Source organism: Methanosarcina sp. KYL-1 (assembly GCF_024372725.1).
GTDB lineage: Archaea > Halobacteriota > Methanosarcinia > Methanosarcinales > Methanosarcinaceae > Methanosarcina.
Genome location: NZ_VOUA01000005.1, coordinates 1 through 57,671, shown reverse-complemented (window position 1 = coordinate 57,671; position 57,671 = coordinate 1). Strand labels below are relative to the sequence as shown.

Annotated in this window: 48 protein-coding genes, 1 tRNA gene and 2 pseudogenes (1 of these 51 running past the window's edge); 22 read left to right on the top strand and 29 right to left on the bottom strand. The window is 45.6% G+C overall.

Features of this window, described 5'->3' with window-relative positions; genetic code table 11:
• Together FTO70_RS05950 and FTO70_RS05945 are read left to right on the top strand one after the other, a co-directional pair.
• Window positions 1-935 carry the 3' portion of an FprA family A-type flavoprotein gene (locus FTO70_RS05950; protein ID WP_255334822.1) on the top strand. It extends 268 nt beyond the left edge of the window, so the window shows 935 of its 1,203 coding nt (coding positions 269-1,203); its start codon lies beyond the left edge, outside the window; the stop codon is at window positions 933-935.
• 363 nt (window positions 936-1,298) lie between these two features.
• Complete coding sequence (locus tag FTO70_RS05945) at window positions 1,299-1,442, top strand: hypothetical protein (RefSeq protein ID WP_255334821.1); 144 nt, start codon at window positions 1,299-1,301, stop codon at window positions 1,440-1,442.
• A gap of 143 nt (window positions 1,443-1,585) precedes the next feature.
• Here FTO70_RS05945 and budA read toward each other — a convergent pair whose 3' ends face one another.
• The 8 genes from budA to FTO70_RS05905 form a co-directional block, all read right to left on the bottom strand.
• Complete coding sequence (gene budA / locus FTO70_RS05940; RefSeq protein ID WP_255334819.1) at window positions 1,586-2,344, bottom strand: acetolactate decarboxylase; 759 nt, start codon at window positions 2,342-2,344, stop codon at window positions 1,586-1,588.
• 456 nt (window positions 2,345-2,800) lie between these two features.
• Window positions 2,801-3,802: an isocitrate/isopropylmalate dehydrogenase family protein gene (locus FTO70_RS05935; protein ID WP_255334818.1), complete on the bottom strand. Its 1,002-nt coding sequence runs from the start codon at window positions 3,800-3,802 to the stop codon at window positions 2,801-2,803.
• Window positions 3,803-3,953: 151 nt separating this feature from the next.
• Entirely contained in the window at window positions 3,954-4,514 is a 561-nt protein-coding gene (locus tag FTO70_RS05930; protein WP_255334817.1) for a manganese efflux pump MntP family protein, read from the bottom strand.
• A gap of 177 nt (window positions 4,515-4,691) precedes the next feature.
• Window positions 4,692-5,561 carry a hypothetical protein gene (locus FTO70_RS05925; protein ID WP_255334816.1) on the bottom strand — a complete coding sequence of 290 codons (870 nt, stop codon included), beginning with the start codon at window positions 5,559-5,561 and terminating at the stop codon, window positions 4,692-4,694.
• A 51-nt stretch (window positions 5,562-5,612) separates the two neighbouring features.
• Window positions 5,613-6,119, bottom strand: a complete 507-nt coding sequence (gene hacB / locus FTO70_RS05920; protein ID WP_255334814.1) for a homoaconitase small subunit — start codon at window positions 6,117-6,119, stop codon at window positions 5,613-5,615.
• Window positions 6,120-6,310: 191 nt separating this feature from the next.
• Window positions 6,311-8,794 carry an oligosaccharyl transferase, archaeosortase A system-associated gene (locus tag FTO70_RS05915; RefSeq protein WP_255334812.1) on the bottom strand — a complete coding sequence of 828 codons (2,484 nt, stop codon included), beginning with the start codon at window positions 8,792-8,794 and terminating at the stop codon, window positions 6,311-6,313.
• A 410-nt stretch (window positions 8,795-9,204) separates the two neighbouring features.
• Entirely contained in the window at window positions 9,205-11,718 is a 2,514-nt protein-coding gene (locus tag FTO70_RS05910; RefSeq protein ID WP_255334810.1) for an oligosaccharyl transferase, archaeosortase A system-associated, read from the bottom strand.
• A 296-nt stretch (window positions 11,719-12,014) separates the two neighbouring features.
• Window positions 12,015-13,028, bottom strand: coding sequence for a glycosyltransferase (locus tag FTO70_RS05905; RefSeq protein ID WP_255334809.1), 1,014 nt, complete (start codon window positions 13,026-13,028; stop codon window positions 12,015-12,017).
• Between the two features lie 295 nt (window positions 13,029-13,323).
• Here FTO70_RS05905 and FTO70_RS05900 point away from each other — a divergent pair, with 295 nt between their 5' ends.
• From FTO70_RS05900 to FTO70_RS05890, 3 genes are all read left to right on the top strand, one after another.
• Window positions 13,324-14,454 carry a glycosyltransferase family 4 protein gene (locus FTO70_RS05900; RefSeq protein WP_255334808.1) on the top strand — a complete coding sequence of 377 codons (1,131 nt, stop codon included), beginning with the start codon at window positions 13,324-13,326 and terminating at the stop codon, window positions 14,452-14,454.
• A 70-nt stretch (window positions 14,455-14,524) separates the two neighbouring features.
• Entirely contained in the window at window positions 14,525-15,640 is a 1,116-nt protein-coding gene (locus FTO70_RS05895; protein WP_255334807.1) for a glycosyltransferase family 4 protein, read from the top strand.
• A complete protein-coding gene (locus tag FTO70_RS05890; RefSeq protein ID WP_255334806.1) occupies window positions 15,627-17,027 on the top strand; it encodes a phenylacetate--CoA ligase family protein in 1,401 nt (466 codons plus the stop codon). The genes FTO70_RS05895 and FTO70_RS05890 overlap by 14 nt, the downstream gene beginning before the upstream one ends.
• A gap of 22 nt (window positions 17,028-17,049) precedes the next feature.
• On the opposite strand, the pseudogene FTO70_RS05885 reads toward FTO70_RS05890, so the two are convergent.
• A pseudogene (locus FTO70_RS05885) lies at window positions 17,050-17,880 on the bottom strand (IS66 family transposase); the annotation flags it as partial.
• Between the two features lie 608 nt (window positions 17,881-18,488).
• On the opposite strand from FTO70_RS05885, the gene ltrA reads away from it, so the two are divergent.
• From ltrA to FTO70_RS05865, 4 genes and pseudogenes are all read left to right on the top strand, one after another.
• Window positions 18,489-19,988: a group II intron reverse transcriptase/maturase gene (gene ltrA, locus FTO70_RS05880; RefSeq protein ID WP_255334804.1), complete on the top strand. Its 1,500-nt coding sequence runs from the start codon at window positions 18,489-18,491 to the stop codon at window positions 19,986-19,988.
• Between the two features lie 94 nt (window positions 19,989-20,082).
• A pseudogene (locus FTO70_RS05875) lies at window positions 20,083-20,295 on the top strand (transposase); the annotation flags it as partial.
• Between the two features lie 192 nt (window positions 20,296-20,487).
• Window positions 20,488-21,936 (top strand): lipopolysaccharide biosynthesis protein, encoded by a 1,449-nt coding sequence (locus FTO70_RS05870; RefSeq protein ID WP_255334803.1) that lies wholly within the window; start codon window positions 20,488-20,490, stop codon window positions 21,934-21,936.
• Window positions 21,933-23,114 carry a CapA family protein gene (locus FTO70_RS05865; RefSeq protein ID WP_255334802.1) on the top strand — a complete coding sequence of 394 codons (1,182 nt, stop codon included), beginning with the start codon at window positions 21,933-21,935 and terminating at the stop codon, window positions 23,112-23,114. The genes FTO70_RS05870 and FTO70_RS05865 overlap by 4 nt, the downstream gene beginning before the upstream one ends.
• 445 nt (window positions 23,115-23,559) lie before the next feature.
• Here FTO70_RS05865 and FTO70_RS05860 read toward each other — a convergent pair whose 3' ends face one another.
• The 7 genes from FTO70_RS05860 to FTO70_RS05830 form a co-directional block, all read right to left on the bottom strand.
• Window positions 23,560-24,987, bottom strand: coding sequence for a nucleotide sugar dehydrogenase (locus FTO70_RS05860; protein ID WP_255334904.1), 1,428 nt, complete (start codon window positions 24,985-24,987; stop codon window positions 23,560-23,562).
• A 141-nt stretch (window positions 24,988-25,128) separates the two neighbouring features.
• On the bottom strand, window positions 25,129-26,067 hold the full coding sequence (locus tag FTO70_RS05855) for a UDP-N-acetylglucosamine 3-dehydrogenase (protein ID WP_255334800.1): 939 nt from the start codon (window positions 26,065-26,067) through the stop codon (window positions 25,129-25,131).
• 200 nt (window positions 26,068-26,267) lie between these two features.
• A complete protein-coding gene (locus tag FTO70_RS05850; protein WP_255334799.1) occupies window positions 26,268-27,350 on the bottom strand; it encodes a DegT/DnrJ/EryC1/StrS aminotransferase family protein in 1,083 nt (360 codons plus the stop codon).
• A 60-nt stretch (window positions 27,351-27,410) separates the two neighbouring features.
• On the bottom strand, window positions 27,411-28,787 hold the full coding sequence (locus FTO70_RS05845) for a mannose-1-phosphate guanylyltransferase/mannose-6-phosphate isomerase (RefSeq protein WP_255334798.1): 1,377 nt from the start codon (window positions 28,785-28,787) through the stop codon (window positions 27,411-27,413).
• A gap of 304 nt (window positions 28,788-29,091) precedes the next feature.
• Entirely contained in the window at window positions 29,092-30,156 is a 1,065-nt protein-coding gene (locus FTO70_RS05840; RefSeq protein ID WP_255334797.1) for a NosD domain-containing protein, read from the bottom strand.
• Between the two features lie 316 nt (window positions 30,157-30,472).
• Window positions 30,473-31,222, bottom strand: a complete 750-nt coding sequence (locus FTO70_RS05835; protein WP_255334795.1) for an arsenite methyltransferase — start codon at window positions 31,220-31,222, stop codon at window positions 30,473-30,475.
• Window positions 31,223-31,239: 17 nt separating this feature from the next.
• Window positions 31,240-31,641 (bottom strand): helix-turn-helix transcriptional regulator, encoded by a 402-nt coding sequence (locus tag FTO70_RS05830; RefSeq protein ID WP_255334794.1) that lies wholly within the window; start codon window positions 31,639-31,641, stop codon window positions 31,240-31,242.
• A gap of 14 nt (window positions 31,642-31,655) precedes the next feature.
• Between FTO70_RS05830 and FTO70_RS05825 the strand changes: the two genes are divergently transcribed.
• Complete coding sequence (locus FTO70_RS05825) at window positions 31,656-31,799, top strand: hypothetical protein (protein ID WP_255334793.1); 144 nt, start codon at window positions 31,656-31,658, stop codon at window positions 31,797-31,799.
• 121 nt (window positions 31,800-31,920) lie between these two features.
• On the opposite strand, the gene FTO70_RS05820 is transcribed toward FTO70_RS05825, so the two are convergent.
• Complete coding sequence (locus FTO70_RS05820; protein ID WP_255334792.1) at window positions 31,921-32,049, bottom strand: hypothetical protein; 129 nt, start codon at window positions 32,047-32,049, stop codon at window positions 31,921-31,923.
• 85 nt (window positions 32,050-32,134) lie between these two features.
• Window positions 32,135-32,275 carry a hypothetical protein gene (locus tag FTO70_RS05815; protein ID WP_255334790.1) on the bottom strand — a complete coding sequence of 47 codons (141 nt, stop codon included), beginning with the start codon at window positions 32,273-32,275 and terminating at the stop codon, window positions 32,135-32,137.
• Between the two features lie 593 nt (window positions 32,276-32,868).
• On the opposite strand from FTO70_RS05815, the gene FTO70_RS05810 reads away from it, so the two are divergent.
• Complete coding sequence (locus FTO70_RS05810) at window positions 32,869-33,714, top strand: sulfide/dihydroorotate dehydrogenase-like FAD/NAD-binding protein (RefSeq protein WP_255334788.1); 846 nt, start codon at window positions 32,869-32,871, stop codon at window positions 33,712-33,714.
• A gap of 16 nt (window positions 33,715-33,730) precedes the next feature.
• The gene (gltA, locus tag FTO70_RS05805; protein ID WP_255334787.1) at window positions 33,731-35,140 is read left to right on the top strand and encodes an NADPH-dependent glutamate synthase; all 1,410 of its coding nucleotides are present in this window, start codon (window positions 33,731-33,733) and stop codon (window positions 35,138-35,140) included.
• Between the two features lie 209 nt (window positions 35,141-35,349).
• On the opposite strand, the gene FTO70_RS05800 is transcribed toward gltA, so the two are convergent.
• The 8 genes from FTO70_RS05800 to FTO70_RS05765 all read right to left on the bottom strand — a co-directional run bounded on the left by FTO70_RS05800 (window position 35,350) and on the right by FTO70_RS05765 (window position 43,672).
• Entirely contained in the window at window positions 35,350-35,520 is a 171-nt protein-coding gene (locus FTO70_RS05800; protein WP_255334785.1) for a hypothetical protein, read from the bottom strand.
• 135 nt (window positions 35,521-35,655) lie between these two features.
• Window positions 35,656-35,727 (bottom strand) — tRNA-Arg (locus FTO70_RS05795).
• A 214-nt stretch (window positions 35,728-35,941) separates the two neighbouring features.
• Window positions 35,942-36,484 (bottom strand): nitroreductase family protein, encoded by a 543-nt coding sequence (locus FTO70_RS05790; protein WP_255334784.1) that lies wholly within the window; start codon window positions 36,482-36,484, stop codon window positions 35,942-35,944.
• A 232-nt stretch (window positions 36,485-36,716) separates the two neighbouring features.
• Window positions 36,717-37,724, bottom strand: a complete 1,008-nt coding sequence (gene ilvC, locus FTO70_RS05785) for a ketol-acid reductoisomerase (RefSeq protein ID WP_255334783.1) — start codon at window positions 37,722-37,724, stop codon at window positions 36,717-36,719.
• Between the two features lie 410 nt (window positions 37,725-38,134).
• Window positions 38,135-38,620 carry an acetolactate synthase small subunit gene (gene ilvN / locus FTO70_RS05780; RefSeq protein ID WP_255334782.1) on the bottom strand — a complete coding sequence of 162 codons (486 nt, stop codon included), beginning with the start codon at window positions 38,618-38,620 and terminating at the stop codon, window positions 38,135-38,137.
• Window positions 38,621-38,622: 2 nt separating this feature from the next.
• The gene (locus tag FTO70_RS05775; RefSeq protein WP_255334781.1) at window positions 38,623-40,311 is read right to left on the bottom strand and encodes an acetolactate synthase large subunit; all 1,689 of its coding nucleotides are present in this window, start codon (window positions 40,309-40,311) and stop codon (window positions 38,623-38,625) included.
• Window positions 40,312-40,645: 334 nt separating this feature from the next.
• Window positions 40,646-42,133: a (R)-citramalate synthase gene (locus FTO70_RS05770; RefSeq protein WP_255334903.1), complete on the bottom strand. Its 1,488-nt coding sequence runs from the start codon at window positions 42,131-42,133 to the stop codon at window positions 40,646-40,648.
• A 465-nt stretch (window positions 42,134-42,598) separates the two neighbouring features.
• Entirely contained in the window at window positions 42,599-43,672 is a 1,074-nt protein-coding gene (locus tag FTO70_RS05765) for a M42 family metallopeptidase (RefSeq protein ID WP_255334779.1), read from the bottom strand.
• A gap of 464 nt (window positions 43,673-44,136) precedes the next feature.
• On the opposite strand from FTO70_RS05765, the gene FTO70_RS05760 reads away from it, so the two are divergent.
• From FTO70_RS05760 to FTO70_RS05735, 6 genes are all read left to right on the top strand, one after another.
• Window positions 44,137-44,490 (top strand): prefoldin subunit beta, encoded by a 354-nt coding sequence (locus FTO70_RS05760; protein WP_255334778.1) that lies wholly within the window; start codon window positions 44,137-44,139, stop codon window positions 44,488-44,490.
• A gap of 133 nt (window positions 44,491-44,623) precedes the next feature.
• Window positions 44,624-45,637: a bifunctional oligoribonuclease/PAP phosphatase NrnA gene (locus FTO70_RS05755; protein WP_255334777.1), complete on the top strand. Its 1,014-nt coding sequence runs from the start codon at window positions 44,624-44,626 to the stop codon at window positions 45,635-45,637.
• Window positions 45,638-46,142: 505 nt separating this feature from the next.
• Window positions 46,143-47,447, top strand: coding sequence for a phenylacetate--CoA ligase family protein (locus FTO70_RS05750; RefSeq protein WP_255334776.1), 1,305 nt, complete (start codon window positions 46,143-46,145; stop codon window positions 47,445-47,447).
• A gap of 501 nt (window positions 47,448-47,948) precedes the next feature.
• The gene (locus FTO70_RS05745) at window positions 47,949-48,386 is read left to right on the top strand and encodes an ACT domain-containing protein (protein WP_255334775.1); all 438 of its coding nucleotides are present in this window, start codon (window positions 47,949-47,951) and stop codon (window positions 48,384-48,386) included.
• 414 nt (window positions 48,387-48,800) lie between these two features.
• Window positions 48,801-49,175 carry a DUF2103 domain-containing protein gene (locus FTO70_RS05740; protein WP_255334774.1) on the top strand — a complete coding sequence of 125 codons (375 nt, stop codon included), beginning with the start codon at window positions 48,801-48,803 and terminating at the stop codon, window positions 49,173-49,175.
• 23 nt (window positions 49,176-49,198) lie between these two features.
• Window positions 49,199-50,176 (top strand): methanogenesis marker 12 protein, encoded by a 978-nt coding sequence (locus tag FTO70_RS05735; RefSeq protein WP_255334773.1) that lies wholly within the window; start codon window positions 49,199-49,201, stop codon window positions 50,174-50,176.
• A 15-nt stretch (window positions 50,177-50,191) separates the two neighbouring features.
• Here FTO70_RS05735 and FTO70_RS05730 read toward each other — a convergent pair whose 3' ends face one another.
• The 3 genes from FTO70_RS05730 to FTO70_RS05720 form a co-directional block, all read right to left on the bottom strand.
• A complete protein-coding gene (locus FTO70_RS05730; protein ID WP_255334772.1) occupies window positions 50,192-50,788 on the bottom strand; it encodes a TIGR00288 family NYN domain-containing protein in 597 nt (198 codons plus the stop codon).
• A gap of 460 nt (window positions 50,789-51,248) precedes the next feature.
• On the bottom strand, window positions 51,249-51,674 hold the full coding sequence (locus tag FTO70_RS05725; RefSeq protein WP_255334771.1) for a hypothetical protein: 426 nt from the start codon (window positions 51,672-51,674) through the stop codon (window positions 51,249-51,251).
• On the bottom strand, window positions 51,671-52,333 hold the full coding sequence (locus tag FTO70_RS05720) for a rhomboid family intramembrane serine protease (protein WP_255334769.1): 663 nt from the start codon (window positions 52,331-52,333) through the stop codon (window positions 51,671-51,673). Before FTO70_RS05720 ends, FTO70_RS05725 begins: the two co-directional genes overlap by 4 nt.
• 923 nt (window positions 52,334-53,256) lie before the next feature.
• On the opposite strand from FTO70_RS05720, the gene FTO70_RS05715 reads away from it, so the two are divergent.
• From FTO70_RS05715 to cdhC, 4 genes are all read left to right on the top strand, one after another.
• A complete protein-coding gene (locus FTO70_RS05715; RefSeq protein WP_255334768.1) occupies window positions 53,257-53,403 on the top strand; it encodes a hypothetical protein in 147 nt (48 codons plus the stop codon).
• 584 nt (window positions 53,404-53,987) lie between these two features.
• Entirely contained in the window at window positions 53,988-56,402 is a 2,415-nt protein-coding gene (gene cdhA / locus FTO70_RS05710) for a CO dehydrogenase/acetyl-CoA synthase complex subunit alpha (RefSeq protein WP_255334767.1), read from the top strand.
• Between the two features lie 2 nt (window positions 56,403-56,404).
• Window positions 56,405-56,917, top strand: coding sequence for a CO dehydrogenase/acetyl-CoA synthase complex subunit epsilon (cdhB, locus tag FTO70_RS05705; protein ID WP_255334766.1), 513 nt, complete (start codon window positions 56,405-56,407; stop codon window positions 56,915-56,917).
• 24 nt (window positions 56,918-56,941) lie between these two features.
• Window positions 56,942-57,671 (top strand): CO dehydrogenase/CO-methylating acetyl-CoA synthase complex subunit beta (cdhC, locus tag FTO70_RS05700; RefSeq protein WP_255334765.1); only part of this gene is annotated, 730 nt, incomplete at its 3' end.

Sequence of the window (57,671 nt, the reverse complement as noted above, 5' to 3'; positions counted from 1 at the left end):
CCGGCGCCCTGGTCGAACTGAAGAAACTGACAAAAGCAAAAGTCCTTATCACAAGAAGGGGCAGGGACATCCTGGACGGTTACTTCAAGGCTTCCTGCAGCTCCTGGGACTTCGAGATTGTCCGGACCGGCGACCGGTTGAGCCTGGGAGGCAAAAACCTCCTGTTCCTGGAAGCGACCATGCTCCACTGGCCTGACAGCATGGAGACTTTCCTCCAGGAAGACGGGATCCTCTTCTCAAATGACGCCTTCGGGCAGCACGCAGCCACCTCAAAGAGGTACGACTTCGAAGTAGGAGATATGATCCCCGATGCCGCCGAGTACTATGCAAACATCCTCATGCCCTTTGGGACTCCTCTCCTCCGCTACCTTGGAAAACTGGAAGAATTCGGAATAAAGCCGGTTCAGATAGCCCCCTCCCACGGAGTGATCTGGAAGCAGGACCTTGAAAAAATCCTCAAGGCTTATACTGCCTGGGCAAACGGGGAGGTAAAAGAAAAGGTACTCGTAATCTACGACACCATGTGGGGAAGCACCGAAATCATGGCCCGGGAAATCACAGAAGCCGTCAGGCAGGCAGGAGTGGAGGTAAAGCTCCTTCACCTAAGGAAAAACCCCAGGAACCTGATCATGAAAGAGATGCTGGACACCTCTGCCTTTGCCGTAGGGTCCCCTACCCTTAACAACGGGATCTTTCCCACCGTCGGGGATTTCCTGGTCTACCTGAAAGGCCTCCGCCCCCAGAAGAAGAAAGCTGCAGCCTTCGGCTCCTACGGTTGGGGAGGAGGAGCCGTAAAAACCATTGAGCAGGAACTGAAAAATTCAGGGGTGGACGTGCTTGAGCCCGGCTTACAGGTCCGGTACAGGCCTGAAGAAAAAGAACTGGAGAAATGCAGGGAACTCGGAAGACAACTTGCAGAAATTGCAAAAAAGTAACCCTCGCGGGCAAAAACCCGTAGCCACAGGCCTTCAAAAATTTTCCATATTTTTCCCTGAAAAACAGCCTTTTTGCCTGGTATTCAGCTCATTTTTTGCAGGTATATAGGTCATTTTTTGCAGGTATTTAAGATAATTTGTTGAAGATATAGAGATAATATGTTGAAGATATTAAGATAATTTTTGGAATGTATTGAGATAATTTGAAAATCTCGAAAAAGGGTTCAAGATTGGATTTTCAGTATCAATAGCCTCACAGATTAAAAGGCCAATTTTTTGAAAATCCGGATCCAGAATACTTTCACCTAGCTTGGCGGACCTTAATAAATATTGAAGTAGTCCTTTGACATAGAGGTGAAAATAATGGAAGAGTTTTTCAAAGGATTGGTCGAACGCGCTCAGTACTATGAACAGTTTGAAAGCTTCAGAAACGCAAACTTCTCCCGACAGTTAAGGGAAATGCCAGCAATGGACCTGAAAATGAAAGTTCCGGTATTTAATCTTTAAAGGGGAAGGAAGAAAAAAAATATAGAAGAAGATAGTTAAGGGCGGAGGAAAAAGAGAAGAGAAAAAAGAAAGAAAAAAAGAGAAGAGAAAAAGAAAGAAAGGACAGATTAAAAATTAAAAAATTTTAATTTTACAGATAAAACTCACTTTTCAACCGTTTCCACTTCAGCCTGGAGATCCTGCCCCAGTTCCACTTCATAAAAGTCTCCGCTTTTAGGAAGCTCCATGAAGAAGGCGCGGGTGATGTCGACAGCAGCATCCCCTTCCTCAAGTTCGAAGTCCAGGACATGCCCTCCTGCACCCCTGTCCGTGGTAATGAAGTGAAGATGGTACCCGGGCACGTTGACACCTTTAACGTATTCCGGGGTCCTGAACCCCACCAGCGTGCCGCTCACATTTTCAAATTCAAAGACTGCCTGAGTGGAGACTGCATCCACAAGCCTTGGATACGGTTTTTCCTGCCTCGGTACACTCCGCGCTTTCAGATAAGAGAAGTTCCCGTCCACGCGGACTGCGTAGAAGAGATTTTCGGAGGGGAGGTTTGAGTCCAGATACTCTTCAAATTCCGTGAGGTTCACGGGCTCACCAAGCCGGAAGTTTTCGTCTGCTTCAAAGCTGGTCACTGTAGCAAAGGGAGTGGTCATTTCCCCGGATACCGGATAGGCAATTCCATCGGTTTTTATCTGGTAATAATCCCCGTCAAGAGCCAGCATCTCCCCTTCAAGCCCGTCAAAAGTCCCTATCCCGAAGTCCCCATGGGTTTCGAGCTCTTCAAAGGAGACAACCCCGTCATAGACGCTCTGGAGCAGGGCATCAAGGGTGGAGACCTGGTAGAGGACATCGTTTCCGGCCTCGACAGTTTCTACGGCGGGAGGTGCATCCCCGTAAGTATCTTCAGGCAAACTTTCACCATTTCCAGTACAACCGGAAACACAAATAGCTGAAAAAAGTGCTAAAATAATGAACAAACAGTATTTTTTCATTAACATTCCTCATAATAACTTTTTGTTGGAGAATATTTTAGAGAATTCATGTATTAAATAGAATTACTGATGACAAATATTTGACAACTATAATATAAGGACTGATACAAATATTTATTAAATAGAAAGTAGAAAATTTATATGGGTATTCAAGTAGGATTATTCAAGGGGGGATAAATCCATGAATGAGTTTTTTGAAGAGCTTGTCAAAAGAGCCTGCTATTATGAACAATTTGAATTTTTCAGAAAGGGAAGAGAGGTTCAAAGGGTAGAAACGACAGCAGAATATTGATTAAAAGAAAAAAAGAAAGGTTAAATGAGAGAACTTTGAGGGAAAGAAAACATGCCTTCCCTCAAATCACTTTTTTAAAGGGATTACGTTTTCAATGCATTTTTCACATACTCTGCAACCGCGTGCCCGACTTCTGCCGTGCTGACAGTGCCGCCAAGGTCCGGAGTGATGAGTTTATTTTCAAGCACATGGCTGATGGCTCCGTCAATAAGGGATGCCTCTTTCACCTTGCCCATCCATTCCAGTAGCATCTTTACGCAGAGGATCGCCGCAAGCGGGTTTGAGATGCCTTTTCCGGCAATGTCCGGGGCGCTCCCGTGCACGGGTTCGAAGAAGGCGTAATTTTCCCCGATGTTGGCGCTAGGGACCAGCCCGAGGCTTCCGACCAGAGCCGCACACATGTCGCTTAAAATGTCCCCAAAAAGGTTTGTGGTGACCACAACATCGTATCTTTCGGGGTGCATCATGAGGCTGTATGCCATGGAATCCACAAGCATGTCGCTGTATTCCACGCCGTGGGCGCTTGCAACCTGACGGCAGACATCAAGGAAGAGCTTGTCGGATTTAAGGACGTTGGACTTGTGGACTATGGTAAGTTTGTTCTTTCTCTGCTTTGCAAGTTTACAGGCGTATTCTGCAATCCTTTCGGAGCCTTTCCGGGTGACGACCCTCTTAGTCCAGGAAAGGTCCTGCCCTATCTCCTCGATTCCTGAATAAAGCCCTTCCGTGTTCTCCCTGACGATCACAAAATCAAAATCGTTTCTGCCGGTCACACCCATTATGCCGGGGAGGGGTTTTACGGGCCTGACATTGGCATAGAGGTCCAGCTCCTTTCTTATGGTCAGGAGCACACTTTTGTAATTTGGGTCCGGCACTGTCGTGATTGCACCGAACAGGACCGCATCGCAGCCTTTTATAGTTTCTATGTCCTCATCCGACATCGCAGTCCCGGTCCTCTCCCACCTTGCATAGCCCAGTTCCAGGGGCACCTTCTCAAACTCAAGCCCGAAAACGTCCAGGACTTCCACGGCTGCAGGAACCACTTCCCTGCCGATCCCGTCACCTTCGATTACCGCCAGTTTCATGGTAATGCATCTCTGGCTTGGGGTATATGAATCTGACGTGGATTTTTCAGGTTCTGAAGGGGACTTCCCGGACCCCATGATAGAGATTTCAGATCAGGAAGTAAATTACTTAGGACCTGATAAAAAATTGTTATACCTTGAGGAAAAATTTTCAGATCCAGAGCAGGTGTTCGGCAAGGATTTTCGCACCAAGCCCTATCAGAATGACCCCTCCGAGGATTTCAACTTCATGCTCAAAGAAATGGCCTATCCTGTAGCCCAGGATCGCCCCACAGAAGGACATGAAAAAGGTCACGCAGCCTATGATAATTACCGGCTCGAGGATAGGCGTGTCCAGGAAGGCAAAGCTGATTCCCACGGCCAGGGCGTCTATGCTTGTTGCAACCGCAAGCAAAAAGAGCATGGAATAATTGAGGGAACTTACTTTTCCGTCATCGCCCCCGTAAAGGGCTTCGTAAATCATTTTGCCGCCGATAAAAGCAAGGAGCCCGAAAGCGAGCCAGGGAGCGTAGTCCGAAACAAAGCCGCTTACGGCGCTTCCCCCTAACCAGCCGAGCACCGGCATAAAGGCCTGGAAACCTCCAAAGAAAACCGCCAGTTTCAGGGCATCATTTAGCCGAAAAGGCCTTATCGTGGTTCCGCTTGACATGGACACCGCAAAGGCATCCATTGCAAGCCCGAAGGCCAAAAGGAAATTGGTTAGAAAAGACATTTATTACTCCATTTTCGTTTTAATGCAGAATTTTAATGCAGAATTTTAATGCAGAATTTTCCGGGATAATGGATTTCGTAACACATAAAGGTTGCTGCAATAGACTTAATAGTCATTGGAATGACCTGAAGGTTTTCACATACACTTTTGAAGCCCTTCAGTCCCCTTAGGGCCAGATTAAGGCTCTTTGAGCCTTTTCTCCTTCAGCCCATTTACAAGTTTCCGGACTGCCTCCGAAACCTGGTATTCCGAAGCGCCCCAGTGCACGACGGCCCCTTCAAAGCCGTTAATGCTGACAAGCCCCGACTTTTCCGACCTGCAGCAGCGGGTGATAAATGGCTTTGTGGGTACGACTATTTCGGACTTGAAAGGGCAGATATTCACAAATGAGTAAGCAAGCTCCGGAAAGCGCAGCTCAAAAAGGGTCTTTGAGATCTCACACCCCACAAGCAGGTGCCCGTTTTCAGTGAGCACGTCCGAGTCCAGGCATTTGCCCGCAAGCCCCGATGCACTGCAGGGAAAAACCGTATTTTCGCCTTCAAACTGCCTCAGGTCGATTGTGTTTTCCGTGAAACGGACCTGAAGGTCCCCGAAAATCCCGCTCGCTTCAAGCCTCCGCACAACCTGGGAAAGCCAGGAAGGGGTTGGAGGGGCAACATCAAGGATCTCAAGCTCAAGGACAGCTGAGGTGTCGGGATCATGGACGATAGTTACGTGCCTGTCTACACCGGTAAAAATGACGGTATTTACCTTTCCGGTACAGAGCTTTGCAGCGGTCTCGATAAGGAGGGTGCGGTCTTTTATGTTCAGTTCCTTATCGTATTTGACCACCTCTTCCCCGGAAGCAATCAGCTCGAGGGATTCAACCTTTCGGAGCAGCCCATCCCCGCTTTTCCTCACGTGATACACGGAATACTCGGGGATACCTTTATCGGGGTTCTCCTTTTCAACTATCAGGTATTCGGTCAGGAAATAAATGGGCTCTTCCGCACCCCCGGGGAGGGCTTTTGATACACCCACATGCTTGTACTCGTCAGGAAAGATCATAGGGATCGCTTCAAAATCTGGTCCTTAAACACGTTTAACGGAGATTTAACTTCAGTTTTCCGTTTTCATTTCCTGGCCCTGGACCTTCTTCCTGTGAGCTACGAGACCGCCGTTGGTCAGCATCTCAAGCAGGAAATCCGGAAGTTTATTTCCTTTGAACGTGCCTTTGCCAGGAACGATAACCTCTCCCTTGAGGAGGTCCACTTCGATTTCATCCCCTGCCTGGCACTCGACATCGGCTTCCATAAGAGGCAGCCCTACATTGATAGCATTCCTGAAAAAGATCCTTGCAAAAGACTTCGCAACAACGCAGGCAACTCCTGCATGTTTCAGTGCAAGGGGCGCTTGCTCCCTTGAAGAGCCGCAACCGAAATTGTTTCCTGCAACTATTATGTCTCCCTTTTGCACGTTACCGGCAAATTCAGGGTCAATGCCCTCCATGGCATGGGCTGCAAAGACCTGCATGTCCTTGGTCCTCAGGTATTTTCCGGGGATGATTACATCAGTATCGATATCGTCTCCGAAAATCCAGACTCTACCTTTGATAGGGGTTTCCATCACACTTCACCTGTGAAGTAGGTTTTTTTAATGGTATATGTAGGTAGCGGAGAAAGGAGCCTAGCTGAAATCCAGGAGGAAAGTGTCGGGAAAAGCAACAGGTAAAGTCCAGAGAATACTGTCCAAAAAAGCAAGGAAAGAAGAAGTACACATAAATGTACATAAAATAATTAACGTTAAAAAATCTGCATTCAAATTATGATTTCTTCCCCTTTCAAAACGGTTTCTTCACTTACCCTTACTTCTTTTGTTGTGTTTCCATATCTCAGCGTATAAGGACCGGTCGGTGCCGTATCGAACTGGGTTTCGTCGGGGATAGGGCCCTCGGTCGAATAGGGCACGGTGAATTCATAATTCCCTGAGGCGTCGGCGATTGTTGACTGGGAATACTCAAAAGTCCGCCCCTGGTTTGTCAGAATAGGCGTGTTTATTGTGACTTTTTCATTAGGGGAAGCGGTTCCCGTTATCTTTGCACCTTTCACGTATTCAAAGATTTTTACGTAACCGGTCTCTACTACCGGGATCTTGCCTCCATGCACAACGTTATAGATTTGCTTGAACGCTTCTTCATCTAGAGCGGCTCCCGGGGATTCATGGACCATCCTATATTTTTTCAGCCCGCTTCCGTCCATGATATGTAATCTTGACTCCATGGAGTTGTAGTAGCGCATGGAAGGCACGTACTGATAACCGTTTCCTATCCAGACCTGCTGCCAGTACCCTTCAGTATCCAGAGTCCAGGCTGCCATTGACCCGAAGATCTCCGTGGCCATTCTCCCGTTGGAGATTACATAGCGAGCTCCTGCCTCTCCAGGATCGGGGTGAACAGCTTCCAGGACTGCTGTTGCCTCTTCTTCGGACTGGGCAGTGAAGAAAGTGGACGCCCCTGGTTGATTATCTTCATCAATGCTATTTCTGCGGCCGCCGATTCCTTGCTGGAAGGGATTTGCGTTAGGAATTCTCCGACCTATCACCTCGATCCAGTGCCCATAGTCCCACCAGGACATGACGCCGTATGCCGTGTCTGGATAAGGGTAAAGTTCCCCGTCGACAGGTGCCTCGTAATTTTCATAAAAGTCGAGACCGGGATCAGGAGTGTTATAGCGCATCCAGAGCAGGGACTCTATCCACGGGCCTCCGGGCCCTCCGGTTCCCTGCGTGTATTGCATGGCAATACCGTAGCTAGGGTACACAAGGGCCAGTATGATGATCAATAAGACCGGAATAGAAAGGATCTGTTTTGTGTTGATTTTTTCCCGGATAAAATCCTGAACCTCTCCCGTGCTTTTTACTTTTGCCCTGAAATCGATCCCAAGAGCTTTAAAACCTGCCCGGTCCGCAAGCATCATCCCGAAATATGCCGAGAGAATAGATACGTTCACCGAGTAATAATAGGCAAAACGGTTCTGCTGGAGCATGGCCCAAAAAATCATCAGAGTCCAGATAAGCAGGAAATTCTTTTCCTGACAGTTCTTTTTGAAAGCTTCATAAACCAGGAAAGCCAGAGCCAGGAATGCAACGTATCCTTCGTATGCAAAATAATCATAAAGTGTATATCCCCTCCCAAAGAATGGAGCTGCTTCGGCAATTGTAAGGGCTCCTCCTGTACGCATGAAGTAACTGAAAACGCCCATTATAAGGCTGTATCCGGATGCTGAGAGCAGCTTTGCAAGGCAGATCACCCCCCCAAATAGTATAAGGAGGGAGATAGGATAGTAGTATTTAGGAAATTTCTTCTTATTCGTGTAATATGAGATCCCGCTAAGGACGGGAAAAGCAAAAATTCCTGCAAGTAACCCTTTTACATACATTCCTTTTGTACCCCCGAGGTAGGGAGTGGTCATTACTACCAGAAATGCAATTGCAAAGATTATCGTGCCGGATATTGCAAGGTATTCTGTTGATTCCTCTTTCAGGTGGTCAAGGACATGCTGGACTGTGAGGTATACTCCAAGAATAAACGCAAAAAAAAGCGCACCTTTCCAGGCAAGGGCATAGGCCCCAAGAGAAATTCCCGTGAGCAAAAGGTAGGGAAGAACCGGTTTTAAAACCTTAAAATCCTTATTTTTTATAATTTCAAATGAAGTTCCGGAACTTCCCGCCTTTTTCAGAGCCAGCACAAAAAACATTGCAGTAACCGTACTGAGAAGGGTTTCGGCAATGTGGTGGTCGTTGAACCCGATCACTGCCCTTGAAAAGAACTGCCCGGGCTGGACTGCAAGGATGATTACAGCCAGCAGTCCGATGCGCCGGTCGTCAAATGTCCATTTCGCGACAAAGTATGTGGGAACTAACACAAGGGCTCCTAGAAAGGACGGCCAGTAAGCACATACTTTATAGATAAGTTCCTGGCCCGGGTTGCCTGCTCCAAGCACCCATATGACTGCTGCGAGGAACATATCGTACAGGGGGGCAAAGACCTGATCGCTTCCGTACGGATAATGAGTATATGCATCAAACCAGAGCATGTGGGGGAAGTTATGCAGGATCGATTCTACATTTCTTAGATGGTACCAGGGATCATTTCCCCCAAACCTTACAAAGCCGTTTGAAAGGAAAACCCCGGCTTTGGGAAGGGTCCGCATGTAGAAAGCTACAAGAAAGGAAATAAGGACCCCTGTAAAGTAAGGAAGACTTCCGAGGAGATGGATTGGGTCCTTGCTCTCTTCACTCATGAGATTCACTCCTTGAGTTCAATCACCTAATTGAGAGTTTTTTGGGAATCGTTTAACATGTTCCCCAGGTTTTCGTCAGCTTTGGGCAATATAAGAAAAAAAATTGCAAACAGTATAGAAAATAAAGTTAACTTGCATATACATTACTATCTGATATAATACTTACTAAAATTTATTTGCAAACCTTTCCCCGTATACTTGACCCTGTAAACTCAGCTGTTCAATCATACAGTTGAGAATAAGAGATGTCAGAAAAAAATTAAAGCGCACAATGTTTTGTTAAATATTCATACAAACTTGTGAAAGATTTTGGATTGCCCACATTAATGAAAAAACCAGGAGAGAACAGAAAAACGTGGAAAATAGAAAAAAGAGACAGAAAAGAAAATTAAACGCACGAGAAGGTGCGTTTAAACTTTAATCTCTTCCCCGTTCAACACTGCTTCTTCACTGACCCTTACTTCTTTTGTTGTGCTCCCGTAACTGACAAGATAGGGCTTGATGGGAGCCGTATCAAATTGTGTCTCCCCGGAAATCGGGCCTTCGGTTGAGTAAGGCACTGTGAACTCGTACCCGCCTTCAGCATCTGCAGTTGTGGACTGGGAGTATTCAAAGCCCCTGCCCTGAGCTGTCATAATGCTTGTGTTTATAGTGACCTTCTCATTCGGGGAAGCAGTTCCTGTTATTTTTGCACCTTTCACGTATTCGAAGATCTTTACATAACCGGTATCCACCTCATCAAGTTTGCCTCTGGGGTCATCAGCAGCAACTTGAGTGAGATAGAAATAATTGAACACCTGCTTGTACCCTACTTCGGCCGTCTGGCCTGGCCAGGTCTCATGGACCATGCGATAATGCTCAAGCCCTGTTCCGTCAAAGAGGTGGAGCCTCGCTTCCATGGAATCGTAGTAGCGCATTGCCGGCAGGGCCTGGTACCCGTTTCCTGTATAGGTCGATTCGTAGTATCGGTCGGTATCCAGAGTCCAGGCTGCCATTGCGTAGAACTTGCCTGTGGCCATCTCCACATCGGATACGATGTAGCGGGCTGCAGCTTTATCGGGGTCAGGATGGATGGCTTCCAGGACTGCTGTTGCCTCTTCTTCGGACTGGGCTGTGAAGAAAGTGGAAGCTCCGGGCTTGTTCTCTTCTTCAAGGCTATTCCGGCGACCGCCGATTCCCTGCTGGAAGGGATTTGCATTCGGAATTCTCCTGCCGATTACTTCTATCCAGTGCCCATAGTCCCACCAGGACATGACGCCGTAAGCTGTATCTGGGTAAGGGTAGAGTTCTCCGTCTGCGGGAATTTCATAGTTTTCATAGTAATCAAACCCAGGGTCAGGAGTATTCGAGCGCATCCAGAGAGTAGCCTCAATCCAGGGTCCGTTGGGTCCGCCTGTCCCCTGGGCGTATTCCAGGGCAAGGCCGTAGCTCGGGACGATGAGCAATAACGAAAGAAAGAGAGCAAGAAGCACGGATACAACACTCTTCGTTTTAAGGCTTTCACCGAGAGTTGAGAAGCCTGAAGGGGACTCCATTTTTGCCTTAAGCCCCGCCGTAAAGGATTTCAGGCCTGCGCGGTCCGAAACTGCGATCACAAAGTAGGCTGAGAGGATGGCAACGTTTACCGAAAAGTAGTACGCAAAACGGTTCTGCTGAAGCATTGCCCAGAGAATCATCAGAGTCCAGATAAGGAGGAAGTTTTTCTCCTGCCCGTTCCTTCTGGAGATTTCATAAACAAGCAGGGCCAGCCCCAGAAATACAACGTAGCCTCCGAATGCAAACTGTAAGTAGAGCTGCTCTAACCCTCCCCGGCTGAAGAAGGGGGAAGCTTCCGCAACAGTGAGGGCACCTCCGGTGCGCATGAAGTAGCTGAAGATGCTCATCATCAATCCGTAAACGGATGGTATGAAAGCTTTTGCAAGAAGGATTCCTGCTCCGAACAGCACGATGAGTGCAATAGGGTAATAGAACTTTGGAAGTTTCCTATCAGTCATGTAAAGAGAGATCCCGGTAAGGACCGGAAATGCCAGAATCCCTGCAAAAAGCCCCTTTATGTACATGGACTTTGTGCCCCCCAGGAAAGGGGTGAACATTATCATGAAGATAGCAACGGCAAAGATGACCATTCCTGAAATTGCCAGGTATTCCGTTTTTTTCCCTTTCATGTGGTCAAAAATATGCTGGACCGTAATATACACGCCAAGGATGAATGCGAAAAAGAGTGCCCCCTTCCAGGCAAGAGCGTAAGCTCCGAGGGAAATTCCAGCAAGCAAGAGATAAGGAAGAGCTGGCTTTAAGGATTCAAATTCCTTATTCTTAATCCTTTCAAGTGAAATCCCTGATTTGCCCGCCATTTTCAAGGCCATTATAAAAAACATTGCTGTAACTGTGCTGAGCAGGGTTTCGGCAATGTGGTGGTCGTTAAAGCCGATTATCGCCCTTGAAAGAAACTGCCCCGGCTGGACTGCAAGGATGAACACAGCCAGCAGTCCTATTCTCCGGTCGTCAAAAATCCATTTTGCAGCAAAATAAGTGGGGATTAATACAAGTGCACCCAGGAAAGAGGGGTAGTAAGCGCAGATTTTGTATATGAGGTCCTGGCTAGGGTTTCCCGCTCCGAGAACCCAGATTATCGCAGCAAGAAACATATCATACAAAGGTGCAAAAACCTGTTTCGTGCCGAATGGATAAGTAGTATAGGCATCGAACCAGAGCATCCGGGGGAAATTGTGCAGGATGGATTCCACGTTTCTAAGATGGTACCATGGATCGTTGCCGCCGAAACGTACGAATCCGTTTGATAGGAAGACTCCTGCTTTTGGAAGCGTTCTGATATAAAAAGCCACAAGAAAGGAAATAATGACTCCAAAAAAGTATGGAAGGCTTCCTGAAAGTTCCTTTGTTCTTTTATTTTCATCAGTCATAAGGCACACTCATTGGAATTGGGTAACTGATTGCTTGGCAAATGTCAACAATAATGCAATTATAGTATTTAAAGCGGTTAAGGTCAAAGCAGTTTAATCCGGTTTCATTGTGCTTTTCCGTCTTTAAATTGTGTGATAATCATGTGATTATTTTAAAACTTTATCAAAATAAATAAAGATTTGGTAGACAAAGATAAATTTTAATCCTTCATATAATATTTGTTAAAATTGACTTTCAAGCTTTCTTCAAGACTTAAAATCACTTAACTCCTTCTTTTAACCATTCTCTTTTATTCTTAGCTATTCTCTCTTTTGTTTGGCTCCCATATGTGGACGTCTTTTCTCATATTAAGGAGCCCACGGAAAAGATACCACTGATAGATGATAAATGAAGAAAGCATGTTTGATTTGAAATTTCCTGCAAGCACTGCAACAGCTATGAGTCCGAGAAGACCAAGGCCGTAGAGGAAGTTAATTGAAGAAAGGTAAACCGTCCAGAGTATGATTGACAAAAAAAATGCTGCTGGAGCGATGAAAAACATAAGGAAGCGTAGAGGAAAAATAATCATTCCGAACTTGCCGTATTTGGGGGACATGAGGTCAAGATTCATGAAGGTTGCTTCCATAAGCCTCGTAGCTCTCCGGATCTTCTGCTTTTTTTGCTCTGAAAATTCAAAAGGTACATATTCATAGAATTTGGCAGAGGGAACATACTTACATTTGTATCCGTTGCGAATGATTGAAAGAGCCCTGCTTGCATCATCCGCACCTTTTCTAGCATGCAGAGAAGGGGAAGCATCTCTTTTGAAAGCCACCACGGCACCGTTCAGGCAGTAAGTGGAATGAACGTTACTTTCCCAGACACCGATTTTTCCGTAAATCGAGCGGTATGCAGATTCGGATTTGGAAAAGAGGGTATCACCTTTTGAGAGGGGAACGATGTCACCACAGACCGCACCGATTTTATCGTCACTTAAAAGGACGCTTACGAGGTCCGGGATGGTGTCCTTGTCGAACCTGCCGTCTGCACCGGTAATGACGATTATGTCGGTAGAAGCTTCTTCGATTCCGCGGTTGATGGCTTTGTTTGCACCGCTGCGGGGATTTGTGATGACTTTTCCGTTTATGGAGTTTTTCTGCAGGGCTTCGAGGGAGACTTTTTCGGTGTTGTCTGTGGAACCGTCGTTGGAAATGATGATTTCCAGTTTGTCCTTCGGGTAGATTTCCGCAAGGTTGTCGATATGATCCGGAAGGACAAGTTCTTCGTTGTAGGCTGGGATTACGATGGAGACACTTGGAAGAGGATCCAAATGACCTCTATTTATTGGCCTCGAAGTGAAAGCCGCAACTACATATATAAGATAAACAGACACTGGAACTACCGAAACTAAAATAGCCAGAGTAACCAATAGATCCATAATAGATAGCCTCTACCATTTTTAAAAGCTGATCAAACTATCAGTAGTCCATACTAATCTTATTTAATGTTATGGACTGCAATATCTAAATAGAAAGAGACTTATTATAAATATAAAATTTCAAAATAGAATATTCATCCGATTGATCTCTGAAAAAATGTGGGCAATATATTAAACGGAGATTTCCATGAAAATATGTATGCTTACCACAGTTCATCCTCCTTTTGATTCAAGAATATTCCATAAAGAATCAAAATCACTATCAAAAGCAGGCCATAGAGTTACGATAGTGGCTCCTTCTGATTCAAAAACCAGAAAAGAAGTGGATGGAATAAATATTATCACAGTAAAACGCCCGGCTTCAAAAGTCCTGCATCCACTTACAATGTTTCATGTTTTTGTTGAAGGACTTAAGCAGGACTATGACGTTTATCACTGCCACGAGCCCGGGTCTTTACTTGTATGTTCCCTGCTTAAAATAATTAAAAAGAATAAACTGATCTATGACGCCCACGAGCATTATCCGGAGATGATCGCAGAGAACTCAGTGTTTCCAGATTTATTACGAGGACCTGTGTTCATAACATGCAATCTTGGGGAAAAATTTCTTTCAAAATATATTGTAAATTCTATCATAACAGTTGACGACATACTCGAAGTCAAATTCAGAAAAATAAATAAAAATGTTTATGTTCTGAGCAATTATCCACGAGTTGAACTTTTTGAAGAACCTGACGCAAAAGCCGATAACGGTTTCAAAAAAAACATAATATACGTTGGTGGCCTGACAAAAATAAGGGGAACTCTGGAATCCATAATTGCATTTGAAAAAGCAATAGAAAAGATACCTGATGCAAAACTTATATTCATAGGCGGTTTTATTCATCCGGAATATGAAAAAGAAGTGATGGATTATTATCACATCCATAAACTGGAAGAAAAAGTCATTTTCGTAGGGAATGTCCCGCACAATGAAGTGAGCAAATATATGGAAAAGGCATCTGTTGCAATAGGACTGCTTCAGCCAAACCCGAGATACGAACTGGCAATTCCGGTAAAACTGTTTGAGTATATGGCTGCAGGAAAAGCAGTGATAATGAGCAACTTCAGATACAACTCCGATTTAATAAAAGAAGTGAAATGTGGAATTACGGTTGATCCGACAGATACTCAGGAAATCGCTGATGCAATGACCTGGCTTTTGGAACACACTGAAGAAGCAAAACAGATGGGACAAAATGGAAGGCAAGCCGTGGAAAAAAAGTACAGCTGGGAGAATATGGAGAAAACACTTCTTCTCCTGTATGAAAAGCTCTGATCATAAACTTCGTACGTACAGATAAAAGTGAAAATACAGTCGGTGAGAAAGAGTGATAAAAATTTGTATGATGTCTACAAATCATAACCCCTTTGATACTCGGATATATTATAAGGAAGCGACCAGCCTCAAAAAAAAAGGTTATGATGTCAGCGTCCTAGGTCACACCGATGAAAAAACCATAAATGAAGTGGACGGTATAAAAATTATAGGAAATAATAAAAGCGTAGACCCTAAACAATACTTACAATTATTATGTGAATTACTAAATGAAGCAACAAGCATTAACGCAGATGTATATCATATTCACGAGCCTGAATCTTTACCAGCAGCCATTTATCTGAAATTATTAAAAGGCAAAAAAGTTATTTATGATGTTCATGAATACTATGTTGACAAATTGCCCGATATGAGTCTCCAAAGAAAAGTTTTTTTTATGTTTCTCCTGTATTTCATCGAACCTTTATTCTGCCACTATTTTGATGCAATTATAACCGCTGATGAAGGAATTGCAGATAGATATAAGAAATTTAATGAAAATGTCCACCCAATAATCAACCTACCACCATTACAAGTATTTGAAGGAGATACTGACCCTTTTATAGAAGAGAAATATAAGGATAATGATATTATTATCTATGTAGGAGGACTGGCTGAAGAAAGAGGGATATTTAACCTAATTGAAGCAATAAATAAAATCTCAATTAAATACAATACAATAAAATTACTCCTATTAGGCAATTTTGAAACAAATCAATTTAAAAATAAGTGTTTTGAATACATTAAAAAAAATAAGCTTGAAAAAAACATTGAATATTTAGGATTCCTTCCTCATACAGAAATTCCAAAATACATTAAAATTTCAAAAATAGGTACAGTGCTTTTACATCCAACAGAAAGATTCAAAAAAACTGCATATCCATTAAAACTGTTTGAATACATGGCCTGTGGCAAGCCCGTGCTAGCAAGTGATTTACCTGCCATGGGAAAGATTGTCAAAGAAACAAAATGTGGACTTTTGACAGATCCTAAAAATATGGAAAAAATTTCAGATAGCATTATTTATTTGTTAGAAAATCCTCAAAAAGCTGAAGAAATGGGAATGAATGGAAAAAAAGCTGTGGAGACAAAGTACAATTGGGAAGTGATGGAGCAGAATCTTCTAAAAATTTATGGATGCCTTTAAGAAACTTAAGTCTGATAAAAATCATGCATATTTAATCCCAAATAATTGGAAGGTCCAAATGATTTCAAGAGTCCTATTTATTCTAGCCCATCAATATAACAATGGGAGTTTTTATTCTACATATAAAAAATTAAAAGAAAACCAATATAAACAATACGATTATTTGAGGGGAGAACAGGATAAAAAACTACAAAATTTAATAAAATTTTCTTATGAGAATGTGCCTTATTATCACAATTTATTAAATGGATTAAAACTTAAACCTGATGATATAAAAAAAGTCGAAGATCTGGAAAAACTTCCAATTTTGGATAAAGAAACTATAATAAAAAACTGGGAAGACTTTAAACCCAAGTCTCTCAATGAGATGAGATATCAAAAAAATACAACAGGTGGATCTACGGGCAAACCCCTCAATTATAGGCTACTAAAAAAAGATAAATTCTTATCTCAATGTCTACTTTGTAGGGGGTGGGGTTACGGAGGATATGAACTTGGAGACAAGGTAATATTTTTAGCAGGTTCATCTTTAGATGTAGGGAATAAAAAAAATATCTCCAGCCTGCTGCTTGAAAAAGCAGACAATTTTAAAAAATTGTCCTCCTTTGATATGGACAACAATTCTATGGAAAAGTATGTTAATATAATTAATAAATCGAACTATAAATTTTTGAGAGGGTATGCGTCATCAATAGATTTTCTGTCAAGTTATATTGAAAATAACGGATTATCTGTATCCTCACCCAGGGCAATTTTTACAACAGCAGAAAAGTTGTATCCTCACATGAGAAAAAGAATAGAAAATGCTTTTGATTGTAATGTTTTTGACACTTATGGGCTAAATGATGGAGGAATTAGTGCATACGAATGTTCGGAGCACAGTGGCCTTCATATAGACACAGAAAGAAGCATTATGGAAGTAGTAGACGACACCAATTCCCCTATTGAAAAAGGAGTCGGAAGAATTCTGGCAACATCTCTGGAAAACTATGCCATGCCTTTTATTAGATATGACACGGAAGATCTAGGCAATATTATTGACGATGTTTGCGGATGTGGAAGAAAATATAAGTTACTTAAAGAAATCACCGGAAGGCAACAAGAAATGTTGCAAACACCGGAAAGAAAATATATTCATGGAGAATTTTTTACTCATATTATCTGGGAAATTACCGGAGTAAAAGAATTCCAAGTAGTCCAAGAGAAATTAGATCGAATAAACATCAAATTGGTGGCTGACAAGAATTTTGATAAAAACCAGCTAGATTATATCAAAGAAGTAATAGGTAGAAGAAGTGAAACCTGGAATGTGGAATTTGAATTTGTTGAAAATATCGATAGAACTAAAGCTGGAAAGTATAAATTTGTCATAAACAAACTGAAGTAAGCGTTAGAAAAATAGTAACTATTTAGGGTATAGTTAGCGGCGCTCCGCTGAGCGCTGCTAGAATTGCTTCTATAACTGACAAATTGTTCTTCCTGATTGTAGAGATGTATGCCCTAATTCTGCAGAAAGCTAGCGCTCCTTGTACGCTTCTGAAAGTTCCTGATATTTTCTGCTGTAACTTCATCATCCTGACATCTCTTTCTGCCAGATTATTCTCAAATGGAACTCTAAAGTCCTTAAGGAATCTCAGTATCTGCTCTTTGTATTCTATGAACCTATCAAGGAGATTCCTTGCCTTAGTTTTAGGATTCTTACCTCGTTTTCCTTGTTTTTGAGGGTTTAGAGAAGGTGGATTTTCTTCAATCCCTTTCATGACGATAGCATCGAACCTTTCTTCAAACGCTTTAACTTGCTCAAAATCTAAATCTCTAATTAGCTCTTTGCACTCATCAATATACCTTTTCATCTCAGTGAAGAGTTCATTCATTTCTTTAGCCCATTGCTGTTTATAATTCTCTTCAATTCCAGTGAGTTCTCTCTGGAGATGAGCATTGCAAAGTGCATGTTCACATTCATAACTGTTATATGGTTTCCAGCCGTCATGAACTACTACCCCGTTAAACTCCGGAAGAATTCCCATGTAATCCATTGCTTCTGATCCTCTTTTCGGGTGAGGAAGATAACAGGTATATTTGTCAGTTGAAGCTACATGGAGCCACTGTCTTTTTCCTTTGATTCTCATTCCGGTTTCATCACAATGAATTACAGGAGAAGTGATTATCTTCTCTAAAATATCGTTTTCAAATTGCTCTAAATTCCGGAAACACTCATTTTCTGCTCTAATTAGGGAACTGGATAGTATGGAGTATAAAGGCGCAGCGGATACCCTGGAAAGTTTTCAGTACGATATTATGGTGCGACGAGAAGTTATGCTATGGATTGCGGAACAACCCGCCATTCTATCCATTCAGAATGTCCCTATTCTGATGTGCATTTCTGGCAACGGATCTGTGCAAAGCTCAGAGGACAATGAGGTGTAAAACTGAACCTGACAGTTCCAAACCGCTAGGGAAAAGGATATATGGAGAACCGAAAGGTGAAGATCTGTTTGAGGGATCGTAACGTACAACATGCGAAAACAGGTTAATACGCATGAGCCAAAACGGCATCGAAGCCTGGTTATGACATTCCATGTTGTGTCATGACGAATGGACATATGGCTTCCGGTCTATAGGATCCTCCTAAGTATCCAACAACTATCTATAACATAGAACTCGGTAAACCATTTGTGGTCCTTAATAAGGTAGGAATCCCGTAAGGAAAACCGACGCCACAGGTGGCAGAGGAATTGGCAAAAAGCAAACGGTTTCCTGTAATGGGGAATATAGAGGAAAAAAATGCCTCAATGCGAAAGCATGCCCACTTGCCCTTAGTCACGAAAGCAACAGGGATTGTTTAATTATGAATGTAAGAGAACCAGAGATAACTTCGGTTACGGAACTTACAGACAAAGAACTCACTCAACAATGGAAAAATATTGATTGGAAAAGAGTGGAAGAAGTCGTTAATAACCTACAGTCTCGAATTGCAAGTGCAGCTAAGAGCGGAAATTGGAAAACTGTGAACAAACTCTCCCGCCTTCTGACCCGGTCCTTTTATGCCAAACTTCTTTCGGTACGTAAAGTAACCACTAACAAGGGAAGTCGAACTCCCGGAATAGATGGCGTCATTTGGTCATCGTCGGCAGATAAGATGCGTGCCGCTCTACAACTAACGAACAAGGGCTATCGTGCAAAACCATTAACACGGAAGTACATTCGAAAGAAGAGCGGTAAACTACGACCTCTTAGCATACCAACTATGTTTGACAGAGCAATGCAAACCTTGTACTCTCTGGTGTTGGGCGCAATCGAATCTGCAGCAGGTGACAAAACTTCGTTTGGGTTTAAACCTTATCGTTCTACAAAAGATGCTTATGCCTACCTTCACCTCTGTTTAAGCAAGAAAGTTTCTCCTGAATGGATCGTGGAAGGTGACATTAAATCTTGCTTTGATGAAATCAGCCATAACTGGATACTTGATAACATCCCTATGGATAAACGAATCCTTAAAGAGTTCCTAAAAGCCGGATATATCGAGAATTATCATCTGTTTCCTACCGAAAAAGGCACACCTCAAGGAGGACCTATATCTCCAATAATTGGAAATATGTCCTTAAACGGCTTAGAAAACGCCTTAGCGATGAGATTTTACTCCAGATCAGATGGAACAATTGACAAATCTCATCAAAACAGGCACAAGGTTAATTATGTTCGTTTTGCTGATGACCTTGTGGTAACTGCTGATTCCCCGGAAACGGCTCTTGAAATAATCGATGTCTTCCAAGCATTTTTAGATCCTCGTGGGCTTAAGCTCAACGAAGAAAAGACTCTTGTGACCAATATTAGTGAAGGGTTCAATTTCCTAGGATGGAACTTCAGGAAATATAAAGGAAAACTCCTTCCGAAGCCATCTAACGACTCTCAAAATGAAGTTATTAAGAAAATCCGTGACGTACTTCATAAAGCAAAAGCATGGGATCAAGACCGATTGATACAAACACTCAACCCAATCATTAGGGGATGGGCACAGTATCATAATCACGCTGTTTCTTCTGTTGTCTTCAACAAACTTGATGAAATAGTCTATAACATGCTTATCTCCTGGGCGAAAAGAAGACACTCAAATAAAAGTTTCACCTGGATAACGACTAAATACTGGCATAGATCCGGCAAAAGAAAATACGTATTCTGTACAAAACTACATACGTTGGAGAAATTCTCCAATGCCAAAATTGTTAGGCAAAGACTAGCAAGCCTTAATAAGAATCCATTTATCGATAGAAACTATTTCGAACAATGGAAAATAATGGAATACTACCGGAAGAAGCGTATCACTAAATCCAATTCCGTTCCAAACTGACACCCGAAAGGGTAGTAGTGGCTCGAGCCGGATGAATCGAAAAATTCTTGTCCGGTTCCTAGAAGACGGGGTAGGGAGTAATCCCACCCTGTTATTCGACAACTATATGCAGTTTCCAGAGAAACATTGGAGAAAAATAAGGACAACAAATATGATGGAGAGAACTAACAAAGAACTCAAAAGAAGAAGTAAGGTGGTTGGGGCATTCCCAAATCAGGGATCAGTATTGAGACTGGCAGTCTCAATTCTCATTGATATAAATGAAGACTGGATTACAGGGAAAAAGTATATAGTAATGGAACAGTAATCAAAAAAGAAGGAATAAGGGGTATAGAGCAAAATTTACAGAAAATTAGGCACACTGCCTAAAATGTGCTATAAATGAAGAATAATGTGAACAAAGAGTTCCTTTCATGATAGAATTATCAATAAATTTTATGGGAAAGATGCTGAGAATCAAATCTGATATATTATAAACAATTCATAATGAGCGACACTCATGAACTCTTTTCTAAAAAACACTCTAAAATTGACATCTGGAAGCTTAATAGCTCAAATTATGGGCGTTATTTTGGTTCCCATTATAACTAGATTATATTCACCGGATGATTTAGGTGCATTACAATTGATAACATCAATCGTAAGCATCCTTGCAATTATTGCATTGTTATCATACCATCTTGCAATTATGCTACCAAAAGAGGATAGTGATGCAGTAAATATATTTATATTATGTTTAATCAGTTTGACCACAACATGCGTCATAACGGGAATCATATGTATAATATTTGGAAATCAATTGGTCAAATTTTTTAATTTTACATCTATTTCTGATTACCTGTACTTCATACCTATTATAATATTTTTTAAAGGACTGTTCCTCTTACTCAATTACTGGGCATCCAGAATGAAAAAATTCGGAAAAATTGCTTCTTCAAGAGTTATAAATACATCAACAAGTAGAGCGGTTCAGATCATATCAGGATATATTTCTCCTAGCCCTTTTGGACTAATTTTAGGTCTTGCTTTTGGATTTTTTGTATCAAGCATGATGCTTATTTTAGGGTTGAAAGAAAATTTGAATTTGTTAAAATATAGTTCTAAAAAAAGTATTTTAGGTCTAGCACAGAGATATAAAAAATTCCCTATGTTTTCTACACTTTCAACAATTGCAAATGATATCTCTGTACAAATACCCGTTTTTCTTCTTGCAATGTACTTTAATTCAAGTGTTGTTGGACATTATTCTCTCTCAATAATGGTAATTGGCATGCCTATGACATTGATCGGGTCTTCAATCGCGCAAGTTTTTTTCCAACAGGTGAGTCATGAAAAAAATACCAAAGGCACAGTTTGTGAGACCGTAGAACTTGTTCATAAAAGATTAGTAGCATTGATTATTTTTCCGATGCTAGTACTTCTTTTTTTCAGTGAAGAATTATTTAATTTCATATTTGGAGTAGGATGGGAAACAGCGGCAATTTATGTAAAATTGTTAATTCCATGGACAATTATGCTTTTTACGTCATCCCCACTGACAACTTTATTCAATGTATTGGAAAATCAGGAAACTAAATTTTCATTTGATGTTTCATTATTGATTTCCAGAATATTAGTATTATTTATAGGTGGATTATTAGGAAATCCATACCTTGCTGTATTTCTATATGCAATTGTTGGGTCTGTTTTTTGCGCTTTCATGAATATTTTATTACTCAAAAAATCTGGAATATCCGTGAAAAAAGAAATAATCTACTTTGGAAAAATACTAATAATTGCAGTTCCCTCCACTCTCTTACTAAGTATTACTAAACTCATTTCACATTCAATTTATGAAATTATCTTCGGTTTAGTAATCTCATCCCTTTTTTATTATCTAATAGTAATATATAATGACAATGAATTAAAAAATATTTTTACAAAATATATAATCCGGGGACGTACATGAAAATCATATTCACTGGGGATATATCGGTAAGTGGTATTTTCAAAAAAAATGTTGAAAATTTCCAACCCATTGTAGACAAAAATATATCTGACATTTTTGTTAGTGCTGATTACGTACACGTAAATCTTGAAGGTCCTATAACTGAATCAGTTGCTTGTGACGAAAAAAAGACTTCATTAAAAGCTCCTATAAAAACAACTGAAACACTCAAAAAGTATAACGTAAAAATTTGTGATTTGGCAAACAACCACATAATGGATAGTGGATATGCAGGTTTATTAGACACTATAGATTCACTTAAAGAAAAAAATATTCAATTTTATGGAATCGGAGGATATGAAGAATACTTAATCTTGAAGAAAGATAATTTAAAAGTAGTATTGATAGCCTCATCTCACAGAGAGGGACCTTCATGGGATGGAAAATCTCCTGCTCCTTTTTTGCTTAACATTAAAGAAATAAAAAATATGGTTCAACAAATAAAGAAAAAAGAGTCTCCTGACTATATTATTTATAATTACCATGGAGGGACTGAATACAATATAGTTCCTGAGCCAAAAAGAAGAAAATTTTTCAAAAAATTGATAAATATAGGAGTTGACATCGTTATTGGGCATCACGCTCATGTTCCACAAGGAATCGAAAAAATGGGGAACAAAACAATTGTATATGGACTCGGAAATTTTTGTTTTGATATTGATGCACATGCAAATAAAGCATATACTCAAGAGTCTTATTTCATTGAAATGGATTTAAAAAAAAGCGATTACAAAATTGAAAAGCATTTTTATTATATTGATAAGTCTGAAGGGGTCATAAAAAAATCACTAACTAACCAATATCTGAATTTCTTTGACACAAAATTGCAAGTATTTGATTCTTTTTTAAACTACTGGTTTAATTGGACTCAAGAAGGAAGGCGTGTATATTTAAATAATAACTATGATTCAATTGCCTATAAAGATAAAAAGGTCAATAAACAAAGTTACTCTTTACTAGAAGGAACTAACTTCAAAAAGTATAGTTTGGTAAAAAAAATATATATAATAACCAAGAAGATATCAAGTGATTTGGCGAAAGAAAACAAAAGGTCTCTTGTTATTTCAACTATTTTGTGGGAAATTATTCATATGAATAGGAATATAATCAGTATTTTAAGAAATTATAAAAATAAATGAATAAAGAATCTATAACTCAACGTCCATGCCAACTTTTTCCAGAAATTACAAACACTTCATTTTCCATAAGAGACAATAATCCTAACTTCCGCCTTTTTAGGCGCATATATGCTTTTCCGTATTTATATAAAGTCAGAAGATTGCGGTTTAGATATTTTACCTTGTATCTAATGTGCTTAAGTTTAAGCGTATGAGTCGATATCAAGCGATATTTATGTGCTTAAAAATGCGGAACTAAGGATTAAATCATGCGTCTTCGGTTAAGTGAGGAATCGTGAAAAATTGTCTCCATTTCCTCAACTGTTGCCAACTATCTATAGATGTTATGGACTGGAACAGGGTATCGATTTCATGTAAAGAGGCCAAAATTTAAGGTATGCTTCTGGTACAAATCGATAGCTTTCAGGCAAGAAAATCCCTTAACCGATGACCAATGAGGATTAAATCAATTCATCTCATGCCCGTTCTTATCTCCTCTCCCGATCCCCTTATACACGAACCCTTCCCCAATAAACTCATCCGGCTCAACCACATTTCTTCCATCCACAATAACCGGATGCTCTTTTCCACAAATCTCCTTCAACCACTCCGCCTTCACCTCAAAATAAGCCGAATGCCCCGCAAGCACAACCACAGCATCCGCCCCCCTGACAACCTCTTCCAGGTCATCCGAAATTTCAACACCCGGATAATTTACAACATAAGGGTCGTGCACAATAACTTCAGCCCCAGCATCCATGCAAAGGTCCCTGTAAGGCTCAGACGGCGTATTCCGCGCATCATCCGAATCCCTGATAAAGGCCCAGCCGAGCATTGCAATCTTTGAGCCCTCCACCTTCTTTCCGATCTTCTCAAGGGCTGCGGCGGTCAGGTTGTACATGTGCACAGGCATAAAGTCGTTAATCTTCCTTGCAAGCACGTAGATTGAATCGGCACCTTCGGGATAGTCCAGCTGGCCTTTACCGATCTTTACTCCCCTTTCCAGGTGATAGGTGTCCTTGGTCAGGCAGTGGCCTCCCACCCCGGCCCCGGGCCAGAGAACGGCTCGTGTAATTCCTTCGCCTTTCAGGCTGTCCACGCCTGTCCTGACGTCGTAGACGTTTATGCCCATAGCTTCGCAGTAAAGGGCGAGCTGGTTGATGGCTGCAATCTGGAGGTCGCGGAAGGTATTCTCAGCGGTTTTCGTAACCTCGGCTGCGGTTGCGGACATAGGGATGACTTTTCCGACAGTGAGCACGGGGGAATAGAGCTCAACTGCCCGCTTTGTGCTGGCTTCGTCGATGCCTCCAACTATCCGGTCGTGTTCCCGGATGTTCCTCAGGAGGCGACCGACCATCACCCTTTCGGGAGCGTGGGCGAGGGCGAAGTCTTCTCCTGCTTTTAAGCCGGATTCTTCTTCAAGGACCTGCTTTGCCATACCTTCGGTTGTGCCTGGGGTAATTGTGGACTCAAGGACGACAAGCATTCCCGGTTTTAAGTACTTTCCGACGTTCCTGATGCCTTCTATAAGGGCGCCAAAGTCGGGCACCAGGTCTTTCGGGTTTGCAAAGGGGGTCTGGATGGCAAGGGTTACTGCGTCGAGTTCGGAGATCTTTGAGAAGTCCGGCGTGCATTCGAATTTGCCGGCTTTTACGACTTTCTGCAAGAGCTCCTCAAGGCCTGGCTCTTCGCCTTTGAGGGGACTTTCTCCCCTGTTGAGCATCTCGATTTTGTGCCCTGAGGTATTTGATGCGCGCTGGAAGCCTAAAACGTGGTCGAAGCAGGGTGCGTCCGCAAAAAGCAGGGCAGCCGGAATTCCCACATAACCCATGCCGATGACACCTATTTTCTTTATAGGGCCACGTTCCTCAAGCAGTTTCTCTAACTTGCTAATAGTTATCACTTTATAATCCCCTTCATTCCTTTTTTAATCCCTTTATGACCTTATGATTCCTTTTATGACCTTATGATCGTTATGATCCCTTTTATGATCTTATGATTCCTATTTAATCCCTTTTAAGATCCCTTATACGGTTTATTTTCCGATTTCAATCATCTTTTCTTCCCTGTATGACCTGATGGCAGCCATGGCAACTTCCAGGGCGTGCTTTCCGTCTTCCCCGCTGGGGTTGGGGTCTTTTCCGGTGCTGACACAGTCGATGAAATATTTGAGCTCGTTTTTGAGAGGCTCGCTCTGTTCCACCTTGGCTTTCCTGATCCAGCCGTTGTCGTGGATTTCCACGGTCTGGTCGATGTAGTCCAGGTAGGCGACTCCGTTTAACCCTATGGCTGTGAGTTTCCGGACCTTGTGGGGGGTCAGCCAGTTTGTTTCCACAACGCCTGCGAATTCGTGGTTCATCCGGAGGATGATTGAAGCGTGGTCTTCGAAGGGGTGGATGTCTGCGCCTGCGATTGCGTAGACATGGTTTATTTTTTCTCCGTAAAGGTAGGAGATGATGTCTATGTCGTGGACCCCGATATCCAGAATTACGCCAACGTCTCTTATTCTCGGGTTGTAGGGGCCGACTCTCCGGGTCGAGATGGAGACTATCTTCCCCAGGATGCCGGAATCCATTATATCTTTTAGCTTGATTACTGCAGGATTGAAACGTTCTATGTGGCCTACCATCAGGACCTTGCCTGACTTTTTTGCGGCTCCTATCACCAGGTCTGCATTTTCAATGGTATCAGCGATCGGTTTTTCCACAAGGACGTGCAGGCCTGCTTCCAGGGCATCGAGCACGACCTGTTTATGCAGCTTGGTGGGGACGACCACGCTTACAGCGTCGAGCCCTTCGGCAAACATTTCTTTATAATCGGTAAAGCCTTTTGTGTTGAACTGGACAGCCATGGCTTCGACCCGCTGCCGGTCTACGTCCGAGATTCCGGCAAGTTCCACACCTTCCATTTCACTGTAGATCCGTACATGGTTCTGGCCCATGGCACCTGTGCCTATAACTCCTACTCTTATCACGTGTTTTTCACTTCCCGAGTTCCGCTTCGGGAGCACGGGGTCCGTTTCGCTCGCGTTGCTCGCTCAAGCGGACTAAAAACGACAGATCAACCGTAAATTTCGTATCCCCGTCGTTCTTTTTTCCATGTGCTTCCGTGCTTTTTGTGGTTTTAATCTTCGTTCTAAATAAGTTAAAGAATTTTGATGTCTGACTTTAGTTGTTATTCCCTGGCGTAAAACTCTTTGACTGAAGCGATAATCTTCTGCACGTCTGCTTCTGAGACTCCGGGGTGTACGGGGAGGGAAAGGACTTCTGCTGCTGCTTTTTCCGAAACCGGCATGGAATCCGTGTATCCGAGTTCCTTATAGAGGGGCTGTTTATGGATCGGGATAGGGTAGTGGACCCCAGTGCCGATTTCGTTCTCCATAAGGAAAGCTCCCAGTTCATCACGCTTTTTAGCCCTTATCGTGTACTGGTGAAAGACGTGAGTGCAACCCTCCTTTATCACCGGAACCGACACTCCTGATACATCTTTTAGCCCGGTTGAGAGCAGATCTGCGTTTTTTTGCCTGGCAGCGGTGAAGCCGGTGAGTTTTCCAAGCTGTGCGAGCCCTATTGCAGCTGCAATGTCGGTCATGCGTAGGTTGAAACCCAGGCATTCGTGCAGGTACCTTACTTTAGAGCCGTGGGCCCGGACCATTTTTGCTTTTTCCGCAATTTCCCTGTCATTTGTGGTAAGCATTCCGCCTTCACTTGTGGTCATGTTCTTGGTCGGGTAGAAGCTGAAGGCTCCGGTACCGAAAGAGCCGACCTTTTTTCCCAGGCACTCTGCACCGTGGGCCTGGCAGGCGTCTTCAATCACGACAAGTTTGTGGTCTTCGGCAATTTCCATTATGGCTTTCATGTCAGCCGGATGCCCGTAAAGATGAACCGGCATAATGGCTTTTGTTTTCGGACTTATTTTATCCTGGATTTCTGCGGGGCATATATTAAAAGTATCCGGCTCAATATCCGCGAAAACCGGCTTTGCCCCGGTGTAAAGGGTGCTGTTTGCCGTTGCAATGAAACTGAAAGGAGTCGTGATTACTTCATCCCCCTCTCCGATCCCGTGCGCCAGTAAAGCAACATGAAGAGCTGCGGTCCCGGAGTTTACAGCTACAGCATACCCGGAACCTGCATATTCCGCAAAAGCCTGCTCGAACTCTTCAACCTTTGGGCCCTGAGCAATCATTCCCGATTGGAGCACACCAACTACTGCATCAATTTCTTCCTGACCAATTTGTGGTTTTGCGATTGGAATCATTTCAGACCTCTTTCGGAATCCGAATCAATAATTAATTTCTCCCGATTTCTCCCGTATACATCAATTTCTTCCATACACGTCATCAAAGCGAACGATATCCCCTTCGTCCACAAGTTCTCCAAGCTGCACCTCAATAATCTCCAGAGGGACCTTTCCGGGATTCGAAAGCCTGTGCTTTTCCCCGGCCCTGATAAAAGTGCTTTCCCCGGGCCTCAGGAAAAACCTCTCACCGTTCACATCCACACAGGCCATGCCCTTTACGACAACCCAGTGCTCGCTCCTGTGGTAGTGCAGCTGGAGGCTCAGCTTATGTTCGGGAAGCACTGCAATATTCTTGATCTTGTGGCCCGGAGACGCTTCAAGTAGGGTATAGGAACCCCAGGGCCGGTAAACTGTCTGGCCGATATATGCCCTTTCGTCATCCCTTTCCTTAAGCTCGGAGACAACCTCTTTTACCCTCTGGCTGCTGGACTTCGGACAGACCAGCAGGGCATCACTAGTGTCCACGACGACCATGTCTTTAACGTCAATAAGGGAGACGATTTTCCCGCTTTTTGAATACACAAGGTTCCCTTCGGAATTGAAAAGCAGAGGGTCACAACCCTGAACCGCGTTTTCCGCCGAGTCCTTTTCAAACTCATCATAGAGGGCTGCAAAGTTCCCAAGGTCGCTCCATTTCCGGCTCAGTTTCACAACGGCAACCCTGTCTGACTTTTCCATTATCCCGTAGTCAACGGAAATTTTATCCACACCTGAATAAACTTCACTAATATCATCGGATTTCTCAAAGCAGGCAAAAACCGCAGGGGCATGTTTTTTAACTTCCTCAAAGAAGAGTCCGGTTTCGAAGAGGAACATCCCGCTGTTCCAGAGGCAGCCTTCATTGATGTATTTTTTTGCAGTTTCCTCATCCGGTTTTTCCCGGAATTCCGAGACCCGAAAGCCCGGGCCGAGAGGCTCTGAGGGTTTGACGTAGCCGTATCCGGTATTAGGGAAAGTGGGAACGACCCCAAAAGTCACCAGGAAATCCGAAACCAGAGGTTCGGCTGCGGAAATCGTCTGCATGGCACCCATGTCAAGGACGTGGTCGGAGGAAAAAACGCCGACTGTGGAATTTCCGAACTTCCTTTCAATTTCCTTCATCCCGTAGAGAATTGCAGGAAGGGTATTCCTGCCCTCAGGCTCAACCAGGACGTTCTCAGGAGGGATCGTAAAACCGAGTTCTTTGATGTGACCGATGACGAAAAACTTCTGGGCTTCGTTTGTAACAACAAAAATTTCTGAAATATCCGATACCTCAAGGCAGCGGAGCACTGTTTCCTGAAAAAGGGACCTGCTCCCGAACTTTAAAAATTGTTTGGGGTACATTTCCCGGCTGAGTGGCCAGAGCCGTGTCCCCGAACCGCCTGCAAGAATAATTGACTTAATGCCTGTCATCTCCCTGGAAACTGGTTTAAAACATATCCGGTCTAAGTATATAGAACGTCTTTGAAATAATGGAAATTATAGATATACTGAGGAATATGATTATTTTTCACCAGTATATGATAGAAATCAATAAATAAGCTTTGGCTCTGAACAATACTCAATCTCTGAACAATACTCAACGAAAGAAACAAGGAAAACAGATCAATCAAAAAACAGAAAAACAAGAAATGTAAACTCTCAATTTAGCTCAGCAAAAAGGTAAAAAGATAAAACAATCCGTGAATTCATCCCATATCCCTTAATTCTCCAAAACTCATTCCTTATCGTCCCTCGTTAAATCGTCATCTCCCCAGCCCATCACCTTTTTTGTAATAAATACTGCAAAGACCAGTATAAGCAAGGCAAATCCGAGGAGAGGGATTGTGATGAAACGCCCGCTGGTCCGGAGGGTATGAGTATTGAGGATGAGAGGCTTATGGTCTACATTGCCTTCCCCGAGGTTGTAAGAGGCATCGCAAAGACCGTCTTCGTCCAGGTCTTCAACGATGCAAAGATCGGTGCTTTCAGGGCCTGTCCAGTAGTTGCCGCCCATGTAGGGTCCACCAGCAATGTTTACTCCCCTTCTCTTTGTTATGTTCCAGACGTTTTCGGCGTTGATACCGCCATACCCGACGTTTTCAGCGTTCTGGAAGTAGTTGTTGAAAATAAGGTTCCTGCTGCTGTTTGAAAGCATGATTCCGTATTCGGTATTAAAGTGCAGGAGGTTTCCACTCACCCTGTTGCCGTCCGAAGCCTCAAGCATGATGCCTTCCAGACTATTTAGCTTGACCCTGTTGTTGATAACAAAGTTTCCCCCCGAGCCGTTCAGGAAAATCCCGACGCCGTTGCCTGAAACATTATTGACGTTCAGCATATTGGTATTCGAAGTATCGAGATAGATCCCGAGGCGGTTGTCCGAAAGCTTATTATTGCTGACCAGGGTCCCACGGGTTTTCTCAAGATAGATGCCGGCTTTTTCCGGATCACTTGCCCCTTTTATGGAAAAACCGCTGATTGTTACGTTGTTTGCCTTTACGTGGAAAACGTGTTCATGAGGGTCTTTTGCCTTTACAATATACTCCTCGGGTTTCCCGGAAATCGAACGGACAGTAATTTCCTTATCAAGATATACATTTTCCCTGTAAATCCCGCTGTAGACGTATACAGTATCTCCAGGCTCTGCAGAATCCACAGCCGCCTGAATAGAGGAAAAGTCCTTGTTGTCATCACTCCCCACCGTAATCCTCCTGGCGGCTGCAGAGCCTGCACTCAGCATCAAAAAAACGGAAGCTATCGCAAAACAGACTTTTACAGTTTTTATGGTTATCAGCAGTATCACCTTTGACGGGACCCCCTGTCCCAAGTCATCCTGTTTTCCCCATAGTCGAAAAGGAACCGTTTTCCGGAAGATCAGCCTGAAAATAAACTGATGTTGAAAAAGAATAATTGAATAGTAATATAAATCCGGTAAGGGATATACTTATTGAAGCAGAGTTTCTGAGCAGTATTGCTGAGAACGTTGAAGTATGTCAAATGTAAAGTATGTTGAAGGGTATTTCAAATAAGGTACGTCAAAGGTATGTCAAATAAGGTATGTCAAAGAGATGTTGATAAAGATATGGGAAGAAAAGGGAAAGAAGAAAACGTATCTCCCTTCATTTCCAGGCCTTCAATTTAAGGCTCTCGACCGGTAGGCCTCCATACTGCCTTTCACTGATGCCTTTATCTTCCGCCAGGATTTCAACCGAAAACCCGGATTCATTTAAAAACCTGAGATAGTCATCTCTCAGGACCGCACCCGCAACGCAGGCTGCCAGCAGATCTTCATCATTTTTAAGGGCTTCCGGAAGTTCGGCCAGCAGGACCATGTCTGAAATATACATCCTTCCTCCCGGCTTCAGGACGCGGAAAGCTTCCCTGAAGACCATTTCCTTGTCCGGGGCCAGGTTGATCACGCAGTTGCTTATGACAGCATCAACCGATTCGTCTTCAAGCGGCAGGGCCTCGATGTCACCATGGCGGAACTCCACGTTCGGATATCCGTACTTAAGGGCATTTGCCCTTGCTTTTTCCACCATCTCCGCGGTCATGTCGACCCCTATTACCTTTCCCGAACTCCCCACCTTCTGCGCGGCCAGGAAGCAGTCAAAGCCTGCCCCCGAACCGAGATCAAGGACCACTTCTCCCTCTTTGAGTTCCGCAAAAGCCGTTGGATTGCCGCAGCCCAGGCCCAGGTTGGCCTCGGGAACAGACTGGATATCGTCTCCGGAATATCCGATCGATTTTGAAATACCCTGTGCGTCCGCATCCCCGCAGCACCCACTGCTGCAGCAGCAGGAGCCTCCGGAAATCGCAATTTCTCCGTATTTCAGCTTGATAATCTTCTTCTTTTCATCTGCATCCATTTTCCGGTCTCCTCGTTTTAGTCACTTTTCAGGCCCTTAATTTTAGAGTCTTTAATTTTAGAGTCTTTAATTTTAGAGTCTTTAATTTTAGAGTCTTTAATTTTCGGGTCCTTCAGGTAATCCCTGCAACTTTCCGGGCCGCTGCAGCAGGGCTTTACCTCCCCTATGCCCAGGACAAGCAGCAGTTCCCTGGTCTCTTCGTCCCTTATGCTGTATATGATATTTCTCCCCCTCTTTTCATGCTTTAAAATTCCTGCCTCAAGGAGTACCTTGAGGTGTTTTGAAACCGTGGTCTGGTCTTTTTCGGTAAGGGGAGCAAAATCACAGGCACAGTAGCTGTGTTCCAGCAGGTAAGAGAGGACAGTAAGCCTCGTCTCGTCTCCAAGTGCTTTGAAAAATTTAACCTTGTCCTCAAGCATGGTTCTATGCATATATGCGCATATATGCATATAATAATTTCGAAAACCCTTCAGCATTCATTACAACAAATGGAAAAACAAGGAACAAAAAAGATACGGAGAGTAGAAAAACAAAAAAGATATGGAGAGTAGAAAAACAAAAAAGATACGGAGAGTAGAAAAACAAAAAAGATATGGAGAGTAGAAAAACAAAAAGGATACAGAGATTAAGAAATCTCAATTCTCTGCTATCCCTATATTAATTTCAGCCATCAGACACAAGAAAAGTTCAGGACTTTTTTATTCCTCTCCGAAAAGCTTCTTCTTCTCTTCCTCATCGTACTTTTCGCAGCTTACCAGAGGCTTTTTCCTGCCTCCTCGCTCTTTCTCCATCGGATCTATAGGCTCAACTACGGTTTCCTGTGCCATTGTCTATCCCCTTTGTTCATCCCAAAATAGAACTGGTCCCACCCAAAGAAAAAAGATGAAAAATGAAAGCCTGCTTGAAACCTGCTTATTTACAGGTATCCAGGAGGCCTCTCTTCTTGCCACCCCGGGCTTCCGTGGGATGGATGGGGTCGACATCTGCTACTTCTTTGCCCTCTTTTTCCTCCAATTTCTCGCCCTTTTCTCCTACCCTTTGTTCTTCTGGCATATATCCAACTCCCTTCTGCTGATATAATCCTTCCATTTTTATAAAAGATGAATCTACTTCATGTTTTCCCTTTCTCAGGTTCTGCAGGAAAGAAATTATCCCTTCCTGTCCGGTACACATGCAGTTAACAGGTCTTCCCTTCCGGCAAGGATTTAAAATTTTGCAAGCTCAACTCTTGCTATAGATTACACTATTTTTGCCTTATCCCCCCTCTCCATTATTTAAATTCCGGATCAAAACGGATTTGGGAATTTGCCCCTAAATTAATTATACTCGCCAGATTTATTAAATTTTTGCAACCAACATATAAAATTTAAAAACAGTTGTGGTTTGCACCTCCCGGATTCGCAGGAAAACGCCAGCACCTGCAATTTAACCAGTGAGTGATGCGCCACATGAAAAATAATTAAAAATTATTTGGGAGAATATATATCCCATTAGCCATTATAAGGTGAGAGTCCAGGCGGAATGGTCGTGACTTTAGAGTCCTGCCTGAAAAATTATCCGGAAAAGGGAAATCAAGCCGCCAAGCTTAAATTCACCAATTTATTTTGTTCAGCAAATATGCTTTTCATTCAGGAAAATGTGATCCCATGGCATATAGAATACTGGAAAAGGAAGAAATTGCTCCGTCGGTGCACCGGATGGTCATCGATGCCCCTGACGTGGCAAAGGCTGCAAAAGCAGGACAGTTCATAATCCTCAGGATTGATGAAAAAGGGGAAAGGGTCCCCCTTACAATTGCTGATTTTGAAACAGAGAAAGGCACGGTTACCGTTATTTTCCAGGAAATGGGCAAGACCACAAAACAGCTTGCAAAGCTTTCCGCAGGCGGTGCCCTGGAAGACTTCGTAGGGCCCCTCGGGACCCCCGCTGACATAAGGAAACTCGGAACTGTTATCCTTGTGGGCGGAGGGGTTGGAGTTGCCCCGATCTATCCCCAGGCTAAGGCTTATATGAAAGCAGGCAACCGGGTCTTTTCTATCATCGGAGCCCGGAATAAAGACCTCCTGATCCTTGAAGATGAAATGAGAAAAGCCAGTACCGAACTTTACATAGCAACCGATGACGGGTCCAAAGGGCACCACGGCTTCGTGACCGATATCATGAAGCAGATCCTGGACAGCGGGGAAAAGGTTGCAAGGGTCGTGATCATCGGTCCGCCCATCATGATGAAAGTCGGAGCAGGCGTTGCCTCTCCTTATGATGTGGAAATCCTGGTCAGCCTGAACTCCATCATGGTTGACGGGACCGGGATGTGCGGAGGCTGCCGGGTTACTGTAGGCGGAGAAACAAAATTCACCTGTGTGGACGGCCCTGAGTTTGACGCCCGGAAGGTCGATTTCAACCAGCTCTTGAACCGGCTTGCCATGTACCGCGGAGAAGAGGCAAAAGCCACGGAAAAGTACGAAGAGGAATGCAGGTGCGGCCTGCACTGAGGCGGAGAGGATAAAAATGCCAGAAATACAGGAAGGAAAAGCAGGAAAAGCCCGGAAAGACAGGACCCCGATGCCCGAACAGCCTGCAGAAGAAAGAAGAAAGAACTTCAACGAAGTGGCCCTGGGCTACACTAAGGAAGACGCCCTTGCCGAAGCCTCCCGCTGCCTCAACTGCAAAGACCCGAAATGCGTGGAAGGCTGCCCCGTTAACGTGGACATCCCCGGCTTTATCAAGCTGGTCTGCGAAGAGGACTTTGGGGGGGCAATTGAGAAGATCAAAGCCACAAACGCCCTCCCGGCCATCTGCGGGCGCGTCTGCCCCCAGGAGTCACAGTGCGAAGCCCTCTGCGTGCTCGGAAAGAAAGGAGAGCCCGTTGCAATAGGAAGGCTTGAGCGCTTCTGCGCCGATTACGAGCGTGAGCAGGGCGTAAAAGCCCAGGAAATCCCGGCCCCTACAGGCAAGAAGGTAGCAATTGTCGGATCAGGCCCTGCAGGCCTCACAGCCGCAGCAGACCTTGCAAAACTCGGGCACAAAGTCACTATCTTTGAGTCCCTGCACAAAGCCGGAGGAGTCCTGAGTTACGGCATCCCCGAGTTCAGGCTCCCGAAAGAGATCGTACGGCAGGAAGTTGAATACATCAAGCAGCTCGGAGTTGAGCTCAGGCCCAACTACATCATCGGCCGGATCAAGACCCTGGATGAGCTCTGCGACGAGTTCGACGCTGTCTTCCTGGGCACGGGTGCAGGCCTCCCGAACTTCATGGGAATCGAAGGCGAAAACTTAAACGGCGTGTATTCCGCAAATGAGTTCCTGACCCGCGTAAACCTCATGAAAGCCTACGACCCTGAATATGACACCATGGTCAGGCTAGGAAAGCACGTGGTGGTTGTCGGAGGCGGAAACGTTGCAATGGACGCAGCCAGATCAGCCCTCCGCCTCGGCGCCGAAGAAGTAAGCATCGTCTACCGCCGCGGGGAAGACGAGATGCCCGCCCGCCGCGAGGAAATCGAGCACGCCAAAGAAGAAGGCATAACCTTCAGGCTCCTCTCAAACCCGACCCGTATCCTGGGCGACGAGAAATTCAACGTCACGGCTGTCGAATGCATCAAGATGGAACTGGGTGAGCCCGACAAATCCGGAAGGAGAAGCCCTGTCCCCAAAGAAGGCTCGGAATTCACAATCCCTGCCGAAGTTGTGGTTATCGCAATCGGCACATCCCCTAACCCGATCATCTTCAAAGGCTCTGAAGGCCTTGAGCAGAACCGGAGGGGAACAGTCATTGCCGACGAAGAAACCGGCGCAACCTCCAAGTGCGGGGTCTTTGCCGGGGGAGACGTAGTAACAGGCGCCGCAACCGTCATCAGCGCCATGGGCGCAGGCAAAAAGGCTGCAAAGGCAATTGACGAGTATTTGAAAGAAAAATAAGACCAAAACAAAGGAAAAAAATAGAGAGCTGAAAAATTCATTCAGCATCTCTCTTTCCAACTTTTTTCCAACTTTATTCCAACTCATATGACCTTTGAAAAGAAGTTACTTTCAGAATCTCTTTTACAGAACTTGCAACTTAAAAATTAGCCAGAAGAAGCTACAAAGTCTTTGATTGGTGGCAGTTTATTTTGCCGCCTGCTTGAAAATCATAACATTTCAAGCACTACTTTCAAAAGCACAAGCAAGGCAACAATAATAAAGAGGGTCCAGAGCAACGGGAGCAGGATCCTGAGCAGGAAGTACAGGATAACAGCTATAAGGATTACCTGAAGTAAAGTAAGCCTTTTCCCGGCAACCCGTGTGAAAGGTCGGTTCAAACTGCCGAAAATTCCTGAGTTTCTTCTTTTTCCGCCTGACATGGGATCACTAAGATAAGCAAAGCACTAAGAAAATTAAAGAAAAGTAAAAATCCTGGTCCTGGAACCCGGCTGTTTTTCACTGAAAATTCAATACAGGTCTGCTGGGAATTGAACCCAGGTTCGGAGCTCCGGAGGCTCCAGTGATATCCTCTACACTACAGACCTTCTTTGGAGTGGGGAAACTGAAAGCTTGGCTTTGAGGGCTAACTGGCTGAGTATAGTGCTAAATAGCTTATAAATTTAATCCTCCGGAAGGGCGCAAATCCTCACGTAGAAGAGTCAATCAGAAGAGCCAATTAAAAAAAGTTAAAGATTGGATTACAAAAGGTTCAACTTAAAATCCTGGGTTTCAGGAATGTTTACCGGCTTTCGGAACCGTTTATTCTTCCCACTTCTGCCCGTACTTTTCCTCAAAAACAAGTTCTGAAAGCGCCTTTCTCGTGGAAGTCCGCTCTCTGGGGACGGGGGTCCCGATCGCAAGCACTGCCATGAGCTCCATTTTTAAGGGACATTTGAGGATTGAGTTTACCTTCTCGTTCTGGTTCAGGATCTCCCCGAGCCAGACTGCGCCCAGGTCCAGTTCGCAGCAGGCCAGGAGCATGTTCTGGATGGAAGCCCCGATTGCCTGTACATCCTTGGTCCGGGAATAGGAGTGTTCGGTATCCAGGAAGACGGAAATCAAAAGGGGAGCTCCCGCTACAATATTAGAATAATGAGTGCATTCCGAGAGCTTACGGATGGTCTCCGGGTCCCTGACCACAATAAAGCGCCAGGGCTGGTTGTTCAACCCGGAAGGAGCCCACCTCCCGGCGTTAAGGATTTTGTTAACGTTTTCTTCACTTACGGGACTGTCCGTAAACTCCCGGACACTCCGCCTCTTGAGAATTGTATCAATTACCTTGCTATCTCCTGTTACTGGCATCATTTCCCTCCGGATTGAATTTTAAATTTCAGACTTATGAACTTTCTGTTCAACGGCTGCAAACGAACGGCAAAAAATCAATTTTCTGACAGTACCCTGCCAAAAAAAGCAGGGCAGCTACATACCAAAAAAGTCAGGTCGGAGAGCCTGCCAGAAAAAAATCCCGGCAGGGCCGGAAAACCGACCCTGGACGGGAGAGGAAAAAAGTAAGTTAAAGATGTGCCTTTTAAGATCAGTCGTCGTCGATCTTCTTGTTGAGCCAGGGGATGTTTGCCCTGATTTCCTTGCCGACGATTTCGAGCGGGTGCTCTTTTTCCTGGCGCTCCATGGCTTTGAGCACGGGGTGGTTGACCATGCCTTCGAGGACGAATTCCTTTGCGAATTCCCCGTTCTGGATCCTTTCAAGGGCCATGTACATGGCTTCGCGGGACTCTTCGTTGATGACCTGCGGACCCACGGTCATACCGCCGTATTCCGCGGTGTTGGAGACCGAGTGCCACATCCTCTCGAGCCCGCCTTCATAGATCAGGTCGACGATGAGCTTGACTTCGTGGCAGGTCTCGAAGTAGGCCATCTCTGGCTGGTACCCGGCTTCCACCAGGACTTCGAAAGCGGTCTTGATAAGGGAGGCAATTCCACCGCAGAGGTCGACCTGTTCTCCGAAGAGATCGGTCTCGGTTTCCTCACGGAAGGTTGTCTCATAGACTCCGGCCCGGGTTGCACCGATCCCCTTGGCGTAGGAGAGGGCAAGGTCCCTTGCTTTTCCGGTTGCGTCCTGGTAGACTGCGATCAGGCCGGGGACCCCGATACCTTCGGTGTAGGTCCTTCTGACAATGTGGCCGGGGCCCTTGGGGGCAACCATGAAGACGTCCACGTTCTTAGGGGGCACGATCTGGTTGTAGTGGATATTGAACCCGTGAGCAAAGACAAGGGCGTTTCCGGCTTCCAGGTTAGGCTCGATTTCGGAGTAGTAGACCGAGGCCTGCTTTTCATCCGGGAGGAGGATCATGATAACGTCTGCGGCTTTTGCGGCCTCTGCCACAGCCATGACCTTCAAGCCGTCAGCTTCGGCTTTTGCCCAGCTGGAACTGCCATTCCTGAGCCCCACGATAACGTTAAGCCCGGACTCGTGGAGGTTTCTTGCATGGGCGTGGCCCTGGCTGCCGTACCCCATCACTGCGATGGTCTTGTCTTTGAGTGCATCAAAGGTGGTTTCATTATCATAAATTATTGTTGCCATTGCTTGGATCTCCTGACAAATTTCTTAACATTGAAATGGACATTCCTTAATTTATGAGAGAAAAAATTCCTGTTCCTATACGAAAATATCGGAATTTATTGGGATTTTTCAGGATATTTTACGGCATATTCAGGATTTTTTCAGGATATTTTTGGAATTTTTTAAGGATATTTTACGGGATTTTTTAGGGATATTTTACAGATATTTTTTAAGGATATTCTTCCTTGAAAGTTGAACTTATTTTATAAAAAGTTGCTTCCTGAGATCGGGACCGCCTTTTAAACGGTTTGAGAGGTTCCCGGAAGCACGGGTCTTTTTTATAAAGACCGTGTCCCTTCGGAAAGGCTCCCGGCTGCCCCAATCTGTAGAAAATAATTAAGCAGCTACCTCTCTTTACCTGCCCTTAATATTTAAACCTTCTTTGGCCCGCGGGTCAGGGCAATCTTGCCCGTCCGGACCAATTCCTTGATCCCGAACTGGCGGAGGAGTTTTTCGATTGCCTGGATCTTGCCTTCGTCCCCGGTTACCTCAACGGTCATGGACTTTGGGGCCACGTCCACAATCCGTGCCCTGAAGATGTCCGCAATCTGGATAATCTCGGCCCTGGTGTTTACATCAGCCGAGACCTTGATGAGGGCCAGTTCCCGCTCGACAGCTTCATCCCCGCCGATGTCCGAGACCTTGATCACGTCGACCAGCTTGTTCAGCTGTTTTGTGACCTGCTCGAGCACATGGTCGTCCCCGTGGACCACGATGGTCATCCGGGAGATATCAGGGTCTTCCGTAACGCCAACAGCCAGGCTGTCGATGTTGTACCCGCGCCTGGAGAAAAGCGCTGCCACCCGGGAGAGGACCCCGGACTTGTTTTCCACAAGAACTGCAAGTGTGTGCTTCATATTCAGTCCTCCAGGTCAAGGATTTCATTGATCGCAGCCCCTGCCGGGACCATCGGGGAGACGTTTGCCTCGCACTCGACAATCACTTCAACAACCGCAGGTCTGCCCGACCTGACAGCTTCCTCGATTGCAGGCCTGACCTCGGAAGGCTTTTCGGCCCGCAGACCCAGGGCGCCGTAGGCTTCGGCAAGTTTTACGAAGTCGACACTGCCCTTGATGCAGGTGTAAGAGTATCTCCGGTCAAAGAAGAGTTCCTGCCACTGCCTGACCATGCCCAGGTAGCCGTTGTTCAGGACCACGGAAACCACAGGAATGTCGTTCTGGACAACGGTTGCAAGTTCCTGGGAATTCATCTGGAAGGAGCCGTCTCCTGCGATGTTGATGACGGTCTTCTCAGGCCGCCCCACTTTGGCCCCGATGGCTGCCGGGAAACCATACCCCATGGTCCCCAGGCCGCCGGAAGTCAGGAAAGTGCGGGGTGCGCTGTACTTGAAGAACTGTGCAGCCCACATCTGGTGCTGCCCGACTTCCGTCACGATAATTGCGTCTTTGCAGGCTTCGGAAATCTGTTCCACAACGAACTGCGGCATTATGACTTCCGATTCCTTCCTGTAGGTGAGCGGGTATTCCTTCTTCCACCCGTTTATCTTTTCAAGCCATGCCGCACTGTTGCAGCACTTCACGTGCTTGACCAGGGACCTGAGAATCTGTTTTGCGTCTCCTACAATCGGGATGTGGACCTTGACATTCTTGGAGATCTCTGCAGGGTCGATGTCGATATGGATGACCCTGGCATTCGGGGCAAAGGACTCAAGTTTGCCGGTCACCCTGTCGTCGAACCTTGCGCCCACCGCAATGATCAGGTCGGATTCCTGGATTGAATAATTTGCGTACCTGGTCCCATGCATTCCAAGCATCCCGATGGACAGGGGGTGCTCTGTCGGGATTGCCCCGATGCCCATGAGGGTCGTTGTAACAGGAGCCATTACGGCTTCTGCCAGTTCCACCAGTTCGGCACTGGCATTCGAGCTGATCACCCCGCCCCCGGCATAGATTATAGGCCTGGAGGCGTTTGTGATTTCCTCGGCAGCTCTTTTGACCTGCTGGATATTGCCTTTGTAAGTGGGTTTGTAGCCCCGAAGCTCTACTTTGTCAGGATAGTAGAAGTCAATCTCCGTGTTCTGGATGTCCTTTGGAAGGTCGATTAATACCGGGCCGGGCCTTCCGGTGGAAGCGATGTGGAAGGCTTCTTTTACGATCTTCGGAAGTTCGTTTGCATCCTGTACAAGGTAGTTGTGCTTGGTAATAGGCAGGGTAATTCCCGTAATGTCGGCTTCCTGGAAAGCGTCGTTTCCTATAAGGAAGCGCGGAACCTGTCCGGTTAAGGCTACGATAGGCACGGAGTCCATGTATGCCGTAGCAATCCCTGTTACCAGGTTGGTTGCTCCGGGACCTGAGGTGGAAACGCAGACCCCGGTCTTTCCCGTTGCACGGGCGTACCCGTCCGCAGCATGAGCCGCTGCCTGTTCATGACGTACAAGTATGTGGCGCAGATCGGAATCGTAGAGTTCATCATAGAAGGGAATTATCTGCCCTCCAGGATACCCGAAGAGAGTGTCAACCCCCTCCAGTTCCAGGCACTTTATAAGTGCCCTTGCGCCATTAACTTTTTCTGTTGACCCGGTTGTCATTATGAATCTCCTTCATTTCTCTTGAGATATTTATTTACTGGGTACCCAGCTTTCCGGTTGAGTACATTTCCAGTAAGAGTGTGTTCATCAGAAATACTTTTTTATCTCTCACGCTCACAAAACTTTCATTTTAAATTCGGCAAATACATCATAATCAATCATGTTATATATGGATGCAGGTCCCCCAGGCCCAGAAAGAATACGATGGCCCTTCATTTTCAGTCCGGGAATTCATCATATATGGAAGAAAAGAATTCCCGTACAGCAGAAAAGAAGAGAGGACGGGAAAGTCCTCAAAAAACCCCTGCAAAGGGGAGTGCATCCTTTCCGGAGCTTACTCCGCGCGGATCAGGCGGTTCATCCCGTTCATAACGGCTTCTACCGAGGCCATAATAATGTCCGTCCGGGCTCCGCTTGCGGTTATTGACTTTCCTTCCTTGGAAAGCTTTACCCTTACTTCAACAAGGGCATCCGTCCCGCCGGTGATGGAGTCTACGTGGTACTCTTCAAGGATGATATCTTCCGCACAGGAGCTAACCGCTCTTCTGATCGCGTTGATTACGGCGTCCACAGGCCCGTTCCCTATTCCGGCCTGTACGATTTCCCGGTCTTTTACGCTCAGCCTTATGGAAGCGGTTGGAGTAACCCGGTTTCCGGACACGATGGTGAACTCTTCTAACTTTACCAGAGGTTCCTTGTAGATGTCGAGCACGGTTTCCGCAACAGTCTGCAGGTCGGCATCGGTTATGTGCTTGCCCTGGTCACCCATCTGTTTGACCCTTTTGAAGATCTCTTCGGTCTGGGTCTCATCGGCTTCAAGCCCCATTTCTTTTAAGGCAAGGGAAATCGAGCTCCTTCCGGCATGCTTTCCGAGTACGATCTGGCGCTGCCTTCCGATATATTCGGGGCTCATGGGTTCGTAGGTAGCCTTGTCGGCTAAGAGCCCATGCACGTGGATCCCGGCTTCGTGGGTAAATGCATTTCCACCTACTAACGCCTTATTGGGGGAGACTGGAATCCCGGTGAGGCGGCTTACAAGCCTTGAGGTCTTGTAGATAAGCTCGTGCTTGATCCCGGTGTCGTATTTGTAGAGCCATTCCAGGCTCATGACCACTTCTTCAAGAGAAGCATTCCCTGCTCTTTCCCCTAAACCGTTTACCGTTACATGGGCCTGCTTTGCCCCCCCGGCAAGGGCAGCTATCGTGTTTGCCGTTGCAAAACCGAAATCGTTGTGGCAGTGGATGCTGATCGGGGCTTTCAGGGAAGAGGAGAGGTCTCTGAAAATCTCGGTGGCCTTCTCAGGCACCAGCAACCCTACGGTATCGCAGAAGCATAACCTGTCGGCTCCGGCGTCGATCCCGTCGGCAAACAGGGCCTTTAAGAATTCAATGTCTGCCCGGGAAGAGTCTTCCCCACTCAGTTCCACAATCAGGCCGTGGTCCTTGGCATACTCCGTAACTTCGACTGCGATCTGCCTTACTGCGTCCCGGTCCTTCTTGATCTTGGTCCTGATATGCAGGTCCGAGACCGGAGCTACCAGGTGGATTGAGTCCACATCGCATTCAAGGGCGTGGTCTACGTCCATCTTTACGATACGGCAGTAACTGCAGATCTCTGCATCGAGACCAGCGTTTGCTACGGCTTTGATGGATTCCCTTTCACCGCTGGAAGTGATAGCAGAACCGGCCTCAATTACGGAGACCCCCATCTCGTCCAGGGCACGGGCAATCAAGAGCTTCTTCTCTCTTGTCAGGGCTACGCCCGGTGTTTGTTCACCATCTCTCAAAGTAGTGTCCAGAAAGCGGATGTCTTCGAATAATATAATCCCTCAGTTGTGTTTTCATTTACATAGTTTTGTTCTGCATCCATAGAACGCACATAAATAAACGTCTGATTATATATATGCTGTGATAATTCCAAGCCCTAAGATGCGGAACTTCATTTTATTATACATATTACATATATTTTTTCTCAGAACCCCGGTTCCGTCCGGAAAATTATCCCGATTCCACCCCCGGCGCTCTGAAATTGCACTTCAATAAGTATACCATAGTATTTTTAGTTTCCAGTTAACAATAAAGCCCACCTCCCAAAAAAAAGCTAAAAAGCCAGCTTTAATGAAAGCCGAAAAAAATACAGGAAACGCAAAAAGACGGCCCGAGGAGAAAAATTGGAGAGGAAAGCAAGGGAAAAAAGAAAAAAAGATAAGACAGCGGGAATTGCCCGCTCCCGTCGGGGCTTGCCTGCGTCTCTTCCGGGAATTGAAACCGGAGTTTCGGACCTGACCTTAAAAGTACCTGTCCACGTTTGCGACAGCCTTTACGATCAGATTCACACATACCCCAACGTCGGCCGTATCCAGTACCTCTACAGGAGAGTGGATATACCGCGTGGCGATGCTTACCGTGCCTGTGGGAATACCCTCCCGGGTGAGGTGGATAGAGGTTGCATCGGTTGTGCCGCCCGAGCCCACACCGAGCTGGTAGGGAATTTCATTTTCTGCGGCAGTGTCCTTTAGCCACCTGAGAACCTGCGGGTGAGCAATGAGCCCCCTGCCCGAGGCATCAGCTACGGTGATTACAGGGCCTTTCCCGATTTCCAGGGCGGAATCGGTCTTGCTGATGCCGGGGTGGTCTCCCGGAATTGTGGTGTCGAGGGCAAGGGCAAGGTCCGGGATCAGCCCGAAAGCCGAGGTTTTAGCCCCTTTAAGCCCTACCTCTTCCTGGACCGTGCCCACGGCATAGACATTTGCGTCAACCTGGAGTTCCTCAAGCTGCTTCATGACCTCCACAAGGATCACGACCCCTGCCCGGTTGTCAAAAGCCTTGGAGGTAACCTTCCCGTTTGCCAGGGGTACGAACGTCCGGTCCGTGGAGACAGGAGTCCCGATCTCGACTCCCAGGTTTCCGGCGTCCTCCCTGTCCTTTGCCCCGATATCAATAAACATATCCTCCAGTTTAACGGGCTTTTTGCGGTCCTCGTCTTTCATCACATGAGGAGGCTTGGACCCTATGACCCCGGGAATTGAACCTTTATTCCCGTGGACCACGACCCTCTGGTTCAGGAGGGTCTGGTCGAACCACCCGCCAATCCCGACAAAGCGGAGGAAACCGTTGTCGTCAATATACTTGACCATGAGCCCGATTTCATCCATGTGTGCCGCAAGCATCACAGACGGCCCTTTTCCCTTCCGGGTCGCTATAAGGTTGCCCATGGTATCGGTCCTGATGCTGTCAACGTAGGGCTCAAGTTCCTTTTCCAGGAGCTTACGGATCTCCCCTTCAGAGCCCGAAATACCGTGAGCGTTTGTAAACTTTTCAAGCAGAGATTTTATTTCTTCCAGGTTCCCGCCTTCTTCCATCTTTGACCATCTCCTTGTGGTAATTTCCTTGCAGATATTTCCTTTACAAATATTTCCCTTTGACTATCAGCTTACAGTTATTACCTGAATATCAGTTTACCTGAATATCAGTTTGATTTAATCAGTTTGATTTTGAGTATCATTTTGAAATTCATTTGACATTATTTTAACATTCATTCTGTATTCTGTTCATAGGAACTGAGCATTATTTTAACATTCATTCTGTATTCTGTTCACAGGAACCGCCTGATTCCTCTGATTCTTCAGACACTTTTAAAATTATTCTTGACCCTCAGGACACGGTTCCCCGGATGCTGCCCTTTCATTAAGATGCACTTGTTGTTTAAGGTTTTGACTGGCCCCCTTATATCACTTTTCCCGGGGAGACAGGATGTTTTCGGATGCTGGAAGGACAGAAACATTAAAATCCCTTCAGGTTTATTGAAGAGACAGGTGAAAATCATATGACTGCAGAATTACCTCCTCAGATCCAGAACCAGATCGCACAGCTTCAGCAGGTGCAGCAGCAGATTCAGGCGCTCGCCATGCAGAAATCCCAGATCGAAGCTATGCAAAAAGAGTCGAAGATGGCTCTTGAAGAACTGGAAAAGCTGGCCGAAGATGCGGTAGTCTACCGCAATGTAGGAGAACTGGTTATAAAAACTAGCAAAGAGGAATCTGTCACAAAACTTAAAGACAGGGAAGAAACCCTCTCACTCCGGCTCCAGTCCGTCTCCAGGCAGGAAGAAAGGCTCACAGCCCGCTTCAAACAGCTCCAGGAGCAGATCCAGCAGGCAATGGGCCCCAGGGCACAATAACCCTTTTATTTTTTCTTTTACATACCTTTGAATAGGAAATCTAACTGCACAGTGATAGCAGAGATTGTGCCCGGATTCCTGAGACCAGGAAAAGTACCGATGCCTGAACGAAAAGCGATGGCCAGAGTGGACAATGCGAGTTGACGAAGCGGAGTTTTTCAACCGGCTCCTTGACTATCGAAATATTTTATATTTGTGCCACCGGAACGCAGATCCGGATGCCGTAAGCAGTGCTTTTGCCCTTTCCGAGGCAGTAGGGGGCACTGTTGGGCTTGTGGACGGCTGCAACAGGGTTGCGTCGGTCCTGATTGAGAGGCTCGGGATAGAGGTAGTGGATAAGCCGGACCCTGCAAATTACGGTTTTGTCGTGGTAGTTGACACTTCCACAAAAGCGCAGTTAAACGATATTGAACTTACAAGTTACTGCGTAATCGACCATCACACCACCACCGCCCTTACCGAGAACGCAGAATTCTACCTGCACCGCAACGCTACCTCCACTGTGGAGATAGTCTACGACATCTTAAAATCCATGGGAGCCCCCATCACCCGTCGCGTAGGGATAGGGATGCTTACGGGAATCATCACTGATACCGGGCATTTCAAGCACGCGACATCGGACACCTTCAGGACCGTGGCAAATATCATCGAAGCCAGCGGGATCGAATACGGGGAAGTGCTGGACCTCATGGCAGCGACCCCCCAGGACATTTCCATGCGCATAGCCATCCTGAAGGCAGCAAGCCGTATAGAACTCGACAGGGTAGGAGAGATGCTGATCGCAACCTCCCATGTGAGTTCTTTTGGCGGGTCAGCCTCCTCCATGCTCATCAACATAGGAGCTGATGTCGCCTTCGTAGGCACGACCAAGGACGGAAGCGTCCGGGTAAGCGCCCGTGCAAAGCGAGATGCCGTAAACGCCGGGGTCAACCTGGGGCAGATGATGGAAGACATCAGCAACGAATATAACGGGACCGGAGGAGGGCACTCGGGAGCTGCGGGAATCGACATCGTCGCCGACATGGATGAAGTGCTCCACAAATGCAGGGCCATGACCCGGAAGATCCTCGAAAATTCCCTGGGGGCAACGTCCAGAGACATCTCCTGCGAGGACGAAGAAGAAATAGAAGAAAAAGAAGGGGAATGAAGGGGAATAAAGAACAATAAGAAAAGGAACAAGGAAGGATAAGAAAAGGAATAAAGAAAAATAAGAAGAAACATAAGAAGCTGTCAGGCCTTTTTCAGCAGCCTGGAACCGCAACCAAAAACAAAAACTTTTTTTAGCAAAAACCGGAGCTTAATTCCCTTTTTTCAATTTGAAGAATTTTCCTGTCCGTGCTATTTCCATAAGCCCGGCCCTTTTCTGACAGGAGAAACAATTAGTATTTATATTAGAATTCATTTAAATCCTCACAATGCTGCATCTGCCGGAAGCTTATGTCCGCCGGGAAAAGAAGCTTTCCGGGAAGGAAAGGCCGGTTTGAAACTTAAGGAGGATGCGCATGAAAAACATGACCTTAAAGGGGCATGAAATGAAAATACACGGGAAAAAAGTAAATATGAAATATCAAGGCCTGAAATAATGCGGCTCCAAAAGGAAAAAGGGCTGAGACGAGCAGGCCTCGAACACAAAAAATACAGAGCGTGAAAAAATGCCAGAATACTGGGATCCTGAAATAGAGACAATGCCTGTAGAAGACCTTAAAAAGCTACAGGAAGAAAAACTGAAAGAACTCGTGCATTATGTGTATGAGAACTCTCCTTTTTACAGAAAAAGGTTTGATGAACACGGAGTCAGCCCTGAGGACATCCGGACCCTTGAAGATGTCAGGAAATTACCTTTTACGTTTAAGCAGGATCTCAGAGACACCTATCCTACCGGGATGTTTTGCGTCCCTAACTCAAAACTCGTCCGCTTCCATGCCTCCTCAGGCACCACGGGAAAGCCCACGGTTGTCGGGTACACCCACAAGGACATCGATGCATGGGCAGAGTCCCTGGCCCGGGCTTTCACTTCTGTCGGAGTGGGAAAAGAAGACATCCTCCAGGTCAGCTACGGGTACGGGCTTTTTACCGGCGGGCTCGGCGCCCACTACGGGAGCGAAAAAGTGGGTGCAACCGTACTCCCCACAAGTTCGGGAAATACCGAACGCCAGCTGGAACTGATGATAGACCTGGGCACAACCGTAATTGCCTGCACGCCTTCTTACTTCCTGTATATGATCGAAACCGCAAGGAAAGAAGGCATCAGCATCAGGGATGACACAAAATTAAAGAAGGGATTTTTCGGGGCTGAACCCTGGTCCGAAGAACTCAAGAAGAGGATAGAAGAGGAGTCAGGAATAAAAGCTTATGACATCTACGGAACTTCGGAACTCAGCGGGCCCCTCTTCACCGAGTGCTCCGAACAGTGCGGCATCCACATCTGGGGGGACATGTACCTGGTGGAGATTCTGGACCCCGAGACAGGAGAACCCGTGCCTGACGGGGAGACCGGAGAACTTGTGATTACCACCCTAGCAAAAGAAGCCCTGCCCCTTATCCGCTACAAGATCAAAGACCTTACCCAGAAACACTCAGAACCCTGTAAATGCGGCAGGACCCACCCCCGGATCACCCGTATCAGCGGGCGCTCGGACGATATGATCATCGTGCGCGGCATAAACGTCTTCCCCGGCCAGGTAGAGTCTGTCCTGATGAATATCCCGGAAGTAGGGAACCACTTCATGATCATCGTGGACCGGATAGGGCCCCTGGACTCCATGAAGGTCCAGATAGAAATGCACGAGTCTGCCTTCAGTGACCGTATGTCGGACATGATGGCCCTGAAGAGGAAAGTCGCAGGCGCCCTGAAAAGCGTGCTGAACCTCGCAGTTGAGGTGGAACTTGTGGAACACGGCTTCCTCCCCCGCTCCGAAGGGAAATCGAAAAAGGTTATCGATAAGCGGAAAATCTGATACCGAGCAAAGTAACAAAAAAAGATATGCCTGCAGAGCGCCCCTGCCCTGCGGGTTTCCCTTCTTATCGGCTTTTTTTGCTTCCGGTCAAGCCCATCTGAATTCAAAATATTAACATGTAAGTTTAAAATATACACAGGAACTTATATTATATTCTGGAATTACGTTCCGGATGATGAGGCAACCATATCAAGCCCCCGGGATAGCAGAATAACAGAAAATCAGTATCATTTGGGCAAGAAGAATGGGGAAGGAAGAAAAATAAGGGGAAAAAAGAATAAAAAGATTACAGGATAAATCAGGACAAAGAAAGGAAGCATAAAGTTTTAGAGTTAAGACTTTAAAGTTAAATTTAGAGTTTAAAGTTAGAGTTTAAAGTTAGAGATTAAAGTTAGAGATTAAAGTTAGAGATTAAAGTTAGAGTTTATTAAAGGTATAATTTCAATTATATCATATGACATAAAGAAAATAGTAAGGGACGAAAAGGAAACGGGTGCTGGAATGGAAGACAAAATCATAAAGCAGATTTCCCTTTTTGCGGAAAACAAACCGGGCAGACTTGCAAGCGTGGCCAACAGGCTGAAAAGCGCCGGAGTGAACATCAGGGCATTTACCATTGCTGAATCAGGGGATTTCGGGATCATCAGGATGGTTGTGGACAAATCCGATTATGCCCACAGCGTGCTTCACGATGCAGGATTCACGGTTTCCGAAACGGATGTGCTCGGAGTCGAAATGGATGACGTCCCGGGCAGCATGTCCCGGATAGCAGAGGTTTTCGGAGAAGCAAACATCAACCTTGATTACGCCTATGCTTTTATCACCCGGGAACAAAAAGCCCTTTTGATTGTCAGGGTAAACGAGATAGAAAGGGCAATAAAACTGCTTCAAGAGAAGAATATAAGGCTAATCGGAATGAAGGAACTTGAAAAAATCTGATTTTCAACCGAACCCCGAAGATTCCGGGAATTCGGGTCCCTTTTAAATAAAAACCGAGGAAAAAATCCAGAAACCGGGCACGGAACATTACCCAGGCTTTCTGGAAAATATCTATTTTTAAAATATTGGCCCTGCTTGAGGACTGAATTGCCTGAGACTGATGGTTTGAGGACTGCTCGCTTGAGGACCGAACTGCCTGAAGACTTCTTGCTTAAGGACTGATGCTGAGGAACAGAAACCTTATGAAGAGTAACTTCCATAGCGGCTGCATTCCGCAAAGCCCTGAATGCAATAATTAGATATACAATATAAATATAAAAAAGATAGAGCCTGAAAAAGAAAACTACCTGAAAATTACTGAGAACAATTAATTGAAAAGAAAAGAAGGCAAATTTAGCCTGACACCTCAAAACAATGACAGATAATAAATCCAGCTTACAGGACAGTAAATCCACCTCACAGGATAGTGGGAAAAATTCCTTAAAGGATAAACTTGGCGGAGCACATACCACCATCATAGGAGAGAGGGCCGGGAGAAAGCTTGTGAAGCTCGTAAGCCAGCACCCGGAAATAAAAAAGATCATCCCTTCCGTGATTTCCGTAAAAGGAACTTCCGGAGGCAAGCTGACAGGGAAGGTGCTGCGTGCTGACGCCAGGGGAAACTTAAGGCTGCTGCTTTCGGAAGGCAGGAGTTACCAGGAACTCAGGCTCGTTACTACGGTCGGGACCGCTGTAGAAGGGGACCGGATAATGAATGAATTAAACGAAATTTTAAAAAAAGCCCTTTGAGGCATTTAAGGAGAGATGGCTGCTTGGCATTTATAGGGATTGACCACGGGACAACGGCAATGCGCTTTGCCCTGATTGAAGGCGAAGAGGCCCGGACCTTTGAGCTTGGCAGGGCTGAAGCTGCTGCCATGTCGGAAAAAGAAGTCCTTGAATCTATTGAAAAAGAATTCGGCATTAAATGCGGAGACATCAGCCTGGCTGCTGTCACATATTCCATGGGAGACGGCTTTTCAGAAATCAAAGACGTCAGGGCCCTGGAAGGCAGGGGACTCCAGAGCACGGAAGGGGCTGGAAAAAAGACCGGGGGAGGCACAAGGGTTTTTGATGCCATAAGGAACTCCGGAATCCCGGCAGTGGCAATCCCCGGGCTCCACATGGAAAGCAAAGTTGACCCCAGAATGAAAGTATTTTCCCACCTCACAAGCCCTGAAAAGCTCGGGATTGCCTACCATATAAAATGCCTTGGCTATGAGGACTTCGTAGTTTCGGACATTAGCTCGAACACAGTTACCCTTGCTGTTTCCGGAGGGAATGTTCTGGGAGCAATCGATGCCTGCATCTTTGCCCCTGGAGTGCACCACGGCCCCCTTGACCTGCAGGCAATCCGGGAAGTGGATGACGGGCACCAGACCGCAAACCAGGCTTTCATAGAAGCCGGGACCCTTAAAATGACTCCCTACAAAGACCGGGAGGAACTGCTCCTGGCAGCCGAAAAAGGAGAAGCTTCAGCCCTTCTTGCCCTTGATACCATCGCCCTGTTTGCGGCAATGGAAATTGTCTCTATGCAGCTCCTTATGAAGGACTACGGGACTTCCGGGGAAGTCTTCCTTGCAGGCTCGGTGGGAGAAGTCAGGTATGTGCAGGAAAAGATCTGCCAGCACCTGGGCAAGGAATGCGAATGCCTGGGGAAGTGGCACGCTGCTATCGGCTGTGCCGAAATCGCACGGGATGTTTTTGCCGGGGCAAAGCAGATTCTCGGGGTGGATGTGGAATATCCTTAAAAAGGAGCGATTTATTCAAAGTTTTTCCACATTTTCTTCTTCGTACAGGTCTTCCTGGTATTCCTCGAACTCCGAGACATCCAGTTCTTCATTATCGGATTCTTTCACCTCGGGTTCATCGTAACTGCTCATCCTGTCCTTGTTCATCAGGATGACATAATCCGCAGAATTCTTGAGCGCCGTGGAAAAACCGGGTTCTACCCCGAAAATAATCGTTTCTTTCCCGTGTTCGTTTGCCTTGTTCAGGAGCGGTTTAAAGTCCGCATCCCTGGTAACGATTGCCAGGGTGTCGATGTTGGGGTTGTAGACCAGCTCCATCCCCTCTACCGCAAGGCGGACGTCCACGTCACTGGAACAGACAATGGGCTCAAGCCCGTGGTTTTCGATGGCCTCCACCAGTTTGTCAGAGGCGTACTGGTTAAGGAAAACCCGCCCGATCTTGATATTCCCGTAATCCTTCAGGACATCCCTTATTTCTTCAAGGTTCACATCAAACTCTTTCCTGAGGATGTTCGGGCCGTCAACCAGAAGTCCGATTTTCCGTCTCCCGACTTCTTTTTTCGAGCGGAGGTATTTTGAAATCGAATCAAGTCCGCTTTTTACAGGTTTCATTATCAATGTCCTCTGCAAATCTTACAACTTACCAGACTTAAACTCATTCTTACTTCTGCTTAGATTCATGCTTATATTCATGCTCATACTCATCGTACTCATGTGCCACCCCGATTATTTCAGAACGGCATTTTAAGAGTCCTGAGCCCCTGATATTTGAGTTTTAAGTCATGATACCCTTTAATTCGAGTAACAATCCTATATTATCTAAATATTTACTTTTCTGTAGTAAAGCATTTGCATATTCGGGCAATTAAAGGCCTTTTCCCGGCCCATCCATCCGGGAAGCCCTAACAACCCGGGGTTCTCCCCCGGAGGTTACGAAAAGGCTGTAAGCCCGGGCCAGCTCCTAAACTGTACAACAATCAATAATTACATAATACTATTACATAACTCAATAATTACTCAATCAACAATCAATAATTACGTAATACTATAACTCAATATATAATTTATAAAATTATAATTTATCGGAGAAAAACCCATTCCTTACTTCCCGGACAATATAAGGGGATTCCCTGAGTTCAAAGACATTTTCGGTCCTGCGTCCGTGTTTCTGCCGGCTGTATTGAATCTCCCCCAGATCCCGGAGGAATTCTTCGTAAACCTCCATGAACCGTTCGAACTCTTCTCCCGTAAGTTCGATAATTCCCTTCCGGTCCGCAAGCCAGTCATAGACCCTGAGGAGAATGATTTCCCTTACCCTCTTTAAGCCCTCTTCCTCCTCCGGAGGAGCCTGCTCAAAATAGAGGGTTTTTTTCAGTTCGGGAGACCAGGCCGCAAAAAGCCGCCTGAAATCCACAACCTGAACAGGGATTTTTTCGCCCGGCCCGGGTCTGGGGTAATGAGATCTGCCCTGAAAAATATCCTCCTCTTCCGGGCTCACCACCTGCTGTAAGACCTCCTGTACCTGTCCTGGATCCTCTTGATCCGGAAACCCATATAAAGCCCGACAAAAAGCCCACTCAGGTGGGCAGTATGGGCAATCATGTCCGTGGAATTTATCATGAGGAAGTCAAAGAAGGCAAAGAGCACAAGGGCCTGCTTTAACTTCATTGGTATAAAGTAAACGTAAACACGGAGGTCAGGCTCAAGCACCGTGAGGGCTGCAAAGACTCCGTAGATTGCCCCGCTGGCCCCTATGATGGGACTCGGGTAAATCCCGAAGATAGGCAGGCTTATAAAAGCATGCCCTACTGCCGACAGGACCCCTGCCGTGAAAAAAATCCCCAGGAGCTGCTTATTCCCTATCCTCCTCTCAAGCGCAGGCCCGAAAAAGTAGAGGACGAGCATGTTGAAGAAAAGGTGCCCTAAACCTTTGTGCAGGAATATATATGTAACAAGTGTCCAGGGCTTTGTCAGGATGAAATCCGGATCAAACTGAAAAGCACTGACATAGAGTGGGCCTATAACCGGAACCAATTCCAGAAGGAAAGAGAGTATGCAAACGGCTATAATTGCCATTGAGGGACTCCTGGAGATCGAACTCCTGATACTGCCCATGGTTCCGCCGCCGGACATGTATGTTGTGTTGTTGAAAGACATGTTTACTAATTCTCTTTATGTTAATAGAGTATAAAACTACCTGAAATGTTTCGGCATCCTCTGGTACTTAACTCAAAGAGTCCGGTTTGTGATTAGTGTATATAATATGTTGCATTGTAAATCTATGAAAACACGGACTTATCCTTGAGGCTAATAGACTGACTGTAAATACCCAAAGATGCCGACTTACTCATGAGATTTAATGGATTTACTGCAAGTCCCTGAAAATAAAGGCTTCTCCTTTAAATTAAACTGTAAGTCCCGAGAATACCGACTTATCCTTGAGGATATTGTATAGTATAGATATAAACCCCTGAAAACACGGATTTATTCATGAGGCTGTAGCATGGTGGCTGTAGCATAGTTATCGTAAGTCCCTGAAAATACGGACTCCGGGATCTCAGGGATATACAGGACATCCATATAAACATGCAAACCTGCATGATACAATTCAACTCAAAACTCAGACTAACAGTTTACCAAACCGGAGAAATTACATTTCAACATATTATATCCGAAAAATCAGGAGACATCATGTGAAAATAGCATTTGAGAATAGATTTAAGAATAGCATTTGAGAGTAGATTTAAGAATAGCATTTGAGAAATAAAGAAATAAAAGCCATAGATTCCAAAACATTCTGTGAGGCCAAAGGCCTTTCTTTTGTTAATAGGAAATCAGAGGAGATTAATCCTTTTTTGGATTTGATCAGAGGCACTCCTGGAAAGTGCTGTACTTTGGGGTTTTAAATTAGAATGAATATTATTAATGTGCATTGATTTATAAGAAAAATATTCTTATCTGAAGATTATTATAAGATTTTGCTCGAAAAAAAAGCAAAACCGACTTACGGCGTTTACTAAAGAAACTATGTTACGAATGATACTCATATAAATAAATTGTGGTATTATTATTCAAACTGGATGTATAAAGAAGAGAATATTTTTGTAACAAATATAATAATGGAAAATATATTAATGAATTCTTGGGTTAAGAAAGGAAATATTTTTTCCGATAAGAAGGATTTTAAAATTTATTTGCAACAATTGCAGAGAAGGAAGAGAAACTAATAACAAACCTTAATATTATAAATTTGATTTTTCATACAAAAAAGAATTTTAGAGAAAAATCGACCTCATGCGACACTTAGACTTTGGACCCCATTTAACAACGTAAATATAATAATAGAGATGGTGGAACCTGAGATTTCCATTCTTACCCCTCCCGAAATAGGGTGTTACAAATTAGAAAATGTTATATAGATTTGGTACGTTTAGTCACTTAATTAGTGTGTATTATCCATCGGTAGCGACCTTTGCTCAAAAAATTAAGGTCTCAATCGTTGGTAAAAACGGTTTTTTTAGAGGAAAGGGCAGAAAAAAAATATTTTGAGATTTTGGCCCTAAAAACGACTTTTCCAAGGAAATATTTCCAGTAAAAACGTTTGATTGGGAAAAACGTCCAAATAGGATTTAATATTTGGAAAAGACGATTCAAAAACGTTTTACCAGGCGTCTCAGTTAAAGCGATTGGAAAATATAAAATCTACAGGAATATTTATAATTTATAATCGTTAAGGATATGCCGACGATTTTAAAATTTACAATCGTTTCAACGAAGTCGACTTTAGACAAATTTAGGAGGTAAAGCTCAGATGAGCAAATTAACTACCGGGAGTTTTTCTATCGAAGATCTGGAATCCGTTCAGATCACAATTAATAACATTGTAGGGGCAGCAAAGGAGGCTGCTGAAGAAGCAAAAGAACTTGGTCCGATGGGTCCGACTCCCTTCCCGGGAATCGCAACACTTCGTGACTGGAGCTTTACGCTGTTCGACCGCTACGAGCCAGTTTACACCCCCATGTGTGACCAGTGCTGCTACTGTACCTTTGGACCGTGCAACCTGGAAGGGAACAAGAGAGGTGCCTGTGGTATTGACATGAAAGGACAGGCTGCAAGGGAGTTCTTCCTCCGCTGTATCACCGGGTGTGCCTGTCACAGCGCCCACGGCCGTCACCTGCTCAACCACATCATCGAGCTCTTTGGGGAAGAAATGCCCATCAACATGGGTGCATCAAACGTCATTGCCCCCAACATCCAGCTTGTTACAGGAAGGCAGCCCAAGACTCTTGGCGACCTCAAACCCATAATGGAATATGTTGAAGAAGAACTGGGCCAGATGCTCGCAACCATCCACGCAGGCCAGGAAGGAGCAGCAATCGACTACGACAACAAGTCAATGCTTGCAGGTATTCTGGACCACGTAGGAATGGAAGTTTCCGATATCGCCCAGGTCACAGCCCTTGGATTCCCGAAGTCCGACCCTGATGTACCCCTCGTGCAGGTGGGTATGGGAACAATTGACCCCAAGAAGCCAACGATCATTGCCATCGGGCACAACGTTGCCGGGGTTACCTACATCATGGACTACATGGAAGACAACGACCTGACCGACAAGATGGAAATCGGAGGTCTCTGCTGTACCGCATTCGATATGACCAGGTACAAGAGAGAAGACCGCCAGGCCCCCTACGCAAAGATTGTCGGTTCCCTCGCAAAGGAACTCAAGATCGTCCGTTCCGGAATTCCTGATGTAATCGTCCTTGACGAACAGTGTGTAAGAGCTGACCTCGTCCAGGAAGGCCAGAAACTCAAGATCCCCGTCATTGCATCCAACGACAAGATCATGTACGGCCTGCCTGACAGGACAAACGATGATGTCGATGCGATTATCGAGGACATCAAGTCAGGAGCAATCCCGGGTTGTGTGATGCTGGACTACGACAAGCTCGGAGAGCTCGTGCCCAGGATCGCTATGGAAATGGCCCCGATCCGCGACGCCGAAGGCTTAACCGCTATCCCCTCCGACGAAGAAATGAAAGTACTGGTCGGAAAGTGTGCGGAATGCGGCGAATGTAAGATCGCATGTCCTGAGGAACTGGACATTCCGGAAGCAATGGCCGCAGCCAAGGAAGGAGACATCAATGCACTCGAAGCCCTGCACGACCTCTGTGTCGGATGCCGCAGGTGTGAACAGGTCTGCAACAAGGACATCCCGATCCTTGACGTGATCGAGAAAGCCGCCCTGAAGGCCATCTCCGAAGAGAAGGGTCTTGTAAGAGCCGGAAGAGGTCAGGTAAGTGACGCAGAAATCAGGGCAGAAGGCCTGAACCTGGTTATGGGTACCACCCCCGGTGTTATCGCAATCATCGGCTGTGCCAACTACCCGGCAGGCTCCAAAGACGTCTACAACATCGCAGAAGAATTCCTCAAGAGGAACTACCTCCTTGTAGTGTCCGGATGTTCCGCAATGGACATTGGTATGTACAAGGACGAAGACGGCAAGACCCTCTACGAGAGATTCCCCGGCAGGTTCGAAAAAGGAAACATCCTTAACACCGGGTCCTGTGTCTCGAACTCTCACATCTCAGGTACAGTCCACAAGGTCGCTGCAATATTCGCAGGCAGGAACCTTTCAGGCAACCTGGCAGAAATTGCTGACTACTCCCTGACCCGTGTCGGTGCAGTCGGGCTTGCATGGGGTGCATACTCCCAGAAAGCAGCCGCTATCGGCACCGGGTGCAACATGTACGGTATCCCGGCAGTGCTCGGCCCGCACAGCTCCAAGTACAGGAGAGCCCTGATTGCCAAGAACTACGACGAGTCCAAGTGGAAAGTCTACGACGGCAGGAACGGTCAGGAAATGGCAATCCCGCCAGCACCTGAATTCCTCATAACCACCGCAGAGACCTGGCAGGAAACCTGCGTAATACTGGCAAAGAACTGCATCCGCCCGTCTGACAACAACATGGGCAGGTCCATCAAGCTGACCCACTGGATGGAACTCAGCGAGAAGTACCTTGGTGTCATGCCTGATGACTGGTGGAAGTATGTCAGACACGAAGCAGACCTCCCGCTCTCCAAGCGTGAAGAGCTCCTCAAGAAGCTCGAATCTGAGCACGGATGGGAGATCGACTGGAAGAAGAAGAAGATAATTTCCGGTCCGGCAATCAAGTTCGATGTCTCCGCACAGCCAACTAACCTCAAGAGACTTTGCAAGGAGGCCTGAAAATGGTAGACACTACAAAGAACACAAAGCTGTTTACCACCTACGGTGTAAAGACCTCAAAAGCTATCACCACTGAAATTGCCGCCAAGATGATTTCAAAGGCAAAGAGGCCCCTATTCGTAATCGGAACCGCAGGCCTCACCCCCGAAGTCCTGGACCGCGCAGTTAAGATCGCAAAGGCAGCCAACCTGCCCATAGCCGCAACCGGCAGCTCAATGCTTGGATTTGTGGACAAGGACGTGGATGCCAAGTACATCAACGTGCACCAGCTTGGTTTCTACTTAACGGACCCCAACTGGCCCGGACTTGACGGCAACGGGAACTATGACACAATCATTACCCTGGGCCACTACAAGTACTACATCAACCAGGTACTGACTGCAACCAAGAATTTTACTAACGTAAAATCAATTTCAATCGACAAAAACTACATCCAGAACGCAACAATGTCCTTTGGGAACCTGAGCAGGGAAGACCACATTGCCGCACTGGACGAGGTAATTGACCTTTTATAAATTTGAATTAGGAGGCAACATATAATGGCAGATGAATTCCCATTTGAGATCTCCCCAATGTTTGAAGGAGAAAGAGTAAGGAAAGAAGGCATGTTCGTCGAGCTCGGAGGGCCAAAATCCCTCGGCCTCGAACTCGTCAGGGCAGCAGACATGGATTCAATTGTAGACGACCGTGTCACAATTGTCGGCCCCGACCTCAAGGAAATGGAAGAGGGCAAGACCTACCCCTGGGCAATGGTCTTCAACATTGGTGGAGAACTTGTCGAAGCTGACCTCGAGTCTGTCGTAGAAAGGCGTGTCCACGACTTCATCAACTACTGCCAGGGCATTATGCACCTGAACCAGAGGTACGACGTCTGGATGAGAGTTTCCAAGGACACAGCCGCAAAGATGGATTCCTTCGAGCCCTTCGGAAAAGCTGTCATGATGCTCTTCAAGACAGAACTGCCCTTCATCGAGAAGATGCAGGTAACCTTCTACACCGACAAGGCTGAAGTCGAGAAGCAGCTGGAATCAGCAAAAGAAATCTTCAAGGCCAGGGACGCCAGGACAAAGGACCTCCACGACGAAGATGTGGACGTCTTCTACGGATGTACCCTCTGCCAGTCATTTGCTCCGACCAATGTCTGTGTGGTATCTCCTGACAGGGTTTCCCTCTGTGGTGCAATCAACTGGTTCGACGGCCGCGCAGCAGCAAAGGTCGACCCCGAAGGCCCGCAGTTCTCAATTGACAAGGGCGAACTCCTCGATGCAG

Coding starts and splice junctions, on each gene's coding strand:
- FTO70_RS05750 (WP_255334776.1), top strand. CDS start 46,143: ATGCCAGAATACTGGGATCCTGAAATAGAGACAATGCCTGTAGAAGAC.
- FTO70_RS05870 (WP_255334803.1), top strand. CDS start 20,488: ATGAACTCTTTTCTAAAAAACACTCTAAAATTGACATCTGGAAGCTTA.
- ilvC (WP_255334783.1), bottom strand. CDS start 37,724: ATGGCAACAATAATTTATGATAATGAAACCACCTTTGATGCACTCAAA.
- FTO70_RS05745 (WP_255334775.1), top strand. CDS start 47,949: ATGGAAGACAAAATCATAAAGCAGATTTCCCTTTTTGCGGAAAACAAA.
- FTO70_RS05755 (WP_255334777.1), top strand. CDS start 44,624: ATGCGAGTTGACGAAGCGGAGTTTTTCAACCGGCTCCTTGACTATCGA.
- FTO70_RS05715 (WP_255334768.1), top strand. CDS start 53,257: ATGTATAAAGAAGAGAATATTTTTGTAACAAATATAATAATGGAAAAT.
- cdhA (WP_255334767.1), top strand. CDS start 53,988: ATGAGCAAATTAACTACCGGGAGTTTTTCTATCGAAGATCTGGAATCC.
- FTO70_RS05775 (WP_255334781.1), bottom strand. CDS start 40,311: ATGACAACCGGGTCAACAGAAAAAGTTAATGGCGCAAGGGCACTTATA.
- gltA (WP_255334787.1), top strand. CDS start 33,731: ATGCCAGAAATACAGGAAGGAAAAGCAGGAAAAGCCCGGAAAGACAGG.
- FTO70_RS05730 (WP_255334772.1), bottom strand. CDS start 50,788: ATGAAACCTGTAAAAAGCGGACTTGATTCGATTTCAAAATACCTCCGC.
- FTO70_RS05890 (WP_255334806.1), top strand. CDS start 15,627: ATGGATGCCTTTAAGAAACTTAAGTCTGATAAAAATCATGCATATTTA.
- FTO70_RS05945 (WP_255334821.1), top strand. CDS start 1,299: ATGGAAGAGTTTTTCAAAGGATTGGTCGAACGCGCTCAGTACTATGAA.
- FTO70_RS05830 (WP_255334794.1), bottom strand. CDS start 31,641: ATGCTTGAGGACAAGGTTAAATTTTTCAAAGCACTTGGAGACGAGACG.
- FTO70_RS05815 (WP_255334790.1), bottom strand. CDS start 32,275: ATGCCAGAAGAACAAAGGGTAGGAGAAAAGGGCGAGAAATTGGAGGAA.
- FTO70_RS05935 (WP_255334818.1), bottom strand. CDS start 3,802: ATGAAACTGGCGGTAATCGAAGGTGACGGGATCGGCAGGGAAGTGGTT.
- cdhB (WP_255334766.1), top strand. CDS start 56,405: ATGGTAGACACTACAAAGAACACAAAGCTGTTTACCACCTACGGTGTA.
- FTO70_RS05790 (WP_255334784.1), bottom strand. CDS start 36,484: ATGCCAGTAACAGGAGATAGCAAGGTAATTGATACAATTCTCAAGAGG.
- FTO70_RS05845 (WP_255334798.1), bottom strand. CDS start 28,787: ATGACAGGCATTAAGTCAATTATTCTTGCAGGCGGTTCGGGGACACGG.
- FTO70_RS05825 (WP_255334793.1), top strand. CDS start 31,656: ATGCGCATATATGCATATAATAATTTCGAAAACCCTTCAGCATTCATT.
- FTO70_RS05810 (WP_255334788.1), top strand. CDS start 32,869: ATGGCATATAGAATACTGGAAAAGGAAGAAATTGCTCCGTCGGTGCAC.
- FTO70_RS05740 (WP_255334774.1), top strand. CDS start 48,801: ATGACAGATAATAAATCCAGCTTACAGGACAGTAAATCCACCTCACAG.
- FTO70_RS05900 (WP_255334808.1), top strand. CDS start 13,324: ATGAAAATATGTATGCTTACCACAGTTCATCCTCCTTTTGATTCAAGA.
- FTO70_RS05760 (WP_255334778.1), top strand. CDS start 44,137: ATGACTGCAGAATTACCTCCTCAGATCCAGAACCAGATCGCACAGCTT.
- FTO70_RS05835 (WP_255334795.1), bottom strand. CDS start 31,222: ATGGATGCAGATGAAAAGAAGAAGATTATCAAGCTGAAATACGGAGAA.
- FTO70_RS05850 (WP_255334799.1), bottom strand. CDS start 27,350: ATGATTCCAATCGCAAAACCACAAATTGGTCAGGAAGAAATTGATGCA.
- FTO70_RS05820 (WP_255334792.1), bottom strand. CDS start 32,049: ATGGCACAGGAAACCGTAGTTGAGCCTATAGATCCGATGGAGAAAGAG.
- FTO70_RS05930 (WP_255334817.1), bottom strand. CDS start 4,514: ATGTCTTTTCTAACCAATTTCCTTTTGGCCTTCGGGCTTGCAATGGAT.
- FTO70_RS05765 (WP_255334779.1), bottom strand. CDS start 43,672: ATGGAAGAAGGCGGGAACCTGGAAGAAATAAAATCTCTGCTTGAAAAG.
- FTO70_RS05910 (WP_255334810.1), bottom strand. CDS start 11,718: ATGACTGATGAAAATAAAAGAACAAAGGAACTTTCAGGAAGCCTTCCA.
- hacB (WP_255334814.1), bottom strand. CDS start 6,119: ATGGAAACCCCTATCAAAGGTAGAGTCTGGATTTTCGGAGACGATATC.
- ltrA (WP_255334804.1), top strand. CDS start 18,489: ATGAATGTAAGAGAACCAGAGATAACTTCGGTTACGGAACTTACAGAC.
- FTO70_RS05895 (WP_255334807.1), top strand. CDS start 14,525: ATGTCTACAAATCATAACCCCTTTGATACTCGGATATATTATAAGGAA.
- ilvN (WP_255334782.1), bottom strand. CDS start 38,620: ATGAAGCACACACTTGCAGTTCTTGTGGAAAACAAGTCCGGGGTCCTC.
- FTO70_RS05915 (WP_255334812.1), bottom strand. CDS start 8,794: ATGAGTGAAGAGAGCAAGGACCCAATCCATCTCCTCGGAAGTCTTCCT.
- FTO70_RS05865 (WP_255334802.1), top strand. CDS start 21,933: ATGAAAATCATATTCACTGGGGATATATCGGTAAGTGGTATTTTCAAA.
- FTO70_RS05720 (WP_255334769.1), bottom strand. CDS start 52,333: ATGTCTTTCAACAACACAACATACATGTCCGGCGGCGGAACCATGGGC.
- FTO70_RS05925 (WP_255334816.1), bottom strand. CDS start 5,561: ATGATCTTTCCTGACGAGTACAAGCATGTGGGTGTATCAAAAGCCCTC.